52 protein-coding genes and 1 tRNA gene (1 of these 53 running past the window's edge) are annotated in these 54,685 nt (G+C 73.7%); 29 read left to right on the forward strand and 24 right to left on the reverse strand.

The window, feature by feature from the left end:
• Together ACK8OX_RS13085 and ACK8OX_RS13090 are read right to left on the reverse strand one after the other, a co-directional pair.
• On the reverse strand, positions 1–1,304 hold the 5' portion of the coding sequence (locus ACK8OX_RS13085; RefSeq protein ID WP_430664562.1) for a TRAP transporter permease. 715 nt of this gene lie to the left of the window's left edge; only the first 1,304 of its 2,019 coding nucleotides appear in the window; it begins with the start codon at positions 1,302–1,304; its stop codon lies beyond the left edge, outside the window.
• Positions 1,305–1,444: 140 nt separating this feature from the next.
• A complete protein-coding gene (locus ACK8OX_RS13090; protein WP_430664563.1) occupies positions 1,445–1,717 on the reverse strand; it encodes a twin-arginine translocase TatA/TatE family subunit in 273 nt (90 codons plus the stop codon).
• A 417-nt stretch (positions 1,718–2,134) separates the two neighbouring features.
• Between ACK8OX_RS13090 and ACK8OX_RS13095 the strand changes: the two genes are divergently transcribed.
• Together ACK8OX_RS13095 and ACK8OX_RS13100 are read left to right on the forward strand one after the other, a co-directional pair.
• Entirely contained in the window at positions 2,135–3,145 is a 1,011-nt protein-coding gene (locus ACK8OX_RS13095) for a TerC family protein (RefSeq protein WP_430664564.1), read from the forward strand.
• A gap of 323 nt (positions 3,146–3,468) precedes the next feature.
• The gene (locus tag ACK8OX_RS13100) at positions 3,469–3,675 is read left to right on the forward strand and encodes a cold-shock protein (protein ID WP_430664565.1); all 207 of its coding nucleotides are present in this window, start codon (positions 3,469–3,471) and stop codon (positions 3,673–3,675) included.
• Positions 3,676–3,750: 75 nt separating this feature from the next.
• Here the strand turns inward: ACK8OX_RS13100 and ACK8OX_RS13105 are convergent, their stop codons facing one another.
• The 5 genes from ACK8OX_RS13105 to ACK8OX_RS13125 form a co-directional block, all read right to left on the reverse strand.
• The gene (locus tag ACK8OX_RS13105; RefSeq protein WP_430664566.1) at positions 3,751–4,722 is read right to left on the reverse strand and encodes a Bug family tripartite tricarboxylate transporter substrate binding protein; all 972 of its coding nucleotides are present in this window, start codon (positions 4,720–4,722) and stop codon (positions 3,751–3,753) included.
• A 198-nt stretch (positions 4,723–4,920) separates the two neighbouring features.
• On the reverse strand, positions 4,921–5,418 hold the full coding sequence (locus tag ACK8OX_RS13110; RefSeq protein ID WP_430664567.1) for a CHAP domain-containing protein: 498 nt from the start codon (positions 5,416–5,418) through the stop codon (positions 4,921–4,923).
• Positions 5,419–5,457: 39 nt separating this feature from the next.
• Positions 5,458–6,372, reverse strand: coding sequence for a hydroxymethylglutaryl-CoA lyase (locus ACK8OX_RS13115; RefSeq protein ID WP_430664569.1), 915 nt, complete (start codon positions 6,370–6,372; stop codon positions 5,458–5,460).
• Positions 6,369–7,562, reverse strand: coding sequence for a CaiB/BaiF CoA transferase family protein (locus ACK8OX_RS13120; protein WP_430664570.1), 1,194 nt, complete (start codon positions 7,560–7,562; stop codon positions 6,369–6,371). Before ACK8OX_RS13120 ends, ACK8OX_RS13115 begins: the two co-directional genes overlap by 4 nt.
• 232 nt (positions 7,563–7,794) lie before the next feature.
• Positions 7,795–9,060, reverse strand: coding sequence for a glutamate-5-semialdehyde dehydrogenase (locus ACK8OX_RS13125; protein WP_430664571.1), 1,266 nt, complete (start codon positions 9,058–9,060; stop codon positions 7,795–7,797).
• 99 nt (positions 9,061–9,159) lie between these two features.
• On the opposite strand from ACK8OX_RS13125, the gene ACK8OX_RS13130 reads away from it, so the two are divergent.
• The 3 genes from ACK8OX_RS13130 (at position 9,160) to ACK8OX_RS13140 (ending at position 13,853) form a co-directional block, all read left to right on the forward strand.
• Complete coding sequence (locus ACK8OX_RS13130) at positions 9,160–10,176, forward strand: SAM-dependent methyltransferase (RefSeq protein ID WP_430664572.1); 1,017 nt, start codon at positions 9,160–9,162, stop codon at positions 10,174–10,176.
• Positions 10,177–10,318: 142 nt separating this feature from the next.
• Entirely contained in the window at positions 10,319–10,444 is a 126-nt protein-coding gene (locus ACK8OX_RS13135; protein ID WP_430664573.1) for a hypothetical protein, read from the forward strand.
• 142 nt (positions 10,445–10,586) lie between these two features.
• The gene (locus ACK8OX_RS13140) at positions 10,587–13,853 is read left to right on the forward strand and encodes a calcium-binding protein (RefSeq protein WP_430664574.1); all 3,267 of its coding nucleotides are present in this window, start codon (positions 10,587–10,589) and stop codon (positions 13,851–13,853) included.
• A gap of 54 nt (positions 13,854–13,907) precedes the next feature.
• Here ACK8OX_RS13140 and ACK8OX_RS13145 read toward each other — a convergent pair whose 3' ends face one another.
• Both ACK8OX_RS13145 and ACK8OX_RS13150 read right to left on the reverse strand, forming a co-directional pair.
• Complete coding sequence (locus ACK8OX_RS13145; RefSeq protein ID WP_430664575.1) at positions 13,908–14,360, reverse strand: DUF488 family protein; 453 nt, start codon at positions 14,358–14,360, stop codon at positions 13,908–13,910.
• A complete protein-coding gene (locus tag ACK8OX_RS13150; RefSeq protein WP_430664577.1) occupies positions 14,357–16,663 on the reverse strand; it encodes an NADP-dependent malic enzyme in 2,307 nt (768 codons plus the stop codon). The genes ACK8OX_RS13145 and ACK8OX_RS13150 overlap by 4 nt, the downstream gene beginning before the upstream one ends.
• 103 nt (positions 16,664–16,766) lie before the next feature.
• On the opposite strand from ACK8OX_RS13150, the gene mutS reads away from it, so the two are divergent.
• The 4 genes from mutS to ACK8OX_RS13170 are packed head-to-tail and all read left to right on the forward strand — an operon-like array spanning position 16,767 to position 23,102.
• On the forward strand, positions 16,767–19,460 hold the full coding sequence (gene mutS, locus ACK8OX_RS13155; protein WP_430664578.1) for a DNA mismatch repair protein MutS: 2,694 nt from the start codon (positions 16,767–16,769) through the stop codon (positions 19,458–19,460).
• 5 nt (positions 19,461–19,465) lie between these two features.
• Positions 19,466–22,255 carry a [protein-PII] uridylyltransferase gene (locus ACK8OX_RS13160; RefSeq protein WP_430664579.1) on the forward strand — a complete coding sequence of 930 codons (2,790 nt, stop codon included), beginning with the start codon at positions 19,466–19,468 and terminating at the stop codon, positions 22,253–22,255.
• Positions 22,256–22,304: 49 nt separating this feature from the next.
• Positions 22,305–22,640, forward strand: coding sequence for a hypothetical protein (locus ACK8OX_RS13165; RefSeq protein ID WP_430664580.1), 336 nt, complete (start codon positions 22,305–22,307; stop codon positions 22,638–22,640).
• A gap of 54 nt (positions 22,641–22,694) precedes the next feature.
• The gene (locus tag ACK8OX_RS13170; RefSeq protein WP_430664581.1) at positions 22,695–23,102 is read left to right on the forward strand and encodes a VOC family protein; all 408 of its coding nucleotides are present in this window, start codon (positions 22,695–22,697) and stop codon (positions 23,100–23,102) included.
• A gap of 25 nt (positions 23,103–23,127) precedes the next feature.
• Here the strand turns inward: ACK8OX_RS13170 and ACK8OX_RS13175 are convergent, their stop codons facing one another.
• From ACK8OX_RS13175 to hrcA, 4 genes are all read right to left on the reverse strand, one after another.
• Positions 23,128–23,634, reverse strand: coding sequence for a hypothetical protein (locus ACK8OX_RS13175; RefSeq protein ID WP_430664582.1), 507 nt, complete (start codon positions 23,632–23,634; stop codon positions 23,128–23,130).
• A 71-nt stretch (positions 23,635–23,705) separates the two neighbouring features.
• Positions 23,706–26,801, reverse strand: coding sequence for an efflux RND transporter permease subunit (locus ACK8OX_RS13180; protein WP_430664583.1), 3,096 nt, complete (start codon positions 26,799–26,801; stop codon positions 23,706–23,708).
• Positions 26,798–27,901, reverse strand: coding sequence for an efflux RND transporter periplasmic adaptor subunit (locus ACK8OX_RS13185; RefSeq protein ID WP_430664584.1), 1,104 nt, complete (start codon positions 27,899–27,901; stop codon positions 26,798–26,800). The genes ACK8OX_RS13180 and ACK8OX_RS13185 overlap by 4 nt, the downstream gene beginning before the upstream one ends.
• A 96-nt stretch (positions 27,902–27,997) precedes the next feature.
• Positions 27,998–29,101, reverse strand: a complete 1,104-nt coding sequence (hrcA, locus tag ACK8OX_RS13190; protein ID WP_430664585.1) for a heat-inducible transcriptional repressor HrcA — start codon at positions 29,099–29,101, stop codon at positions 27,998–28,000.
• A gap of 268 nt (positions 29,102–29,369) precedes the next feature.
• Between hrcA and ACK8OX_RS13195 the strand changes: the two genes are divergently transcribed.
• The 4 genes from ACK8OX_RS13195 to rdgB are packed head-to-tail and all read left to right on the forward strand — an operon-like array spanning position 29,370 to position 31,730.
• Positions 29,370–29,618 (forward strand): hypothetical protein, encoded by a 249-nt coding sequence (locus ACK8OX_RS13195; RefSeq protein WP_430664586.1) that lies wholly within the window; start codon positions 29,370–29,372, stop codon positions 29,616–29,618.
• 8 nt (positions 29,619–29,626) lie between these two features.
• On the forward strand, positions 29,627–30,304 hold the full coding sequence (locus ACK8OX_RS13200; protein ID WP_430664587.1) for a lytic transglycosylase domain-containing protein: 678 nt from the start codon (positions 29,627–29,629) through the stop codon (positions 30,302–30,304).
• 50 nt (positions 30,305–30,354) lie between these two features.
• The gene (rph, locus tag ACK8OX_RS13205) at positions 30,355–31,119 is read left to right on the forward strand and encodes a ribonuclease PH (protein ID WP_430664588.1); all 765 of its coding nucleotides are present in this window, start codon (positions 30,355–30,357) and stop codon (positions 31,117–31,119) included.
• A complete protein-coding gene (rdgB, locus tag ACK8OX_RS13210) occupies positions 31,116–31,730 on the forward strand; it encodes an RdgB/HAM1 family non-canonical purine NTP pyrophosphatase (protein WP_430664589.1) in 615 nt (204 codons plus the stop codon). Before rph ends, rdgB begins: the two co-directional genes overlap by 4 nt.
• Positions 31,731–31,882: 152 nt before the next feature.
• Here the strand turns inward: rdgB and ACK8OX_RS13215 are convergent, their stop codons facing one another.
• The 6 genes from ACK8OX_RS13215 to ACK8OX_RS13240 all read right to left on the reverse strand — a co-directional run bounded on the left by ACK8OX_RS13215 (position 31,883) and on the right by ACK8OX_RS13240 (position 36,424).
• A complete protein-coding gene (locus tag ACK8OX_RS13215) occupies positions 31,883–32,140 on the reverse strand; it encodes a GlsB/YeaQ/YmgE family stress response membrane protein (protein ID WP_430664590.1) in 258 nt (85 codons plus the stop codon).
• 115 nt (positions 32,141–32,255) lie between these two features.
• The gene (locus ACK8OX_RS13220) at positions 32,256–32,588 is read right to left on the reverse strand and encodes a hypothetical protein (protein ID WP_430664591.1); all 333 of its coding nucleotides are present in this window, start codon (positions 32,586–32,588) and stop codon (positions 32,256–32,258) included.
• Positions 32,589–32,668: 80 nt separating this feature from the next.
• Positions 32,669–33,781 carry an alanine dehydrogenase gene (gene ald, locus ACK8OX_RS13225; protein ID WP_430664592.1) on the reverse strand — a complete coding sequence of 371 codons (1,113 nt, stop codon included), beginning with the start codon at positions 33,779–33,781 and terminating at the stop codon, positions 32,669–32,671.
• Positions 33,782–33,882: 101 nt separating this feature from the next.
• Entirely contained in the window at positions 33,883–34,227 is a 345-nt protein-coding gene (locus tag ACK8OX_RS13230; RefSeq protein WP_430664593.1) for a DMT family protein, read from the reverse strand.
• Positions 34,224–35,486, reverse strand: coding sequence for an AmpG family muropeptide MFS transporter (locus ACK8OX_RS13235; protein ID WP_430664594.1), 1,263 nt, complete (start codon positions 35,484–35,486; stop codon positions 34,224–34,226). Before ACK8OX_RS13235 ends, ACK8OX_RS13230 begins: the two co-directional genes overlap by 4 nt.
• 203 nt (positions 35,487–35,689) lie before the next feature.
• A complete protein-coding gene (locus tag ACK8OX_RS13240; protein WP_430664595.1) occupies positions 35,690–36,424 on the reverse strand; it encodes an IclR family transcriptional regulator in 735 nt (244 codons plus the stop codon).
• Between the two features lie 256 nt (positions 36,425–36,680).
• Here ACK8OX_RS13240 and ACK8OX_RS13245 point away from each other — a divergent pair, with 256 nt between their 5' ends.
• The 3 genes from ACK8OX_RS13245 (at position 36,681) to ACK8OX_RS13255 (ending at position 39,570) form a co-directional block, all read left to right on the forward strand.
• Entirely contained in the window at positions 36,681–37,676 is a 996-nt protein-coding gene (locus ACK8OX_RS13245; protein ID WP_430664596.1) for a hydroxyacid dehydrogenase, read from the forward strand.
• A 26-nt stretch (positions 37,677–37,702) separates the two neighbouring features.
• Entirely contained in the window at positions 37,703–38,674 is a 972-nt protein-coding gene (locus tag ACK8OX_RS13250; RefSeq protein ID WP_430664597.1) for a tripartite tricarboxylate transporter substrate binding protein, read from the forward strand.
• A 251-nt stretch (positions 38,675–38,925) separates the two neighbouring features.
• On the forward strand, positions 38,926–39,570 hold the full coding sequence (locus tag ACK8OX_RS13255) for a calcium-binding protein (protein WP_430664598.1): 645 nt from the start codon (positions 38,926–38,928) through the stop codon (positions 39,568–39,570).
• Between the two features lie 301 nt (positions 39,571–39,871).
• Here ACK8OX_RS13255 and ACK8OX_RS13260 read toward each other — a convergent pair whose 3' ends face one another.
• Both ACK8OX_RS13260 and ACK8OX_RS13265 read right to left on the reverse strand, forming a co-directional pair.
• Entirely contained in the window at positions 39,872–40,072 is a 201-nt protein-coding gene (locus tag ACK8OX_RS13260; protein ID WP_430664599.1) for a DUF6538 domain-containing protein, read from the reverse strand.
• Positions 40,073–40,135: 63 nt separating this feature from the next.
• Positions 40,136–40,211 (reverse strand) — tRNA-Ala (locus ACK8OX_RS13265).
• Between the two features lie 118 nt (positions 40,212–40,329).
• On the opposite strand from ACK8OX_RS13265, the gene ACK8OX_RS13270 reads away from it, so the two are divergent.
• The 6 genes from ACK8OX_RS13270 (at position 40,330) to ACK8OX_RS13295 (ending at position 43,959) form a co-directional block, all read left to right on the forward strand.
• Positions 40,330–40,641, forward strand: coding sequence for a YggT family protein (locus ACK8OX_RS13270; RefSeq protein WP_430664600.1), 312 nt, complete (start codon positions 40,330–40,332; stop codon positions 40,639–40,641).
• Positions 40,642–40,667: 26 nt separating this feature from the next.
• Complete coding sequence (locus tag ACK8OX_RS13275) at positions 40,668–40,937, forward strand: DUF167 domain-containing protein (RefSeq protein WP_430664601.1); 270 nt, start codon at positions 40,668–40,670, stop codon at positions 40,935–40,937.
• Complete coding sequence (folD, locus tag ACK8OX_RS13280; protein ID WP_430664602.1) at positions 40,934–41,779, forward strand: bifunctional methylenetetrahydrofolate dehydrogenase/methenyltetrahydrofolate cyclohydrolase FolD; 846 nt, start codon at positions 40,934–40,936, stop codon at positions 41,777–41,779. The genes ACK8OX_RS13275 and folD overlap by 4 nt, the downstream gene beginning before the upstream one ends.
• Entirely contained in the window at positions 41,779–42,654 is an 876-nt protein-coding gene (locus ACK8OX_RS13285) for a DMT family transporter (protein ID WP_430664630.1), read from the forward strand. The genes folD and ACK8OX_RS13285 overlap by 1 nt, the downstream gene beginning before the upstream one ends.
• A gap of 145 nt (positions 42,655–42,799) precedes the next feature.
• The gene (locus ACK8OX_RS13290; protein WP_430664603.1) at positions 42,800–43,411 is read left to right on the forward strand and encodes an FMN-binding negative transcriptional regulator; all 612 of its coding nucleotides are present in this window, start codon (positions 42,800–42,802) and stop codon (positions 43,409–43,411) included.
• Positions 43,408–43,959 carry an NUDIX domain-containing protein gene (locus tag ACK8OX_RS13295; RefSeq protein WP_430664605.1) on the forward strand — a complete coding sequence of 184 codons (552 nt, stop codon included), beginning with the start codon at positions 43,408–43,410 and terminating at the stop codon, positions 43,957–43,959. Before ACK8OX_RS13290 ends, ACK8OX_RS13295 begins: the two co-directional genes overlap by 4 nt.
• A gap of 192 nt (positions 43,960–44,151) precedes the next feature.
• On the opposite strand, the gene ACK8OX_RS13300 is transcribed toward ACK8OX_RS13295, so the two are convergent.
• Positions 44,152–45,105 carry a threonine/serine dehydratase gene (locus tag ACK8OX_RS13300; RefSeq protein WP_430664606.1) on the reverse strand — a complete coding sequence of 318 codons (954 nt, stop codon included), beginning with the start codon at positions 45,103–45,105 and terminating at the stop codon, positions 44,152–44,154.
• A 67-nt stretch (positions 45,106–45,172) separates the two neighbouring features.
• Positions 45,173–45,652 (reverse strand): DUF1203 domain-containing protein, encoded by a 480-nt coding sequence (locus ACK8OX_RS13305; protein ID WP_430664607.1) that lies wholly within the window; start codon positions 45,650–45,652, stop codon positions 45,173–45,175.
• Between the two features lie 170 nt (positions 45,653–45,822).
• Between ACK8OX_RS13305 and ACK8OX_RS13310 the strand changes: the two genes are divergently transcribed.
• The 7 genes from ACK8OX_RS13310 to ACK8OX_RS13340 all read left to right on the forward strand — a co-directional run bounded on the left by ACK8OX_RS13310 (position 45,823) and on the right by ACK8OX_RS13340 (position 52,712).
• Positions 45,823–46,275, forward strand: a complete 453-nt coding sequence (locus tag ACK8OX_RS13310; RefSeq protein WP_430664608.1) for an HPr kinase/phosphorylase — start codon at positions 45,823–45,825, stop codon at positions 46,273–46,275.
• Entirely contained in the window at positions 46,275–47,228 is a 954-nt protein-coding gene (rapZ, locus tag ACK8OX_RS13315) for an RNase adapter RapZ (protein ID WP_430664609.1), read from the forward strand. Before ACK8OX_RS13310 ends, rapZ begins: the two co-directional genes overlap by 1 nt.
• Positions 47,225–47,698, forward strand: a complete 474-nt coding sequence (locus ACK8OX_RS13320) for a PTS sugar transporter subunit IIA (RefSeq protein ID WP_430664610.1) — start codon at positions 47,225–47,227, stop codon at positions 47,696–47,698. The genes rapZ and ACK8OX_RS13320 overlap by 4 nt, the downstream gene beginning before the upstream one ends.
• A gap of 104 nt (positions 47,699–47,802) precedes the next feature.
• Positions 47,803–48,066, forward strand: coding sequence for an HPr family phosphocarrier protein (locus ACK8OX_RS13325; protein WP_430664631.1), 264 nt, complete (start codon positions 47,803–47,805; stop codon positions 48,064–48,066).
• Positions 48,056–49,918 carry a phosphoenolpyruvate--protein phosphotransferase gene (gene ptsP / locus ACK8OX_RS13330; RefSeq protein ID WP_430664612.1) on the forward strand — a complete coding sequence of 621 codons (1,863 nt, stop codon included), beginning with the start codon at positions 48,056–48,058 and terminating at the stop codon, positions 49,916–49,918. Before ACK8OX_RS13325 ends, ptsP begins: the two co-directional genes overlap by 11 nt.
• A gap of 174 nt (positions 49,919–50,092) precedes the next feature.
• Positions 50,093–51,778 (forward strand): methyl-accepting chemotaxis protein, encoded by a 1,686-nt coding sequence (locus ACK8OX_RS13335; protein WP_430664614.1) that lies wholly within the window; start codon positions 50,093–50,095, stop codon positions 51,776–51,778.
• 100 nt (positions 51,779–51,878) lie between these two features.
• The gene (locus ACK8OX_RS13340; protein WP_430664615.1) at positions 51,879–52,712 is read left to right on the forward strand and encodes a nitroreductase family protein; all 834 of its coding nucleotides are present in this window, start codon (positions 51,879–51,881) and stop codon (positions 52,710–52,712) included.
• A 286-nt stretch (positions 52,713–52,998) separates the two neighbouring features.
• Here ACK8OX_RS13340 and ACK8OX_RS13345 read toward each other — a convergent pair whose 3' ends face one another.
• Positions 52,999–54,639: an acyl-CoA synthetase gene (locus ACK8OX_RS13345; protein ID WP_430664616.1), complete on the reverse strand. Its 1,641-nt coding sequence runs from the start codon at positions 54,637–54,639 to the stop codon at positions 52,999–53,001.
• Between the last annotated feature and the right edge of the window lie 46 nt (positions 54,640–54,685).

Below are 54,685 nucleotides of genomic sequence, written 5' to 3' on the forward strand. Positions count from 1 at the left end.
GCGCGCAGCGTCTCCATCGCCGCGCCGCCGAGGGCCGCGGGCAGCGACTGGCCCCGCACCGCCATCCGGTGCGCCAGCGCCGTCAGCACCATGATGGCGATGGTCGCGGCGATGCCGATGGCGGCCGCGCGGAAGGGCGAATAGCCCATCAGCAGGATGCCGATCAGCAGCACCAGCGGCGCCGCCATGTAGGCGCGCCGCGCGATGTCCGCCCAGCGCGGCAGCTCGTCCCGCCGCAGGCCGCGGATGCCGGCCTTGCGCGCGTTCAGGTCGCAGTGGATGTAGTTGGCCAGGTAGAACAGCAGCGCCGGGATCAGCCCGGCCAGCGCGATCTCGGTATAGGGGCGGCCCAGCACCTCGGCCATGATGAAGGCGCCCGCGCCCATCACCGGCGGCGTGATCTGCCCGCCGGTCGAGCTCGTCGCCTCGACCGCCGCCGCCGTCTCCCGGTCGTAGCCGACGCGGCGCATCATCGGGATGGTGAAGGCGCCCGACGCGACGACATTGGCCACCGCGCTGCCCGAGATGGTGCCGAACAGGATGCCGGAGACGACGGTGACCTTCGCCGGCCCGCCGCGCGCGCGGCCGACGAGGGCGAGGGCAAAGTCGTTGAAGTAGTCCCCCGCCTTCGAGGCCTGGAGGAAGGCGGCGAAGGTGACGAACAGGATGATGAAGGTCGCCGAGACCTGCACGATGGTGCCGAGCACGCCGTTGTTGCCGAACAGCTCGACCACGGCGGCGTCCCATTCCACGCCGCGGTGGAACAGGATGCCGGGCATCCAGGGGCCGACGAAGCAGTAGGCGATGAAGACCACCGCGATCAGCGGCATCACCAGCCCCGCCGTGCGGCGCGCGAATTCCAGCACCAGCAGGATGCCGACCGTGCCCGCCGCCAGGTCCTGCCAGTTCGGGCCCATGAAGCTCCGCATCTCGATCCCGTCGGCATCGAGGATGTAGTGGGCGGGCACCAGCAGGCAGGGGATCATCAGCGCCCAGTCGTGCCAGGGCACGCGCCGCCCGGGGTCGCCGCTGGCGCGCGGCGCGAAGAGCGCGAAGCCGAGCGCGGCGCCGAGGAAGACGTGCACCGCGCGGGAGACGGTGGGATCGACCGGCGCGACCAGCAGGATCCACATGTGCCACAGCACGAAGGCCGCCGCCGCCGCCCGCCAGGCGGTGCCCTGCCACCCCGCGAGGTCGCGGCGGGCGGAGGCGAATTCCATGTCGTCCACCTGCGCCACCGGGTCGGGCAGGGCGCCGGCAGGCGTGCCCGATGCGGCGCCGGTGCCATTCGGCGCGTTGGTCATGACATCCCCCCCAAAGCGCGACGCGCCGGCCCCGTCTGGCGGGGTCGGCGCGGCAGGTCCCCGCGCGGCCGACCGTAGGGCCGACCGGCGCGAGGTTCAATCTGGGGCCGGACCCGGGGCCGGGGACCGCAAGCCGAAGGTCAGGCGGCCGGGCGGCTCGGGTTGGCGGCCGTGCCCTGGGCGGGCTGGGCGGTGGTGGGGGCGGCGATGGAGCCGGCGGGCTGCGCCGGGGTCTGCGCCGCGGCATCGGCCGCCATCGAGGCGTCCTTGCCGTCATCCTCCTTCATGTTCTGCTTGAAGGACTTGATGCCCTTGGCCAGGTCGCCCATCAGGCCGCTGATCTTGCCGCTGCCGAAGAGCAGCAGGATGACCAGCAGCACGACCAGCCAGTGCCAGATGCTGAACGAACCCATCGTGACGCCTCGATCCCAGTTACGGCCCGCCTGGCAGGGCGGGCCGGGTTGCTTCGGGGCCGGACACTAAGCTGGCAAGGCCGCCGGCGCAAACCGGGACATGGCGCCGGCCGGGGGCAGACACAACCGGGGGGGCGGCGGAATCCGGCGTGCCCGGCCGGATTCCGCGCAATCCGGGTGGCGCGGGTGGATGTCCGAAAAATTTCAGCGCGTCCATCATACCGGGGGGTTGAAATTTTGTAAGGTATTGGCCAATTCGCACCCGCTGATCCGGGCCCCTCTGGCGGACCGGGTGCCGGGAGGGCCTGCACGCCCCGCCCCGGCCCCGTCGCGATGTCGGATCGCCAGAGAACCACCGGGCCCGGCCGCGCGAAAGCGTGGCGGGGTCCCTACGTGCAACCGCCCGGAGCGACGCGCATGGATTTCCTTCTGCTTGAATGGATCGGCAAGCCGGTCTGGATGTGGCTCGGCTTCCTCACCATCGTCTTCGCCCTCCTCGCCTTCGACCTCGGCGTCCTCCACAAGGAGGACAAGGAGATGGGCATCTCGGAGAGCCTGTGGCTGTCCGCCTTCTACATCGGCTTCGCCATCCTCTATGGCGGGGCGATCTGGTGGGCCTACGAGGCGGGGCTGATCACCACCGCCGACGACACCCATGCCGGCATCACCTACTTCACCGGCTTCTTCATCGAGAAGGCGCTGTCGATCGACAACGTCTTCGTCATCAGCCTGATCTTCACCTTCTTCGCGATCCCCCGGAAATACCAGTACCGGGCGCTGGTCTGGGGCATCGTCGCGGTGATCGTGCTGCGCGGCCTGATGATCGGCATCGGCGCGGCGCTGGTGCAGGAATACAGCTGGGTCCTCTACATCTTCGGCGCCTTCCTGATCGCCACCGGCATCAAGATGCTGGTGGTGCCGGAGAGCGACCCGGACATGTCGAAGAACCCGGTGGTGCGCTTCTTCAAGAAGCACATGCGCGTCACCGACGAGCTGCACGACCAGAAGTTCTTCGTCCGCAAGCCGGACCCCACCACCGGCAGGCTGGTGGTCTGGGCGACGCCGCTGTTCCTGGCGCTGGTGGTCATCAACATCGCCGACCTGATCTTCGCGGTGGACAGCGTGCCGGCGATCTTCGCGATCACCACCGACACCTTCATCGTCTACACCGCGAACATCATGGCCATCCTCGGCCTGCGCGCGCTGTACTTCGCGCTCGCCGCCATGGTGCACCGCTTCCACTACCTGAAATATGCGCTGGCGCTGGTGCTGGTGTTCATCGGCGGCAAGATCTTCTGGAACCAGATCTTCGGGAAGGTGGACCCGGCCATCTCGCTCGGCGTCACGCTGGCGATGATCGCGGGCGGCATCTTCTACTCGCTCTGGAAGACCCGCGACGACCCGCAGGAGAAGGAGAAGGTGGCCTGACCCCGCGCGCGGCCGGCTGACCGGTGGGCTGAAAGGGGGGGCGGTTCCGGACGGGACCGCCCCCTTTCCGTGCCCGGGCGGCGCGGTGCCTACGGGTTCGTGATCGCCCCCGGCGCGAGTTTGCTTGCATTCGGGGCCGCGAAGGCGCATTTTGCCCCCCGTCAGCCTCGTTTGGTTCGGCCCGCTCTCCCAGCTCGTGATTGCGTCCATCGGCAACGATGGGCTCGGATCGAGCGCCGAGCCCGCAGCCCGTCCGCTCCGAAGATTGATCCGCCCTGCAATCGCGCGGGGTGGCACACTCGTTTCCGAAGGGGAACCCTCCCATGTCCCAGGGCACCGTGAAGTGGTTCAACGCCACCAAGGGCTACGGCTTCATCCAGCCGTCTGACGGCACTGCCGACGTGTTCGTCCACATCACCGACGTGCAGCGCTCCGGCCTGACCGAACTGCGCGAGGGCGCGCAGATCGAGTTCGACGTCCAGCGCGGCAACAACGGCAAGCTCTCGGCCTGCAACCTCAAGGTTGGCTGAGAGGCGGCGCCTTCGGGCACCGCAACTGGAAGGGGCGGCCCCGCAGGGGACCGCCCCTTTTTTCTGGGCTTCCCCTCAGCTCTCCGGCCGGATGCCGAGCCGGCGGATCAGCCCGCCCCAGCGCTCGATCTCGGCGCGTTGCAGGGCGGCGAACTCGGCCGGCGTGGAGCCCACCGGCTCGAACCCCGCCGCTTCCAGCACCCGCCGCTGGTCAGGGCTGGCCAGCGCGACGCGGCATTCCTGCGCGATCCGCGCCGCGCGCTCCACCGGCATCCCCGCCGCGCCGAACAGGCCGATCCAGGCCACCGCCGGCTCCATGGAGGAGCCCGCCTCCGCCAGCGTCGGCACATCGGGCAGTTGCGGCATCCGCGCCGGGCCGGTGACCGCCAGCGCCCGCAGCGTCCCCTCCCTCACCTGGCCCGCCACGCCGGCGAGCGGCGCGAAATACAGCTGCAGCCGCCCCGCCACCAGGTCCAGCACCGCCGGCGCCACCCCGCGATAGGAAACGTGCTCCGCCCGGAACCCCTCCCGCGCGGCCAGGTCCTCGGTGATCAGGTGCGACAGCGTGCCGGGGCCGGTGGAGCCGAAGTTCAGCGCCCCCGGATGCGCCCGCGCATGGTCCACCAGCTCCCGCAGCGTGCGCGCCGGGACCGAGGGATGGACCGCCAGCACGAAGGGCAGCCGCGCCAGCAGCGACACCGGGGTGAGGTCCACCGCCGGGTCGAAGGTCAGGCTGGGGTTCAGCACCTTCGCCGTGCTGCCCGGCCCGCCGATGGTGACGCCGAGTGTGTGGCCATCGGTCGAGCGCGCCACCGCCTCGGTGCCGATGTTGCCGCCGCCGCCGGCACGGTTGTCCGCCACGAAGGGCTGGCCGAAGACCTGGGAGAGGTGCGGGATGACGGCGCGCGCCGCCATGTCGGGCGTGGAGCCGCCGGGGAAGCTCACGATGACCCGCACCGGGCGGTCCGGCCAGGCGGGCTGCGCGGCGGCGGGCAGGGCGCCGAGGGTGGCGCTGGCGGCGATCAGGCCGCGGCGGGTCAGGCGCATCGAAGGGTGTCCTCCCAGGGTCGTCCTGGCCGCAACATGCCGCGTCCGCGGCACGGGGCAAGCCGCCCCCCTTCTACCGCGCGGCAAGCCGCCTCTCCTTACCGCGCGGCAAGCCGCCCCTCCTTACCGCGCGGCAAGCCGCCCCTCTTTACCGCGCGGCAAGCCGCCCCTCTTTACCGCGCGGCAAGCCGCCCCTCTTTACCGCGCGGCAAGCCGCGACGCCGGATGCACGAAGCCCAGCGCCGGATAGGCGGTGGCGCCGAGATCCCCGATGCGGGGGTAGAAGACTCGCACGAGCGACCAGTCGCCCCGCGCCGAGACATCGACCACGCGCTGGTCGGTGGCGATCCGCCCGCGCGCGGCGCCGGAGGCCCAGTTGGCATGGTCCACCAGCACCTCCCGCCCGCCGACCACGCGGGAGACGACGGCGACATGGCCCGACGGGTTGCGCGGCGTGCGCGCCAGCACCAGCACGCTGCCCGGCCGCGGCGTGGACCCGCGCTCGTAGCGGCCGGCCGCCGCGTCCCACCACTGCCAGGCATCGCCGGCCAGCAGGATGCCCGACCGGGCGCGGGCATAGGGGACGCAGGACAGGGGCTCGCCCAGTTCGGGCCGCAGCGGCGCGACGGTGGCGACCTGCCGGCCGGACCCGCAGGCGGCCAGCAGCAGGCACAGCAGGAAGGGCGCGGCGCGCATTCCGCGCTTCTACCAGAAGGCGAGCCCGCCGCTCCAGCCTCAGGCCGCGTCGCGGGCCGCCGGCACCGCGCGCATCCGCCCGCCGGGCAGGCCCCCCGGCACGGCGGCCGCGAGGTCCGCGGCAGCGAGGAGCCTTGCCCAGCCGAGCCCCGTCTCCACCCCCATCCGCCGGAACAGCCAGGCGACATCCTCGGTCGCGACATTGCCCGTCGCCCCCGGCGCGAAGGGGCAGCCGCCGAGCCCGCCCGCCGCGCTGTCGATCACCCGGCACCCAGCCCCCCAGGCGGCCGCCACATTGGCCACGCCCATCCCGTAGGTGTCATGTCCGTGATAGGCCATCCGGCAGGACCCGTCCGGCGCCGGCCAGGACCGCACGGCGTGGCCGACCACGCGCGCCACCTGGTCCGGCGCGGCATTGCCCGTGGTGTCGCAGATGCCGATCTCCATCCAGGGGTCGATCGCCACCGCGCGCTCGACCCAGTCCAGCGCCTCCGCCTCCGGCACCACGCCCTCGAAGGGACAATGGAAGCAGCAGGAGAGGTTGAAGCGCACCCGCCGCCCCGCCGCGATCGCCTCCCGCGCAAGGGCGGCGAGTTCGGCGAAGCTCTCCGCGCGGGCGCGGTTCACGTTGGCCCTGTTGTGGGCCTCCGTCACCGACATGAAGAAGCCGAGTCGCTGCGCGCCCGACCCCATGGCGAGGTCGAAGCCGCGGCGGTTCGGCACCAGCACCGTGCATTCCAGCCCGTCGAGCGCGAGCGCCGCCCGCAGCACCTCCGCCGTGTCGGCCATCTGCGGCACCGCCTTCGGGCTGACGAAGGACCCGACCTCCATCCGCCGCAGGCCCGCGGCGTGCAGGGCGCGGACCAGCGCCACCTTCGCCTCCGTCGGCACGAAGGGACCGATGGATTGCAGCCCGTCGCGGGGCGCGACCTCGCTGATCGTGGCGCGGCTCATGCCTTCCCTCCCAGCAATCCGTTGAAGACGTGGTCGTCATGGGCGCCGACCGCCGGCGCGGTCCAGCGCACCATCTCGGGCGGGCTGACGCCATCGAAGCGGAAGGGGGCGGCGGGGTGCAGCAGCTTCGTCCCCAGCAGCGGGTCCTCCACCTCCATCACCGTCTGGCGGGCGCGGAAATGCGGGTCCTCCGCGCAGTCGCGCATGTCGTAGAGCCGCGAGACCGGGACCTCCGCCGCCTCCATCGCCGCCTCGGCCTCGGCCGCGGGCAGCGTCCGCGTCCAGGCGGCGATCGCGGCGTCGATCTCGGCCGCGTTGGCGCAGCGGCCGATATTGTCCCGCAGGCGCGGGTCCTCGGCCAGGTCGGGCCGGCCGATCGCCGCCATCAGGCGCTTGTAGATCAGGTCCGAATTCCCGCCGATGCAGAGCCACTTGCCGTCGGCGCAAGGATAGGTGTTGGTCGGCGCGGCCGTCGGCAGCGCCGCGCCGTGCGGCTGGCGGATGCGGCCGAACAGCCCGTATTCCGGCAGCATCCCCTCCATCAGCGAGAAGACGGAGGAGACGAGGTCCACGTCGATGATCCGCCCGCGTGCCGCCGGGTCCGCCTTGATGGCCCAGCAGGCCGAGACGGTGGCGAGGGCCGCGTAGATCCCCGCGATGTCGTCGCTGATCGACACGCCGCAGCGCGGCGGCGGGTGGTCGGTGACGCCGGGGGTGGCCGTCAGGTGCCGCAGGCCGCCCATCGCCTCCCCGATCGCGCCGAAGGCGGGCTTGTCGCGGTACGGCCCGTCCTGCCCGAAGCCGGAGACGCGGGCGATGACGAGCTTCGGGTTCAGCGCGTGCAGCGCCTCCGGCCCCAGCCCGATGCGCTCCAGGTAGCCGGGGCGGTAGTTCTCCACCAGCGCATCGGCGCGGGCCAGCAGCGCCCTGACGCGCGCCTTCCCCTCGGCCGATTTCAGGTCGGCGGTGACGCAGAGCTTGTTGCGGCCGTGGATGCTGAACCACACGGCATGGCCGTTCACCTGGCTGCCCCAGCCGCGATGCGGGTCGCCCTCGGGCGGCTCCACCTTGATGACCTCGGCGCCGAGATCGGCCAGCAGCCGCGTGGCGAAGGGCCCCGCGATGTAGTGGCCGAGTTCCACGACCTTCAGCCCCGTGAGCGGGAGCCCCGCAAGTGGCAGCGTCGCCATTCCGTCCTCCAGGCAGCAGCCGGACGATTATCCCTGCGGAAGAAGCAGGGAAAGACTCGCGACGGAAAGGATCGCGAAAGCACTCCGCGCGATAAGACAGGTGCGGGTGCCGCGCTTTGCACCCCGTCTCTCCCTCCCGGGTGCCGGTCTCTTCCCCCCCGATCTATCCGGCACCCAAGACTTGGGCCTCCCTTCGGGGAGGCCCTTCTTTTTCCGTCCCTTGCCGGGGGCGTCACGGCCGGGTCTGGCCGGTGCCGATCACCTGGTAGCGGTATGTGCAGAGCTGCTCCAGCCCGACCGGGCCGCGGGCATGCATCCGCCCGGTGGCGATACCGATCTCGGCGCCGAAGCCGAATTCGCCCCCGTCGCAGAACTGCGTGGACGCGTTCCACATCCCGACCGCGGAGCCGAGCCGGTCGAGGAAGTGCCGCGCCGCGGCCTCGTCCCCGGTGACGATCGCCTCCGTATGCTCGCTGCCGTGGCGGCGGATGTGGTCCAGCGCGTCGTCCACGCCGTCCACCACCTTCACCGACAGCACGGCGTCCAGCCATTCGGTGTCGAAGTCGCCCTCCGCCGCCGGCTCCAGCTCCGGCAGGATGGCGCGGGCGCGCGGGTCGGCGCGGAAGCGGCAGCCCAGCGCGCGCAGGTCGGCGACGATGGCGGGCAGCAGCGCGGGCGCGATGGCGGCGTCGATCAGCAGCGTCTCGGTCGCGCCGCAGATGCCGGTGCGGCGCATCTTGGCGTTGGCGACGAGGCTGCGCGCCATCGCAGGGTCGGCCGCGGCGTGGACATAGGTGTGGCAGAGCCCCTCGGCATGGGCGAGGACCGGCACGCGCGCTTCCTGCTGCACGCGTTCCACCAGGCCCTTGCCGCCGCGCGGCACGATCAGGTCGATCCGCCCCGCCGCGCGCAGCATGGCGGCGACATAGCCGCGGTCGGCGGTGGTGGCGACCTGCACGCAGGCCTCCGGCAGCCCCGCCGCGCGCAGCCCCTCCGCCAGGCAGGCATGGATGGCGCCGGCCGAGCGGAGCGATTCCCGCCCGCCGCGCAGGATCACCGCGCTGCCCGCCTTGAGGCAGAGCGCGCCGGCATCGGCCGTCACGTTCGGGCGGCTTTCGTAGATCATGCCGACCACGCCGATCGGCTGGGCGACGCGGCGGATCACCAGGCCGTTCGGGCGCGTCCATTCGGCCAGCACGCGGCCGACCGGATCGGGCAGGGCGGCGACCTCCTCCAGCCCGCGCGCCATCGCCTCGATCCGGGCGGGGGTCAGGGTCAGGCGGTCCAGATAGGCGGCGGACAACCCCCCGGCCGCCGCCACATCCTCGGCATTGGCGGCCAGCAGGGCGTCCCGCCGGGCGCGCAGCGCATCGGCGGCGGCGGCCAGCGCCCGGTCCTTCAACGGTCGCGGCGCGACGGCCAGCGCGTGCGACGCCTCCCGCGCGGCATGCGCGGCGGCGTCCAGCAGGCGGGCGGATTCGTCGGCGACGACGGTCATCGGGTTGTCCTCCTGGGCGTCTCCCTAGCGCAGCGGCGGTGCCGAGGCCATCGCGGCGGCACCCTCGACAGCGGGGCGCATCCGGGCGAAAGGCCGGGCATGGGGCGGGTCGCCAATGCATTGCTGCAACGCTGGCACCGGCTGAGGCTGCGGCTCAGCCAGGGCGGCGCCATGTCGCCCGAGCTGCGCCACGCCGCCTGGAACACCAAGCTGATGGGCGCGGCCTATTCGCGCCAGCTCTACGCCGCCGGCCTCGCCGGGCCCGGCCTGCCGGCGCCCGAGCGGCCGGTGCGGGTCGGCCTGTCCGGCGGCGTCGCCCGGCAGGACGCGATCGAGGCGCCCTGGCTGCGCCACTGGTGCGCGCGGCTCGGCATGGTGCCGCTCTACCACCGCAAGGTGTGGGAGGAATGCTTCGCCGCCCAGGCGCTGTGGGAGGCGGGGATGCTCGCCCCCGGCCGGCGCGGCATCGGCTTCGCGGTGGGGCGCGAATACCTGCCCGCCTTCGCGGCCGCGCAGGGGATGGAGGTGCTGGCCACCGACCTGCGCCCCGACGACGCCCGCGCCCGCATGTGGCACGACAGCGGCCAGCATGCGGGGGAGGCGGACCACCTGTTCCTGCCCCACCTGATCGACCGCGTCAGCTTCGATGCGCGCGTCCGCTTCCGCGACGTGGACATGGCCCGAATCCCGCCCGACCTGCTGGCGGGCGGCTTCGACTGCCTCTGGTCCGTCTGCGCCTTCGAGCATCTGGGCAGCCTCGACGCCGGGCTGGACTTCGTGACCCGCGCCATGGCCTGCCTGAAGCCCGGCGGCATCGCGGTGCACACCACCGAGTTCAACATGGAGCCCGACGGTCCCACCCTCTCGCGCGGGACCACCGTGCTCTACCAGCGCCGCCACATCGAGGCGCTGGGCGAGCGCCTCGCGAAGCTGGGCCACCACCTGCTGCCGGTGGACTACGAGGGCGGCGCCGGCGTGCTGGACCGCTTCGTGGACCTGCCGCCCTTCGCCGAGCCCGACGGGCGCCTGGCGGTGGAGGACGCGCCGCATCTGCGGCTGTCCTTCAAGGGGCATGTTGCGACCTCGATCGGGCTGATCATCCAGGCGGGGGGATAGCGCCGGTCCCGCAAGGGACAGGTTGGCGGGGAAGGTGCGGGTCACGGAAACGGGACGGCAACCTTCGCGGTGCAGCATGCGTCCTGAAGGTGCACCGCGCCGTATCGGCCAGGATGGCGCAACCCATGTCCGGGTGGCTTCCATGACCTTGATCCTGCGATCCCTGAAGGGCCTGCGCCGCTGGCTGCGCTACCAGCCGGAACGGCGCTACATGCGCGGCGGCGCGGCCCGGCGCGGCGCGGCGCAGGACCCGCCCGCCCGGGGTTGATCCGGCTGCCACCGGTCCGGCCAGGCCAGCAGGGCACCGATGCGAACGAACCGGATCGGTTCGCGTTGTGGTTGAAACGACAGCACATTAACTATCCCTTGATGCGGGGCCGCGCCGTGCGTGCCCCTCCCTGGGATGAACCATGTCCGGCCTTTTCGCCCCGCGCTTCTCCGCCCTCGGCACCATCACCGACGCGGACGGCAACATCCTCCCCTTCCTCGAAGTGACGGCCCCGCCGGGGGCGACGTCGCTCTGGGTGCGCTGGAGCGACGGCGCGGTCACGCTCGACACCTCATCCGGCTTCCCCGGGCAGCCCATGCCCATCACGGGCTACCATGAATTCACCGCCCCTTTCCTTGATGCCGGCGGCGACATGGTCGGCGACGGGCTGAACGACAGCTACCGCATCGTGGTGGAGGCGGGCTTCGCCAGCGGGCCCGCGCAGCGCGTGGTGCTCCATGCCTTCGACGACCGCGCCTCCGCCATCGGCATCCGGCGCCTCGGCGCGGAGCTGTCGGACGCGGTGAATGCCGGGTCGGGCGCCGACACGCTGGCCGGCCGCGGCGGCGACGACATCCTGTCCGGCAATGGCGGGCATGACCGCCTCGACGGTGGCGCGGGCGCGGACCAACTGACCGGCGGCGCGGGCAACGACATCCTCGCGGGCGGTGATGGGGACGACGTCCTCGAGGGCGGCGACTTCGGCGTGACGGAAAACGGCTTCGACGTGCTCGACGGCGGCGCCGGCAATGACCGGCTGAGCCTCGGCGGCGGCGGCGGCCGCGGCTTCGGTGGCCTCGGCGACGACCACCTCTCGGTCTCCACCATCTATTTCGGCGGCGCCGTCCCGAACCGCGGCGCGGTGCTGTTCGACGGCGGCGACGGCCGCGACACGCTGCTCGGCGCCGGCGGCGCGGACCGGCTGTTCGGCCAGGCCGGGGATGACAGGGCGGAGGGCGGCGCCGCGAATGACCTGATCGACGGCGGCGACGGCAACGACACGCTGCTCGGCGAGGGGACCTTCGGCTTCGGCCCGACGCTGACCGGCGCCGACACGCTGTCCGGCGGCGCCGGCAACGATTCGATCAGCGGCGATGCCGGCGCGGACCGGCTGCACGGCGACGACGGCAACGACATGCTGGTCGGCGACGGCGCCATGCTCAGCCCCTCGCTCGCCGGGGCCGACACGATGTTCGGCGGCGGGGGGCGGGACACGCTCCTCGCAGGCGACGGCAACGACCTGCTGGCGGGCGAGGCGGATGGCGACCTGCTGCTGGGCGGCGCCGGGGCGGACAGCCTTTCGGGCGGCGATGGCGACGACCTGCTGTCCGGCGACGGCCTGTTCTTCACGCCCGGACTCTCCGCGAATGGCGGCCTCCCGATCGTCACCGAGGCCGCGGACAGCCTGGGCGGCGCCGACACGCTGGATGGCGGGCTCGGCAGGGACACGCTGGGCGGCGGCGCGGGCGCGGATCGCCTGCTCGGCGGCCTCGACAACGATTCGCTCCGCGGTGGCGGCGGCAACGACCTGCTGCTCGGCGGCGATGGCGCCGACAGCGTCGAGGGCGACGAGGGTGCCGATGCGCTGGACGGCGCGGAGGGCGACGACCGGCTGCTGGGCGGCGCGGGCGCCGACAGCCTGGCGGGCGGCACCGGCAATGACCTTCTCGAAGGCGACGGCGCCCTGACCCTGTCGGCCGGCGGCGCCTTCCTCCCCGGCGCGGACACGCTGGATGGCGGGATCGGCAACGACACGCTGCGCGGCGGCGCCGCCGCGGACAGGCTGCTGGCCGGCGACGGCGACGACCTGCTGGAGGGCGATGGCGGGGAGGTGTTGGGCTTGCCTCCTTCCGTTCCGGGCGGCGCGGCGGACAGCCTGGGGGGCGCCGACACGCTGCTGGCCGGGCTCGGCGCGGACACACTGCTGGGCGGCGCGGGCAACGACCTGCTGGCGGGCGAGGCCGGGTCCGACCTGCTGCTGGGCGGCTCCGGGGCGGACAGCCTCTCGGGTGGCGATGGCGACGACCTGCTGGCCGGCGACGGCACCTTCCTCGGGGTCGCCGGCCCGCCGGGCACCCCGCCCAGCCTCCTCGAAGTGGCGGACAGCCTTGGCGGCGCGGACACGCTCGATGCCGGGCTCGGCGCGGACACGCTTCGCGGCGGCGGCGGGGACGACCGGCTCGGTGGCGGCGCGGGGAGCGACCAGGTGCTGGGCGGCGCCGGGGCGGACAGCCTCTCGGGCGGCGATGGCGACGACCTGATGGCCGGCGACGGGTCCTTCGTCTCGACCTTCGGGATGCCGGGCGGCAGCCCGACCGTCATCGATGCCGCGGACAGCCTCGGCGGCGCCGACACGGTCGATGGCGGGGCGGGGGCGGACACACTGACCGGCGGCGCGGGGGGCGACCGGCTGCTGGGCGGCACCGGCGCCGACCAGCTGTTCGGCGGCGCGGGAGGCGACCTCCTCTCCGGCGGCGACGGCGACGACCTGCTGGCCGGCGACGGCCAGGGCCTCAACCCCTTCTTCGCCGGCATGCCCGCGGTCATGGACGCGATCGGGGGCGGCGCGGACACGCTGGATGGCGGCCTCGGCGCGGACACGCTGCTGGGCGGCGAGGCGAATGACCGGCTGGCCGGCGCCGCGGGCAACGACATCGCCCATGGCGGGCTCGGGGCGGATGCGCTCTCGGGCGGCGACGGCGACGACCTGCTGGCGGGCAACGCCGTGAACCTCAGCCCGTTCGGCTTCGGCGACACGCTGGACGGGCCGGACACGCTGCGCGGCGGGACCGGCGCGGACACGCTGCTCGGCGATGGCGGCGCCGACCTGCTGGCGGGCGAGGAGGGCGATGACAGCCTCGCCGGCGGCGCTGGGGCGGACCGCATGAGCGGCGACGACGGCAACGACACGCTGTTCGGCGGCGTCGATGCCGGGCTGTCCTTCCTGTTCGGCGCCACCGACGACGGCGATGACCGCCTCGACGGTGGCGCGGGGAACGACAGCCTCTCGGGCGGCGGCGGCGCCGACCTCATCCTGGCCGGCGCGGGCATGGACACCGTGGCGGGCGGCACCGGCGCCGACAACATCGTCGCCACGGCCGATGGCGAGGCGGACCTGTTCCTGTTCCGGGACTACGACCAGGGCGTGGACCGCATCAGCGGCTTCGAGGCGGGGATCGACAAGGCCTGGCTGAGCTTCCAGGGGCTTTTCCTCAGCCCGCTTGCCGTCCGCATCGGCGCCTCGCCGGTGGCCGACAACCTCGGCTCGCCGCCGGCCTGGGTGCTCTACGACACCGGGACGGGCGAACTCAGCCTCGACCTCGACGGCAACGGCGCCGGCGCGCCGGTGCTGATCGCAGTCTTCGCGGGCCGCCCGGCGCTGTCGGCGGGGGATTTCATCCTGGGCTGAGCGCAGGACGCGGGCCGGGGGCAGCCCCGGCCCGCGGATGCCGCGCGGCGGGCGTCACCCCGGCGCGGCAGGCCCGGGCGCGAGGTGGCGGACGGGAAGCCCGACCGCCTCCGCCACCAGCGTCCGGTGGCAGCGCGCGGGGTCGGCTTCCAGGCACAGCAGGCAGACCGGCTGCCGCCGCGCCAGGTCGCGCAGGGCGGCCAGCGCGGCCTGCGCTTCCACCCCTTGCAGGTGGGCGCCGAAGATGCGGCGCATCTCGTCCGCCCGGCCTTCCCGCACCGCCTGCCGCCCGGCCGCCGGGGTGCCGAGGGCGGGGAGGTGGAGGTAGCCGATCCCCGCCCCCTCCAGCGCCGCCGACAGCGCGCGCTTGGCGAAGCCGGGCCGGCGGCTGTTGGCCAGGGCCCGCACATCCACCAGCACCGCGACGCCGGCCGCGGAGAGCGCGCCGAGGAGGCGCGGCGGCGTCGCCTCCTCGTAGCCGATGGTGAAGACGGGCGTCCCGCTCACCTCGGGATCGCGGCATGCGCCGCGAGGCAGGCGATGTCGAGGATCTGGGTGATCCCCGATTCCATCCCGACGATCTGCACCGGCGCCGACAGCCCCATCAGCAGCGGGCCGATGGTCTGGGCGCTGGTCAGGCGGGGCACCGCCTTGGTCAGGATGTGGGCGGCGTGCAGGCCCGGCATCACCAGCACATTGGCGGGGCCGGTCAGGCGGCAGAAGGGATAGACCTGCGCGCGCAGCGCCGGGTCCAGCGCCACGTCGGCCGCCATCTCGCCGTCGTACTGGAAGTCCACGCCGCGCGCATCCAGCAGGCGCACCGCCTCGCGCACGGACCCCGGGATGCCGCCCTTCGGGTCGCCGAAGGTGGAGAAGGACAGGAAGGCCACCCGCGGCTCGTGCCCCAGGCGCCGCGCGGCGGCGGCGGCGCGCACCGCGATCTCGGCCAGCGTCGCGGCATCGGGACGTTCATGGATGGCGGTGTCGGCCACCAGCACCGTGCCCGACCGCCGCGCCAGCAGCAGCGTCAGCCCGAACAGCACGCTGTCCGGCGCCGGGTCGATCACCGTCCGCACGCCTTCCAGCGTCGAGGAGTAGCTGCGGGTCGAGCCCGTCACCATCGCATCCGCATCGCCCATCGCCACCATGCAGGCGGCGAAGACGTTGCGGTCCTGGTTCACCATCCGCTGGCAGTCGCGCAGCAGGAAGCCTTCCCGCTGGCGCTTGGCGTAGAGCCATTCGGCATAGACGCGGTTGCGGTCGGACAGGCGGGCGTTGTGGATCTCGATCCCGTCCGGCAGCGGGATGCCGAGCGCCGCGACCGTCGCGTTGATCCGGTCCTCCCGCCCCACCAGCACCGGCGTGCCGTAGCCGGCGTTGCGGAAGGCGATGGCGGCGCGGATCACCTTCTCCTCCTCGCCCTCGGCGAAGACCACCTTGCGCGGGTTGGCCTGCACGCGTTCGGCGATCGCCTCCATCGCGCCCGCGGTCGCGTCCAGCCGGTGGGCCAGGTCGCGCGCGTAGCGGTGCAGGTCGGTGATCGGCCGGCGCGCCACGCCGCTGTCCATCGCAGCCTTCGCCACGGCGGGCGACACGCGGCTGATCAGGCGGGGATCGAAGGCGTTCGGGATGATGTACTCGGGCCCGAAGCGCAGCGAGGAACCGGCGCCCGCGCCCGCCACCTCCTCCGGCACGTCCTCCCGCGCGAGCATGGCCAGCGCCTCGGCCGCCGCGACCTTCATCGCGTCGTTGATCGTGCTGGCGCGGACGTCGAGCGCGCCGCGGAAGATGAAGGGGAAGCCGAGGACATTGTTGACCTGGTTCGGGTAGTCCGACCGCCCGGTGGCGATGATGCAGTCGGGCCGGACGGCCCGCGCCTCGTCCGGCGTGATCTCGGGGTCGGGGTTGGCCATGGCGAAGATGATCGGGTGGGCGGCCATGCTGCGGACCATCTCCGGCGTCACCGCGCCCTTGACGGACAGGCCCATGAAGCAGTCCGCGCCTTCCATCGCCTGGGCCAGCGTGCGCGCCGGCGTGTCGGACGCATGGGCGGACTTCCACTGGTTCATCCCGTCGGTCCGGCCGCGGTGGATGACGCCCTTGGTGTCCGCCAGGATGACGTTCTGCGGGCGGATGCCCATGGCCTTCACCAGCTCGGCGCAGGCGATGGCCGCGGCGCCCGCGCCGTTGATCACCAGCTTCACCGTCTTCAGGTCGCGCCCGGTCAGGTGGCAGGCGTTGATCAGCCCCGCCGCGGCGACGATCGCCGTGCCGTGCTGGTCGTCGTGGAAGACCGGGATGTCCATGATCTCTCGCAGGCGCTGCTCGATCACGAAGCATTCGGGCGCCTTGATGTCCTCGAGGTTGATGCCCCCGAAGCTGGGGCCGAGGTAGCGCACGCAGTTCACGAAGGCGTCCACGTCCTCGGTCGAGACGCAGAGATCCATGGAATCGACATCGGCGAAACGCTTGAACAGCGCCGCCTTGCCCTCCATCACCGGCTTCGAGGCCAGCGCGCCGAGATTGCCGAGGCCGAGCACGGCGGTGCCGTTGCTGATGACCGCGACGAAGTTGCCCTTCGAGGTGTAGTCGTAGGCCAGGGCCGGGTCGCGGTGGATGTGCAGGCAGGGCTCCGCCACGCCCGGGCTGTAGGCCAGGCTGAGGTCGCGGGCGGTGGTCAGCGGCTTGGTCAGCCGGATCTCAAGCTTGCCCGGGCGCCCTTCCGCGTGCAGCGCGAGCGCCTCCTCCGCGGTGATGCGGGCGGTGCGTGTGTCGCCCGTCGCCTCGGCCGTCTTGCGCGCGTCGTCCATCTTTCCCGGATTCCCCAACTGCTCGCCCTCCTTATGGAACCCGGCGGCGCGTGGCGGAAGCCGGGCGCTTCGCAGGTGCGGCGGGAGAAGCTACTGATCCGGCGTGAGCGACCGCATCCCCCCCGCCGAAGGGGCAACCCCCGCACTTGCGCAATGGTTCGCCGCCAAGGCCGCGCATCCGGACGCGCTGGTCTTCTTCCGCATGGGCGACTTCTTCGAGCTGTTCTTCGCCGATGCCGAGGATGCGGCCCCCGTGCTCGACATCGCGGTGGCGCATCGCGGGGAACATCGCGGCCGGCCGGTGCCGATGGCGGGCGTGCCGGTGCATGCCTGGGAAGGCTACCTCGCCCGGCTGATCCGCGCCGGCTTCCGGGTGGCCGTCTGCGACCAGACCGAGACGCCGGAGCAGGCGAAGGCGCGCAAGGCCCCCACCATCCGGCGCGAGGTCGTGCGCGTCGTCACCCCCGCGACGGTGACCGAGGACGCGCTGCTCGACGCGGCCCGCCCCGCCTGGCTGGTCGCCCTCGCGGAAGGGGAGGGCGGGCTCGGCGCCGCCTGGCTCGACATCTCGACCGGCGCCTTCGCCACCGCGGTGCTGCCGCGGGCCGACCTGGGCGCGCTGCTCGCCCGGCTGGAGCCCGCCGAGGCGGTGGCCCCGCCCGCGCTGGCCGAGGCCCCCGAACTCGCCCGCCTCGCCGGCCGCATCGCGCCCCGCGCGCCCTCCCGCGATCCCGCGCGGCTGCTGCGGGAGGCCTTCGGCGTCGCCACGCTCGACGGCTTCGGCCGCTTCGAGGAGGCGGAGCTTGCCGCCGCCGCCCTCGCCATCGCCTATGTGCGGGAGACGCAGGCCGGCGCGCTGCCGCGGCTCGACCCGCCGCAGCCGGACGGCGCGGCGCAGGGCACGCTCGCGCTCGATGCCGCGACGCGCCGCAGCCTCGAGATCCTGCGCGACCAGCGGGGGGGAAGCGAGGCGACGCTGGTCGGCGCGGTGGACCGCACCGTCACCGCGGCCGGGGCGCGGGAACTCGCCGCCCGCCTCGCCGCACCGCTGGCCGAGGCGGAGGCGATCGCGGCGCGGCACGATGCGGTGGCCTTCCTGCTGGGCGCGGAGGCGACGCGGGCCGCGATCCGCACCGCGCTGAAGGGCGCGCCGGACATGGCGCGCGCGCTCGCGCGCCTCGCGCTCGACCGCTTCTTCCCGCGCGACCTGGCGGCGCTGCGCATCGGGGTGGAACTGGCCGGGCGGATCGGCGCGACGCTGGCCGCCGCGCCGCTGCCCCTGCCGGAGCGCATCGGCGCCATCGGGGCCGCGCTCCGCCTCGACCCTGCGCTGGGGGCGGAACTCGCCCGTGCGCTGGCGGCGGAGAAGGTGCCGGCGCGGATCGAGGATGGCGGCGTCATCGCCCCCGGCTATGACGGGGAGCTGGACGCGCTGCGCCGCCTTCGCGACGGTGGGCGGGAAGCGATCGCGGCGCTGCAGGCGGACCTGGCCCAGGCCTGGGGCGTGGCGAGCCTGAAGATCCGCCACCACCAGCAATTCGGCTTCCTGGCGGAGGTGCCGGCCGCGGCGGGCCAGAAGCTCGCCGCCGGGGCGGGCATCGCCGGGCCGATGGCGCCGATCCACCGCCAGACCATGGCGAACGCCATGCGCTTCACCTGCGCCGCGCTCGCCGATCTCGACCGCCGCGTGGCGGAGGCGGGGGAACGCGCGGGCCTGCGGGAACGCGCCTGCATCCAGCACCTGAAGCGCCTGCTGCTGGCGGCCGGCGGCCCGGTGTCCGACGCGGCGCGCGCGCTGGCCGAGCTCGACGTCCACGCCGCCGCCGCGGCGCTGGCGGCGGAAGGCGGCTGGTGCCGGCCGGAGATGCCGGACCGCGCCGAGTTCCGCATCGCCGCCGGCCGCCACCCGGTGGTGGAAGCCGCGCTGCGGCGCGCGCGCGGCCCGGCCTTCGTGCCGAACGACGCCGACCTGTCGCCCGGGCGGCGTGTCTGCCTGCTGACGGGGCCGAACATGGCGGGCAAGTCCACCTATCTCCGCCAGAACGCGCTGTTCGTCATCCTCGCGCAGGCGGGCTTCTTCGTGCCCGCCGCCTCGGCGCGGATCGGGCTGGTGGACCGGCTGTTCAGCCGCGTCGGCGGTGGCGACGACATCGCCGGCGGGCGGTCCACCTTCATGGTGGAGATGGCGGAGACGGCGGCGATCCTGAACCAGGCGACCGCGCGGTCGCTGGTGGTGCTGGACGAGGTCGGGCGCGGCACCGCCACCTGGGACGGGCTGGCCATCGCCTGGGCGGTGCTGGAGGCGCTGCACGACCGCATCCGCTGCCGCGCCGTCTTCGCCACCCATTTCCACGAGCTGACGGCGCTGGCCGGGCGCCTGCCCGAAGTGGCGCTGGCGTCGATGAAGGTGCGCGAATGGCGGGGCGACGTGGTCTTCCAGCACCTGGTGGGACCGGGCGCCGCGGAGCGCAGCTGGGGCGTGCATGTCGCCCGCCTGGCCGGCGTGCCGCGCCCGGTGCTGGCGCGCGCGGCGCAGGTGCTGGCGGCGCTGGAGGCGCGCGCCCGCGGCGGCGGGCCGGATGCGCTGGCCGAGGAGTTGCCGCTGTTCGCGCATGGCGTGCAGAAACCAGCCGCGCCACCATCACCGCTGGCGGAAGCCCTGGCCGGGATCGACCCCGACGCGCTGTCCCCGCGTGAAGCGCATGAGGCGCTGTACCGGCTGAAGGCGCTGGCGGCGGAAGTTACCGCACCGCAACACGAGAAGACTGTCCCACCCGCCGGTGACAAGTTAGTGTGACGGCAATGACAGCGAGCCTGGGCCATCTGCCCGACATCGCGGCCAGCGCCGCGCCGCCTCCGGCCGAAGCCCCGGAGGTGCTGCCCGACCTCGTGGCCGCATTGCTTCCCAACGGCCAACCCGTGCCGCGCGACGTCGCGCTCGGCCTGCTGCGCCGGCAACTCGGCCGCATCCAGGGTCGCGTGCAGCGCGCCTTCGAGGCGCATGACCTTTCCGGCCTCGCCGCCGCGCGCTGGCTGGCGGCGCTGACGGACGGGATGGTGTCGGCCATCCACGGCTATGCGGTGGCGCAGGCCGGCACGGCCGCCGCGCGGGGCGAGCCGTCCTTCGCGCTGATCGCCACCGGCGGCTACGGCCGCGGCGTGCTGGCGCCCTATTCGGACATCGACCTTCTGTTCCTGTCGGACGCGCCGCTCGGCGCGGGCGGGCGGCGGGCGGTGGAATACATGCTCTACCTGCTCTGGGATCTCGGGCTGAAGGTCGGGCATGCGACGCGCAGCGTCGCCGAATGCATCGAGGATGCGCGCGGCGACGCCACCATCCAGACCGCGCTGATCGACGCCCGCTTCCTGGCCGGCGACCGCGCCGTGTTCGAGAGGTTCGACGCCGCCTTCGCGGAATTCCGCCGCGCCAGCGGGCTGGCCGCCTTCCTCGCCGCGAAGCGGGCCGAGCGCACGACGCGCCACACCCGCTACGGCGAGAGCCCGTTCCTGGTGGAGCCGCATGTGAAGGAGGGCCGCGGCGGGCTGCGCGACCTCCAGACGCTGTACTGGCTGGCGCGCCACGCCTTCGGCGTGCAGCGCATGCCCGAACTGGTCGGGCCCGGCAGCCCCGGCGGCGGGCTGCTGACCCCGCAGGAGGCGCGCGCCATCCGCCGCGCCTGGAACTTCCTCTGGACCGTCCGCTTCCACCTCCACTACGTGACCGGCCGCGCCGAGGAGCGCCTGACCTTCGACCTCCAGCCCGTGGTCGGCGCGCGGATGGGCTACACCCGCCACGGCGTGCAGGACGGCGTCGAGCGGTTCATGAAGCACCTGTTCCTGACCGCGCGGGACGTGGTGCGCCTGACCCGCCTGCTGGAGCCGGCGATCGAGCGCGCCGCGCTCGGCCCGCCCGCGGTGGTGCCGGCGGGGGATGCCGCGCTGTCGCAGGCCGGCATGGCGCTGGCCGACGGCAAGGTGCTGTTCTCCCCCGACCGCAACGTGGCGGAGGACCCGGCCATCATGCTGCGCCTGGTGCGCGCGGCGCGCGACCGGGGGTTCGAGATCCACCCGCTGGCGCATCGCGCGCTGATCCGCAACGCGCGCTTCGCCGTGCGGCTGCGCGACGACCCGGCGGCCAATGCGCTGTTCGTCGACCTGCTGTCCGGGCGCGATCCGGCGCGCTGGATGCGCGTGCTGAACGAGGTGGGGTTCCTGTCCCGCTTCATGCCGGACTGGGCGCGCATCGTCGGGCTGATGCAGTTCGACACCTACCACGTCTTCACCGTGGAGGAGCACACGATCGAGGCGATCGGCGTGCTGGCGCAGCTGGAACGCGGCGATCTGGCGGAAGTGGCGCCGGTGGCGTCGGAACTGGTCGGGCAGGTCCAGTCGCGCCGCGCGCTCTACGTCGCGGTGATGCTGCACGACATCGCCAAGGGCCGCGGCGGCGACCATTCGGAGCTCGGCGCGCAGGTCGCGCTCGACCTCTGCCCGCGGCTCGGCCTGGCGCCGGAGGAGACGGAGACCGTCTCCTGGCTCGTGCTGAACCACCTACTCATCAGCCAGACCGCCTTCAAGCGCGACATCGACGACCCGAAGACCATCCTCGACATCGCGGAGACGGTGCAGTCGCCCGAACGCCTGCGTCTGCTGCTGGTGCTGACGGTGGCCGACATGCGCGCGGTGGGGCCTAAGGTGTGGAACGGCTGGAAGGCCACGCTGCTGCGCGAGCTCTACTGGCGCGTGGCCGAGGTGCTGGCCGGCGGGCTGTCCGTGCCGGAACGCGACACCCGCGTGGCGCGCGCCCGCGCCGCCGCCGCCTCCCTGCTGGGCGGGATGGCGAAGCCGGACCTCGACCGCTTCCTCTCGCTCGGCTACCCCGGCTACTGGCTGTCCTTCGACCCGGAGACCCATGCCCGCCATGCGATGATGATCCGCGAGGCGGAAGCCGAGGCCGCGCCGCTGACCGTCCGCACCCGGGTGATCGAGGCGCGGTCGGTGACCGAGGTGACGGTCTACTGCACCGACCATCCGGGCCTGTTCAGCCGCATCGCCGGCGCGCTGGCGGTGGCGGGCGCCTCCATCGTCGATGCGCGCATCCACACCATGACCAACGGCATGGCGCTCGACACCTTCTGGGTGCAGGACGCGGCCGGCGGCGCCTTCGATGCGCCGCACCGCCTCGCCCGCCTCGCGGTGCTGATCGAGCAGTCGCTGTCGGGCCGGCTGCGGCTGGCCGAGGAGATCGGCAAGCTCCGGCGGGAGCCCGCGCGGCTGCGCGCGGTGACCATCCCGCCGCGCGTCGTCATCGACAACCACGCGAGCAACACCCACACCGTGATCGAGGTGAACGGCCGCGACCGGCCGGGCCTGCTGCATGCGGTGACGGCCGCGATCAGCGACCAGGGCCTGCAGATCGCCTCGGCTCACATCACCACCTACGGGGTGCGGGCGGTGGACGTCTTCTACGTGAAGGACGTGTTCGGCCTGAAGGTCGAGAACGAGCGCAAGCTGGCGGCGCTGCGCGCCGCGCTGGTCGGTGCGCTCGCCGCACCGGACGCCGCGGCCGACCCCGCCATCCGCGTGGTGTGAACGACCGGCCTTCCCCGCGCGTTGGACGCGCGCCGAGGAGGGCCAGCACATGTCCGACGAGAGCGGCCGCAAGGGCGGCAGCAGCTTCACCGGGAAATACGACACCGAGACGAAGACCGCGCGCCCGACCAGCGTCGGCCCGCACCATGCCCGGCACGAGCAGGAGGACCCCGCCAACAAGGGGATCGACCCGCAATCGGGCTACGCCAACGAGATCGCCGAGGGGAACCGCGCCGCGGGCGCGGGCGAGCACCGGGCCTCGGGCCCGGTGCAGATCCAGCCCAAGGCCGAGACCACCGACGAATCCGGCGGCACGGAGGAGATGCTGAGGAAGTCCGGCCCCGCCCGCGACGCCCCGCCGCTGTCCGGCATGGCGAAGGAGTAGCCGGGCGGGCGCCGCGCGCGGTACGCTGGCGGCGGCACAGCAGGAGCCGCCGTCATGCCGCCGCCCTTCGCGCCCGTCGCGCTCGACCACCTGGTGATCCGGGTGCGGGACCTGGACGGCATGGAAGCCTTCTACCGCGACGCGCTGGGATGCGAGGTGGCGCACCGGCAGGAGGCGCTGGGCCTCGTGCATCTGCGCGTCGGCGCGTCGCTGCTCGACCTCGTCTGGATCGGCGGGAAGCTCGGCCGCGGGGGAGAGGCGCCGGACCAGGGCCGGCCGAACATGGACCATCTCTGCATCGCCGTCGCGCCCTGGGACGAGGCGGCGATCCGCGCGCACCTGGCAGCCTTCGGCGTCGTGCCGGACGCGCCGGCCGAACGGTACGGCGCGGGCGGCCGGGCGACCACGGTCTATCTGCGCGACCCCGAGGGCAACGCGGTGGAACTGCGCGCCGCAGGCTGACGCCCGGGGCGCGAAGGCCCTGTGGCTACCTTCCCCGGAAGGACAGCGACATGACCGTCACCGCATGGTCGAGGCAGGGGCGCATGTCGCGCGGGAACTCCATCCACAGCGTCGCGGCCACGCCTTCCGCCGTCAGCAGGGTGCGGCGGTAGAAGATGCGGCCGGCCATGTAGCCGCTGAGGACGAACCAGTTGTCCCGCTGCCGGCGATAGGTGATCTCGCCGCCCGCATTCTGCACCACGTCTCCTTCCGCCTCCCGCAGGAGCTGCGCGAGGGTGGTGCCCCGTTCGGCACGGGCGGCGTTGACCACCGCCGTCGCGCGGCGATCGGGCGTCCAGAAGCGGGTGCTGCCGCCGCCTTCCGGCACGCTGCCGGGGTCCGGCACGAAGACCGGCGGGTGGTCGAGCCGGAGGCCCAGCCCCTCGTCACGCCAGGTGAGCGGCGGCGCATGCGCCGCGGCGGGGCATTCCGCCGCCGCGGCGGGCGGGGCGGCGGCCAGCAGGGCGGCGGCCAGGGCATGGGCGTGGCGCATCGGCGCATCCTCCCGCGGTCCCGTGCGGAACGCGGCGGGCGCGGCGGCGTGCCGGGCCGTTCCGCTTCCGGCTATTCCGCCGGCTGGCCCGCCGCGCCCCCCGGCTCCTGGCGGCGCCGCGCGAAGGCCGTGCCCAGCCGGTCGAAGCCGAGATAGAGCACCGGCGTGACGAACAGCGTCAGCGCCTGGCTTGCCGCCAGGCCGCCGACCACCGCGAGGCCGAGCGGCTGGCGCAGCTCCGCCGCGGCGCCGAGGCCCATCGCGATCGGCACCGCGCCCGCGCCGGCGGCCAGCGTCGTCATCAGGATCGGGCGGAAGCGGACGATGCAGGCCTCCCGCACGGCCTGGAAGGCGGGCACGCCTTCGCGCTGCCGCGCCAGCGCGACATCGACGATCATGATGGCGTTCTTCTTCACCAGCCCGATCAGCAGCAGCACGCCGATCACCGCGATGACGGAGAGGTCGAGCCCGAACAGCCAGATCGTCGCCAGCGCCCCCGCGGCGGCCGAAGGCAGGCCCGACAGGATGGTCAGCGGGTGGACCAGGCTTTCGTACAACACGCCGAGCACGACATACATCACCACCAGCGCGGCGATCAGCAGCATCCCCTGGCCGGCCAGCGCCTGCTGGAAGATCTGCGCCGTGCCGGTGAAGCCGGTGACGATGGAAGGCGGCATCCCCGCCTCCCGCTCCACCGCCCCGATCGCCGCGGTGGCATCGCCGAGCGAGACGCCCGGCGCGGTGTTGAAGCCGATGCTGACCGCGGGCAGCTGCCCCTGGTGGGCCACCGTCACCGGCCCGGTCCGCCGTGTCACCGTGGCCAGCCCCGCCAGCGGCACCAGCCGGCCGGAGGAGGCGCGCAGCCACAGCCGCGACAGGTCGGCCTCGTCCTCCTGGTCGGCCGCCACCACGTCGAGGATGACGGCATAAGACGCCGCCGCGCCGTAGATCGTGCTGATCTGGCGCGAGCCGTAGGCGGAGTACAGCGCCTGGCGCACCTGGTCGACGCTGACGCCGAGCGCGGCCGCGCGGTCGCGGTCGACCTCCACCTGCAGGATCGGCTGGGCGAGCTGGAGGTCGTTGTTCACGTCCTGCAGCTGCGGCAGGGCGCGCAACCGGTCCGTCATGCGGCCGGCCCAGTCGTACAGCTCGTCCTGCCGCGTGCCCTGCATCGTGTAGACGTAGGAGGTGCGGGCGGACCGCGCGCCGAAGGAGATGTTCTGGATGGGGTTGAGGAAGACCCGCATCCCCGGCACGGCGGAAGCTTCCCGCCGGAGCTGCTGCACCACCTCGGCGATCGGCGGGCGTTCGGCGCGCGGCTTCAGCTCCACGAACATCCCGCCCTGGTTCATTGCCTGGCCGCCGCCGCCGACCCCGATGCGGTGCGTCACCTGCGCGACATGCGGGTTGGCCGCCACCAGCTCCGCGACGCGCGCGGAACGGCTCGCCATGTCCGCGAAGGAGATGTCCTGCGGCCCCTCTGTCGAGACGGAGAGCAGGCCGGTATCCTCCACCGGGAAGAAGCCCTTCGGGATCGCGAAGGCGAGCCAGCCCGCCAGCACCAGCGACGCGACGAAGGACGCCCAGACCGCCAGGCGGAAGCGCAGCGCGAGGTCGAGCAGCCGCGCATAGCCGCGCTCCACCGCCGCGAAGCCGCGTTCCAGCGCGCGCGCCACCGGCCCTTCCTTCCCCGGCGGCGGCAGGCGCGACGCCATCAGCGGCGTGAGCGTGAGCGAGACGACGCAGGAGGCGAGCACGGCGAGCGAGACGGTGGCGGCGAAGGCGTTGAAGACGCGCCCGACCACGCCGCCCATCAGCAGGATCGGCAGGAAGACGGCCACCAGCGACAGTGTGATGGAGACGACGGTGAAGGCGATCTCGCGGGAGCCGCGGATGGCCGCCGCCATCGGCGCCATCCCCTCCTCCATGTGGCGCATCGCGTTCTCGAGCACGACGATCGCGTCGTCCACCACCAGCCCGACCGCCAGCGTCAGGCCGAGCAGGGTGATGTTGTCGATGCCGTAGCCGAACACCCACATGAGAGCGAGCGTCGCCGCCAGGCTGACCGGCACCGCGACGGCGGGGATCACCGTCGCCCCGACGCGGCGCAGGAACAGGAACATCACCAGCGTCACCAGCCCGATGGCGATGACCAGGTGGTGCTGCACGTCGCTGACCGAATCGCGGATCGACACCGACCGGTCGAGCATGACGCCGAGCGTGGCGCCCGGCGGCAGCGCGGCCTGCAGCAGCGGCAGCGCGCGGCGCACGCCGTCCACCACGTCCACCGTGTTGGCGTCCGGCTGGCGCTGCACCGCCAGGATCAGCGCGCGTTCCTTCCCGTTCCAGGCGGCGACGCGGCTGTTGGCGACCCCGTCCTCGACCCGCGCGATGTCGCCGAGCCGGATCGGCGCGCCGCCGCGCCCGCCGATGACCAGCCCCGCGAACTGCTCGGCCGAGGCGAGCTGGTCGTTGGCGCGCAGCGTCAGCTGCTGGCGGGGCCCGCTCAGCAGGCCGACCGGCGTGTTGCTGTTGGCCGCCGTGATGGCGCGCTGCGCCTCGTCGAAGCCCATGCCGAGGGCCGCGGCGCGATCGGGGTCGAGGTGGATGCGGACCGCGTATTGCTGCTCGCCATAGGTCAGCACCTGCGCCACGCCGGCCACGCGCGACAGCGCGGGCGAGATCACGAGGCTCGCCGTGTCGTTCAGGCGGGACAGCGGCACCTCTCCCCCCTGGAGGGTCAGCAGCAGCACGGGCGCATCGGCGGGGTTCACCTTCCGGAAGGAAGGCGGCGTCGTCATCTCCGGCGGCATCTGCCGCTGCGCGCGGGACAGCGCCGACTGCACGTCGAGCGCGGCGGCGTCGATGTCGCGCCCCAGCACGAACTGCAGCGTGATCTGCGTCCCCTCCTGCCCGGAGGTGGAGGACATCTGCTCCAGCCCCGCGATGGTCGAAAGCTGGCGTTCGAGCGGCAGCGCGACGGAGGAGGCCATGGTGTCGGGGCTCGCGCCCGGCAGGCTGGCGCTGACCTGGATGACGGGGAAGTCCACCCGCGGCACGGCGGCCACCGGCATCTGAAGATAGGCGAGGATGCCCGCGATGACGGCGGCGACCGACAGCAGCCCGGTCATCACCGGGCGGCGGATGCAGAGTTCCGGAAGGTTCATGACCGCGGGCCCGCCGGCTGCGGCTGGCGTTCCACGGTGCGGGCGCCGTCGGTCAGCAGGTTCGCGCCCTCCACCACCACGCGGTCGCCCGGCGCGACCTCGCCCGAGATCGCGGCGCGGCCGCCGCTGACGCGCTCCACCCGCACGGCGCGGCGATGCGCGACGCGGTCGGCATCCAGCACGAAGACCTGCGGCCCCTGCTGGCCCTGCTGCACGGCCTGCACCGGCACCGTCAGCGCCTCCTCCTCGCGCAGCGTCACGACGACGGACAGCCACTGGCCCGGCCAGAGCCGCTGCGTCGCGTTGGGGAAGCGCGCGGTCAGCGCGATGGTGCCGGTGGTCGGGTCCACCTGGCTGTCCATGAACACCAGCTGCCCTTCCGCGGGCGGCCCGGCATCCCCCGGCGGGGCGGCGCGCACCCGCGGCGGCACCGGGCCCGCCAGCGCGTCGCGCAGGCCCGGCACCCAGCGTTCGGGCACGGCGAAGCGCACCACCAGCGGGTCCATCGGCGTGATGGTGGCGATCGGCGTGTTCTCCGCCGCGCGGACGAAGTTGCCCTCCCGCACCGGCAGGGTGCCGAGCCGCCCGTCCGCCTCCGCCGTGATGGTCGCATAGTCCAGCAGCGTGCGGGTGTAGGAGATCAGCGCCTCGCTCGCGCGGACATTGGCGGCGGCGACCCCTGCCTCGGCCTGCGCCTGCTCGAATCTCTGCTGGGCGGCGAAGCCTTCCCCGCGCAGCGAGGCGTAGCGCTGCGCATCCGCCTGCGCGCGCTGCGCCTGCGCGCGGTCCCGCGCCAGCTGCGCCTCCTGCTGCGCCAGCGTCGCCTCGGCCAGCCTGCGGTCCAGCGTGAACAGCACGTCGCCGTGCTTCACCATCTGGCCCTCGCGCACATGCACGCGCTCGATCTGGCCGTCGACGCGGGTGCGGACATTCACCACCGCCTCGGACGCGGCGGTGCCGTTGGCCGCGATCTCGACCGGGATGCGGCTGCGCTGCGCCTCCGCGCTCTCGACCGGCACGGCGGGGCCGCGCTGGGCGAGGGCGGGCAGGGCGGCCAGCGCCAGCAGCAGCGGCAGCAGGCGGAGGAGGGGGAGGCGCATGGCCTCAAGGGTGGGGGCAGGACGGTGGGGCACCAAGCAACATCGCGCAACCGCGCGCCGGATTCCCCCGCCCCGCGTGTCGAAGGGTAACGCGCGTTACCCGAGCAGCCGGCCGATCACGCGCGCGGTGTAGTCCACCACCGGGATGATCTTCCCGTAGTTGATGCGCGTCGGGCCGATCACGCCGATGGCGCCGACGATCCTTTCCTGCCCGTTGCGGAAGGGGGCCACCACCATCGACAGGCCGGCTGTGTCGAACAGCCCGCTTTCCGCGCCGATGAAGATCTGCACGCCTTCGCCGCGCTGCGCGAGGTCGAGCAGGCGCAGCATCGTCTCCTGCGCCTCCAGCCGCTCGAACAGGGCCTGGATCTCCTGCACGCGGTGGATCTGGTCCAGGTTCTGCAGCAGCTTCGACTGGCCGCGCAGGATCAGCGCGCCGCCGACGCCGCCCGACCAGGTGGCGAGCCCGGCCTCGATCACCTGATGCGTCAGCGCATCGAGCGCGGTGCGGTTGGCCGAGATCTCCTGGCTGACCGCGACGCGCGTCTCCTCCAGCGTGCGACCGGACAGGCGGGCGTTCAGGTAGTTGCCCGCCTGCACCAGGGCGGAGGGCGGCAGGCCGGGCGGCACCTCGATCACCCGGTTCTCCACCTGGCCGTCGCCGCTGACCAGCACCACCAGCGCGCGGCCGGGGCCGAGCGCCACGAATTCGATGTGGCGGATCGGCGCCTCGCTCTTCGGGGCCACCACCAGGCCCGCGGCGCCGGCGAGGCCCGAGAGCATCTGCCCCGCCTCGCCCAGCGTGTCCTGCAGGCTGCGCCCGCCGGCCGCGCAGCGCGCCGCGATCGCGTCCCGCTCCTCCTCGGCCAGGGCGCCGAACTGCAGCAGCCCGTCCACGAACAGCCGCAGCCCACGGTCGGTCGGCAGCCGCCCGGCCGAGGTGTGGGGCGCGAAGAGGAGCCCCGCATCCTCGAGATCCGCCATCACGTTGCGGATGGTGGCGGGGGAGAGCGAATGCGGCAGGCGGCGCGACAGGGTGCGGCTGCCCACCGGCTCCCCGGTCGCGACATAGAGCTCCACCACCTCGCGCAGGATGGCGGCGCTGCGGTCGTCGAGGCCGGGCGGCAGCGCGACGCCACCGGGGGCGGCGGTGAGATGGGTGGCGCCCGTGGGGCGCGGCGGTCGGTTGAGCGGGGCCATGATCCGTCCCGGACGAGTGGTTCCCTGAATGGGTACGTTGGTGCCTCACGCCCCGCGGGTCAACCGCGGGGCTCGGGGGTGCCTCACGCCCCGCGGGTCAACCGCGGGGCTCGGGGGTGCCTCACGCTCCGCGGGTCAACCGCGGGGCTCGGGGGTGCTTCATGCCCCGCGGGTCAACCGCGGGTCGGCCGGGCGGGCGGCGTGGCAAGGTTTCGACACAGTCCCGCCATGCCGGGGTTACGGTCGGTCGTTTCCATCGCTGCCGGGAATGACGGGAGGCAGGGATGCGGCGATGCGTGTCGGGCCGGTGGCGGCGGGCGGCCGGGCGGTGACCGCGACCATGGCGGCGGCGTCGCTGCTGCTGGCCGGCGGGGCGGGGCTGCTGACCTCGCTGCTGGTGGCGCCCGTGCCGGGGCTGCCGCGAAGGCTGGCGCTGGCCGCGCTGTCCTGCGTGGCGCTGGTGCTGGGCCTCGTGCTGATGGGCGGGCTGGCGGAAGCGGCGGCGGGGCTGCCCTGATCGCGGCATTGACGCCGCAGGTCCGGGTGCGGGATGCCGGGGCGATGCGCCGCGCCGCCCTGCTTCCCCTCCTGCTGCTTGCCTCGCCCACGGTGGCCGAGGCGCCGCCGGTCGCCGAACCCTGGGCCGCCTGCACCCGCGCCATCGCGGCGGCCGAGCGCGGGGCGGGCATCCCGCCCGGCCTGCTGCTGGCGATCGCGCGGGTGGAAAGCGGCCGGCCCGCCCCCGCGGGCGGCGTCGTGCCCTGGCCCTTCGCGATCAACGCCGATGGCGAGGGCCGCTTCCCGCCGACGCGCGACGCCGCGATCGCGGAGGTGGAGGCGCTGCGCGCGCGCGGCGTGCGGTCGGCCGATGTCGGCTGCATGCAGGTCAACCTGCTGCACCACCCCGATGCCTTCCCCAGCCTCGCCGTCGCCTTCGACCCGGCGGCCAATGTCGCCTATGCCGTGCGCTTCCTGCGGGACCTGCGCGCCCGCACCGGCAACTGGGCGGAGGCGGTGGCGCAGTACCACTCGATGGATCCGGCACGGGGGCTCGGCTACCACGCGCGCGTCACGGTGGCGCGGGCGGCGGGGGGCACGCTGCTGCTGGCGCCGGCGACGCTGCGCGGGCTCTGCGCGCCCGGGCGGCGGGCCGCGGTGCTGGTGGCGCCGAACGGGCGCCCGCGGGTCGCCTGCCGCGGATAGCGGCGCCGGCCCGCGCTGGACGGCAGGGCGGGCGGGCGCTACGGGGCCGCATGATCGATTTCCCCGCCGGCTTCAAGCCGCCCTTCGTCCGCCCCTCGGGCCGTGTCGCCGACCAGCTGCGCCCGGTCACCATCACCCCCGGCGCCGCGCGCCATGCGGAGGGGTCCTGCCTGATCCGCTTCGGCGTGACGGAGGTGCTCTGCACCGCCAGCGTGGAAGGCAAGGTGCCGCCCTTCCTGCGCAATTCCGGCCAGGGCTGGGTGACGGCGGAATACGGCATGCTGCCGCGCGCCACCCATACCCGCGGCGACCGGGAGGCCGCGCGCGGCAAGCAGTCCGGGCGCACGCAGGAGATCCAGCGCCTGATCGGCCGCAGCCTGCGCGCCGTGACGGACCTGAAGGCGATGGGGGAGATGACCGTCACCCTCGACTGCGACGTGCTGACGGCCGATGGCGGCACGCGCACCGCCTCCATCACCGGGGCCTGGGTGGCGCTGCACCTGGCCTTCGCGCAGTGCATGGCGAAGAACATCCTGAAGAAGAACCCGCTGCGCGACCAGGTGGCCGCGATCTCCTGCGGGATCTGGAACGGCACGCCGGTGCTCGACCTCGACTACGAGGAGGACAGCAAGGCGGAGACCGACGGCAACTTCGTCCTGACCGGCGCGGGCGGCATGGTGGAGGTGCAGGCGACCGCCGAGGGCGCGCCCTTCAGCGACGCGGAGCTGACGCAGCTGCTGGCGCTGGCCCGCAAGGGCACGGGGGAGCTGTTCGCGAAGCAGCGCGAGGCGATCGGGCAGGGGTCGAAGGCGTGAGCCACCGCCTCCTCGACGGCCCGAAGCTCGTGCTGGCCACCCACAATGCCGGCAAGCTGCGGGAAGTGGCGGAGCTGCTGGCGCCCTGGGGGTTCGAGGTGGTCGGCGCGGGCGCGCTCGGCCTGCCGGAGCCGGCGGAGACCGAGGACAGCTTCCTCGGCAATGCGCGGATCAAGGCGCTGGCGGCGGCGCGGGCCTCCGGCCTGCCGGCGCTGGCGGACGATTCCGGCTTCTCCGTCGCGGCGCTGGACGGCGCGCCGGGGGTGCGGACCGCGGACTGGGCCGAGACGCCGGCGGGCCGCGACTATGCGATGGCGATGGGCAAGGTGGAGAAGCTGGCCCGCCACGCGCCCGACCGCCGGGCCTGGTTCTCCTGCGCGCTGGTCATCGCCTGGCCGGATGGCCACACGGAGGAGTTCCTGGGCGAGGCGCACGGGGCCTGGGTCTGGCCGCCGCGTGGGGCGCAGGGCTTCGGCTACGACCCGATCTTCGTCCCCGACGGCCACGTGCAGACCTTCGCCGAGATGGCGCCCGCGGCGAAGCATGCCATCAGCCACCGCGCCGCCGCCTTCGCGCAGCTCTCCGCCGCCTGCCTGCCGCGGAAGGGCTGAGGACGGCTGCGAAGCGCGGGATGGAGGAGGCGCTTCTTCCCGTGCCGCGCCGGCAGGCCACGAAGAAGCCCTCTCCCCGGCGGGGGGAGAGGGCTGGATGAGGGGCGCGCGCCGTTGCCGGGCGCCCCCCCGCGGCCTTGCCGGCGCCGCCGTCAGGTGATGGTGCGGCGTCCCGCGACCATGCGGTAGACGACCAGGACGATGACGGCGCCGACGACCGCGCCGATCAGGCCCGCGCCCTCTCCCGCCCGGTACCAGCCGACGGCCTGGCCGAGCCAGGTGGCGACCAGCGCGCCGACGATGCCGAGCAGGATGGTCACGATGAACCCGCCCGGGTCGCGCCCGGGCATGAGGAACTTCGCGATCGCGCCGGCGACGAAGCCGATGATGATGGTCCAGAGGAAGCCCATGGCGGCGGTGCCCCGAGTGATTGCGATGCGCTAAGGCATCGACCCCCCGCCGGGTTCCCGCGGGACCCTTCAGCTCTGCGTGGCGCGGCCGGGAATGGGTGGGGCGATCCCGCCGTCAGCGGGCCGAGCGCACCACGTCGCTGGCGATCGAGCAGTCGCGGCGCAGCGACAGCAGGCGCTGCGCCTCCCCGTGGTGGCCGAGGCGCATCTGGATGCCCGCGCCTTCCTGCAGTTCGAGGTTGTAGCCCTCGCAGCTGTTGGCGGCGGCGCGGCGGGTTTCGACCGGCACCGCATAGGCCGGCGCCGAGCCGCTGCGGTTGGCGGCGGACATCGCGCGGAAATAAGCGGCGCTGCCGGGCGTGGGCGGCGCCATCGCGGCGACCACGGCGATGCCGGAGACGGTCAGCACGACCAGCCCGGCGATGAGGATGAGGAGCTTGCTGGACATGCGGCAACCGGGTCCTGGAACAGGCGCATAGTAGCCGCAGGCCTTCCACGATCAAGGGCAGAATTCTCAAAAACGAGAAATTACGCATCTTTTCCGAATGGATGGTAGTCCAGCCCGAGCGCGGCGGCGACCGCCGGATGGGCGATCCCGCCCTGGTGCACGTTCACCCCGGCCGCCAGGTGCGGATTCTCCGCGCAGGCGCGGCGCAGCCCCTTGTCGGCGAGTTGCAGGATGAAGGGCAGGGTCGCGTTGTTCAGCGCGACGGCGCTGGTGCGCGCGACGGCGCCGGGCATGTTGGTGACGCAGTAGTGCACCACCCCGTCCACCAGGTAGGTCGGCTCGGCATGGGTCGTCGGGCGCGACGTCTCGAAGCAGCCGCCCTGGTCGATCGCCACGTCCACCACCACGCTGCCCGGGCGCATGCGGGCGATCATCTCCCGCGTCACCAGCCGCGGCGCGGCGGCGCCCGGGACCAGCACGGCGCCGATGACGAGGTCGGCGGCCAGCACCGCGTCCTCCACCGCCTCCGCCGTGGCGAAGAGCGTGTCGACGGTGCCGCCGAATTCCACGTCCAGCGCCTGCAGGGCGCGCGGCGCGCGGTCCAGCACGGTGACGCGCGCGCGCATCCCCTGCGCGATCCGCGCGGCGTTGGAGCCCACCACCCCGCCGCCGAGGATCGCGACCTTCGCCCCCGGCACGCCCGGCACGCCGGAGAGCAGGATGCCCGCGCCGCCCGTCTCCTTCTCGAGGCAGCGGGCGCCGACCTGCACGGCCATGCGCCCGGCCACCTCGCTCATCGGCGCCAGCAGGGGCAGGCCGCCATTGGCGTCCGTCACCGTCTCGTAGGCCACCGCGCTGGCGCCCGACGCCATCAGCCCCTTCGCCTGGTCCGGGTCGGGCGCGAGGTGGAGATAGGTGAACAGCACCTGCCCCGGCCGCAGCCGCGCCCATTCCGCCGGCTGCGGTTCCTTCACCTTCACGACCAGCCCGGCGGTCGCGAAGACCTCCTCCGCATCGGCGGCGACCGTCGCGCCGGCGGCGGTGTAGGCGTCGTCCGGGAAGCCGATGGCGGCGCCGGCGCCGGCCTGCACCACCACCTCGTGCCCATGCGCCACGATCTCCCGCACCGAGCCGGGCACGAGGCCGACGCGGTATTCGTGGACCTTGACCTCCTTCGGCACGCCGACGCGCATGATGCTTCCTCCGCTGCTGGCGGGAAGGATCGCGCCGGCGCCGCCGCGCGTCCATCGGGCGGGGCTTCACGATCCGCCCCCCGCCGGGCCGGGGCGGCGCGCTATTCCACCGGCAGGAAGATGAACACCACCGCCGCGACCAGGCAGGCGCCGGCGGCCAGGAAGTTCCAGCGCAGCGGTTCGCCCAGGAAGGCCACGCTGAAGGCGGCGAAGACGGCCAGCGTGATCACTTCCTGCATGACCTTCAGCTGCTGGCCGGTGAAGGTGCCGTAGCCCAGGCGGTTGGCCGGCACGGCGAGGCAGTATTCGAAGAAGGCGATGCCCCAGCTTGCCAGCACCGCCAGCCACATCGGCCAGGACGGCGCCTTGAGGTGGCCGTACCAGGCGAAGGTCATCACCACGTTGGACAGCACCAGCAGCGCCGGCGTCAGCCAGTAGGGGCTCATCGCGCGGGCTCCCCCGCCATCGCGGCCGGGGCGGGCGGCAGCCGCGCCAGCAGGAACAGCATGATGGCCATCGCCGGCAGCGCCGCGGCCGTGGTCAGCACGAAGAACCACGACCAGCCGAGCGACTGCGCCAGCCAGCCGGCCGAGGCGCCGAGCGTGCGCAGCGGCACCGCCGCGAGCGACGACAGCAGCGCATACTGCGTCGCGCTGAAACTCCGGTTCACCAGCCCCGACAGGTAGGTCAGGAAGGCGGCATCCGCGAGCCCGTCGGTGAAGTTCTCGATGCCGACCTGCGCGAACAACATCGGGATGTCGCGTCCGCCGCCGACGAGTGCCACGTACATCAGGTTCGACAGCATCTGGCCGAGCCCGGTCAGGACCAGCGCGCGGCCCACGCCGATGCGGCCGATCAGCCAGCTTCCCGCCACCGCCCCCGCCAGCGTCGCGGCCAGGCCGAACACGGTGGCCACCGCCGCCACGTCGTCGCGCGTGAAGCCTTCGGCGCGGTAGAACGGCGTCACCATCACCGCCGCCAGCGCCTCGCCCAGCTTGAACAGCGCGATGAAGGCGAGGATCGCCAGCCAGTGGCGCCGCGTCGTGAAGTCGAGGAAAGGGGTGGCGACCGAATGGCGCAGCCGCGCGCGCCAGCCCATCGGCGCCGCCGCCGGCATGTCGGGTTCCGTCCCGGCCAGCGTGGCGGCGACGCCGACCAGCACCAGCGCCGCGCCGTAGACATAGGCCAGCTGCCAGCCGACATGGCCGACGAGGAACAGCGTGCCCGCGCCGCTGGCCAGCAGCGCGGCGCGATAGCCCCAGACATAGGCGGCCAGCCCCCAGGCCTGGCGTTCCTGGTCGTCCCCCAGCATCTCGATGCGCCAGGCATCCACCACGATGTCCTGGCTGGCCGACAGGAAGGCGACGGTCACGGCCAGCGCCACGGTGGCGGTGGCGCCGCCGCGCGGGTCGGTCAGCGCCATCGCCGCGATGGTGGCCACCAGCCCAAGCTGGATCAGCAGCAGCCAGCCCCGCCGGCGGCCGAGCACCGGCGGCCGCACCGCATCCAGCGCCGGCGACCAGAGGAACTTGTTGGCATAGGCCAGCCCGATCAGCGCCGTCAGCCCGAGATCGGCCAGCGACATGCCGGATTCGACGAACCATTGCCGCAGCACCTGCCCCGCCACCAGCGGCAGCGGGACGCCGGCCGCGAAGCCGAGCGCGAGCATGATGGGCAGGCGGCGGTCGCGGAGGGGGTGGGCCAAGCGGGCGGTCCTCGGGGCGCAGGCGGGCGGCATCAGTAGCCGCAGGCCCGCCGCGGCGGAAGCGCCGCCGGGCGCCGGGGCGCCCTGTCAGGCGGCGGCCGCGGATCGCGCCCCGCCGGCCGCCTTTGTTCGCCCCTGCCTGGCTGCCGCATCGGCGCAGCATCAGCCGGTCGCATCGCCCTCGGCCGTCCTCGCCGCGCAGGCTACTCCGCTGCGGCGCGCGGCGAGGCGGGTCGTTCGCCTCCGATGCGGCGGGTCAGGGTGAGGGCGGCGTCGATCAGGACCGGCCGTGCCGCCGCCAGCGCCTCCGGCGTCCAGCGGATCACCGGCGCCGAGAGCGCGAGTGCGCCGGCCAGCTGGTCGCCAGGCCCGAAGACGGGCGCGGCCATGGCGCCGGTATGGGGATCGGTGGCCCCCATGGTGACGATCGGCAGATCGAGCGTCGTGACATAGGCCGGCAGCGGCCGCGGGGAGAAGGCGCGCAGCACCTGCGCGATGGCCGAGCTGTCGAGCGGCAGCGCGTCGCCGACCCGCACATGCATGCGCAGCAGATGCGGGCTGTCGACGCGGAAGAGGCAGAGCCGACCCTCGCCGCGGCGGACGTAGAAGGCCGCCGTCTCCCCGGTGCGGGCGACGAGTTCCTCCAGAACCGGCAGCACATGCGCGTCCATCCGGAATGACTGGGAGTAGATGGCGGCGAGCCGCAGCACCTCCGCATCCAGCCGGTAGGTGCCATCCCCCTCCCGCGCCAGGAAGCCGTGCTGCTCGAGCGAGACGGCCAGGCGCATGATGGTGCTCTTCACCAGGCCGGTGCGCTCGGCGAGTTCGGCGAGCGAGAGGCTGCGGTCGCCCTTCCGGAAGGCGGCGAGCACGGTCAGCGCGCGGTCCGCCGAAGCCACTCCCTCCAGCGCCGGTCGTCGCCTGCCCTTCTCCGCCATGCCCCTCTCCGGCTGTCTCCGCGCATCCTGGCGCCAGTCCGGCCCTGCGCGCAGCAGGCAGGGAACGCGCTCCGGCCGGGCTTCCGATCGCGGCTTGCGTTTCGAAATGGCGTTTCGCTATAAGCGCCTCCCGCAAGTGCCCGTCAAGCCGCGTCGCGCCGCATGGGGAGGGAGGGCTGGGCCATTCCTGGCTGCAGCATGTCGAAATAACGTTTCGTCCTGATCTTCCTGGCCGCTCCTCCCGCGAAAGTCCGCCATGCCCCAGCGCCCCGCCATCCTCGTCACCGCTGCCCGCCTTGCGCCGGAGGCCGTGGCGATCCTCGAGGCTGCCGGCTACGCCGTGCCCTGCACCTCCGCCTATCCTTCCGAGGCCGAGCTGCTCGCCGCCGTCGCCGAGCACCGTCCCGTCGCGCTGCTGCACCGCCAGGGCCTCATCGGCGCCGCGGTGATGGACGCCGCGGCGCCTGCCCTGAAGGTCATCGCACGCCATGGCGCCGGGGTGGACGGCATCGACCTCGCCGCCGCCGAGGCGCGCGGCCTGACGGTGACGCGCGCGGCCGGCGCCAATGCGCGCTCGGTCGCGGAGCACGCCATGGCGCTGATGCTCGCCGCGCTGAAGGACCTGCCCGCCGTTGCCGAGGCCATGCGCGAGGGGAAGTGGGAGAAGACCTCCCGCATGACCCGCGATGTGGAGGGCGTGGCGCTCGGCATCGTCGGCTATGGCGCCATCGGCTCCAGGGTCGCGCGGCTGGCGGACGCCTTCGGCATGCAGGTCGCCGCCCATGACCCGCTGCTGCCGCCGGGCACGCTGCCCGGACCGGGCGAGCGCGTCGGCTCGCTGCGCGAGCTGCTGGCGCGGTCGGAGGTGCTGTCCCTGCATTGCCCCCTGGATGCGACGACGCGCGGCATGATCGGCGCGGAGGAGCTTGCGCTGTTGCCGCGCGGCGCGATCCTGGTCCACACCGCGCGGGGCGGCATCGTCGACGAGGCGGCGCTGCTTGCCGCGCTGGATGACGGGCATGTCGCCTGGGCGGGCGTCGATGTCTTCGCGAAGGAACCGCTGGATGCGGCGAGCGCGCTGCGCCGCCACCCGCGCATCCTGCCGACGCCGCATCTCGCCGCCAACACGCCGCGCGGCGCCGTCGGCATGTCCACCGGCGCGGCGGAGAGCATCGTCGCGGTGCTCGCCGGCCGCCTGCCCGCGCTGCCGGGCGCCATCGTCGTGCCGGGCGCGCTGCGCTTGGCGGCCTGACGGACACGACAGGAGAGGACCCCCGGATGACCCATGCCCTCACGCGCCGCGGCGCCCTCGCCGCCGGCCTGGCTTCCCTCGCCGCGCCGGCCCTGGCGCAGCCCGCCTGGCCCGCCGGCCGGCCGATCGAGGTGGTCGTCGGCTTTGCGCCCGGGGGCGGGACGGATGTGATGGTGCGCGCCCTCGCGCAGTTCCTGACGGCGGAGCTGCCGGGCGCCAACTTCGTCGTCTCCAACCGCCCGGGCGCGGGCGGCGAGACGGCCTATGTGGCGCTGCAGGGCGCGCGGCCGGATGGCTACACGCTCGGCACCATCAACACGCCAGGCTACCTCGCGCTCGGCGTGCAGCGGCGCGTGCGCTACGACCGCGCGCAGATCCGCCTGATCGCGCGGCTGGTCGACGACCCGAGCGCCTTCGTCGTGCACCGCGATTCGCCCTTCCGCTCGCTGAAGGACCTGGTGGAGGCGGCGAAGCGCCGGCCGGGCACGATCAGCGTCGGCTCCTCCGGCATCGGCACCGACGACCATCTCGGCCTGACCCTGTTCGAGGCTGCGTCGGGCACGGAGTTCATCCATGTGCCCTTCGCCGGCGCAGGCCCTTCGCGCAACGCCGTCCTCGGGCGGCAGATCGACGTGGCGGGGCTCAATCTCGGTGAGATCGGGATGCTGGGGCAGGAGAACCCGATGCTGCGCGCACTCGCCGGCATGGGAGAGCGGCGCTGGGAGCTGATGCCCGAGGTGCCGACCTTCCGGGAGGAAGGCTACGACGTGCTGATGAGCAGCGAACGCGGCCTCGGCGCGCCGCGCGGCATCCCCGACGAGATCGCGCAGCGGCTGGAAGACGCGATCGCCAAGGTGATCGCGACGCCGGAATGGGCGGAGAAGGTGCGGCAGCTGGAACTTGCCATGGCCTTCCTGCGCGGCGGCGCGTGGGAGGCGCAGATGCCCGCCCAGCTGCGCCGCTACCAGCAGATCTGGGAACGCACGCCCTGGCAGTAGCCGCGCTGCGCGATGCGGGTCGGTGGTCGGCCGTGGTGGCGCAGTCGTGGCGCCTTCGGGCCAGGAAGCCGGAAGGGGACGTGCCGTCCTTCGGCCTTGGGGCGACCGTGCTGCGGCGATCGCCGGCTGCACGCCTGCGCGGCGGACGGGACGGCATAGACACACGCTCTGCTGCCGATAGGCAGGTCGCGGGTTTGCAGCAGCAGGGCACAGGAATATCGTTGCGATCCAGCGCCACAAGGACGCAGATCGTGACAGCCAGCAAGCCCAGGCCCCTCGACGATGCCGCCCTGTCGCAGGTCGCCGGGGGCGCCTTCGTGCAGACCGGCAGCGGCAATGACGCCGTGACCGGCTCGGGCTCCGACGACGTCATCTTCTCCGGCATGGGCAATGACACCATCGCCGCCGGCACCGGCAACGACCAGGCCTATGGCGAGGCGGGCAACGACGTCATCTCCGCCGGTGCCGGCAATGACCTTGCCTTCGGCGGCGAGGGCAACGACACGCTGAATGGCGGCGCCGGCCAGGACCAGCTCCAGGGCGGCGCAGGTCATGACAGCCTGGACGGGGGCGCCGGCGATGGCGCTGCCGACCTCGCCTTCGGCGGCGACGGCAACGACGCCTTCATCTGGGCGCCCGGCGACGGCAGCGACCAGTTCCAGGGCGGCACCGGCACCGACACGCTGCAACTCGACAACGTGTCGCTGAACCAGCTTCAGGCGGCGCTGAGGCTGGAGGGGAACACGAACCTGCAGATGCACGTCGCCAGCAGCCCGCAGGGCCCCGTCGTGTCCTTCATCGACGCGGCCGGCAACCCCGCCACCTTCCAGGGCACGATCACCATCGGCGGCGAGACGCTTCGCTTCTCGGAGATCGAGCGGATCCAGCTCGTCTGATCGATGCCCCCGGGTCCCGCGGGAGCAACCGCGTGGGTTCCTGCCTCTGATGGCCGGCAGGGTGCAAGCTGCTGCCGCGGCACACATGGCGGCACGACCCGCGTCGATGCGCGACAGGATCCCGAATGTCGCACAAGGCGTCTCATACCGGCCGGCGTTGAAGGTGATCCGATGGCGGCGGGCGAAGCCCGCCGAGCCGCCGGACGGCGGCCGCCGCATCTGCGGCGAAGCCGGGGGACGCGGATGCGGCCCGCCCGGCGTCTGAGGGGCGTGAATGTGTCAGCATTCACGCCAGTCAGTATCATGCTCGGCTCATGAAAGTCCTGACTGACCGGAGGAAGGCGCAGGCGGTGACGAGCCGCCCCGCCACCCCATCCGCGGTGCCGAGCGCACGCACGATCTCCCGCCGCCCGAGCCGGTCGACGAGGTCGAGCGGGACGCGCAGACGTATGCAGCAGCGGCGGTCACGAAGGAGGAAGTAGGCCGGGGCCAGATGACCCATGTGGTGCGCCTTTTGTTACAGGCACGCCCACGACCAGCCTATGTCCTTGATTTCAAAGTCAGGTGGTGGAGCTGAGGGGAATCGAACCCCTGACCTCGTCATTGCGAACGACGCGCTCTCCCAACTGAGCTACAGCCCCGTCCACCTGAGGGCGCGGGTTATGGAAGGGGTCGGGGCGGGTGTCAAGGCGGGGGGCGCGCCTTGTTCGCGGGGCCGCGCGCCACTAGCTTCGGCCCCGGGACGACAGGGACCTGCCGATGCTGCTCGATGCCGTGTTCTTCCTCGCCCAGGCGGGTCTGGACCTGTTCTGGTGGGCGGTGCTGCTTGCGGCGATCGTGCAGACGTTGATGTCGTTCAACGTGCTCGACGGCCGCAACCGGATCGTCTGGACCATCGCGGATTTCCTCTACCGCGTGACGGAACCGGCGCTGCGGCCCATCCGCAACCGCCTGCCCCATCTCGGCGGTGTCGACCTGTCGCCGCTGGTGCTGCTGCTGCTGATCACCGCGGTCGGCATCGCGCTCGGCGCGCTGCGCGGCTACATGCTGCGCTCCGGGCTGTATTTCTGACCACCTGGCGCGAGGTCTCGGGCGGGGTGGAACTCCGCGTGAAGGTGCAGCCGCGGTCGCGCCGCCCCGGCCTCGGCGGGCTGTCGCCCGACGGCGCGGCGCTGCGGGTGGCGGTGACGGAGGCGCCGGAGGACGGGCGCGCCAACCGCGCGGTCTGCGCGGCGGTGGCGGGGGCGCTGCGGGTCGCGCCTTCCTCGGTGGCGGTTGCGCAGGGCGCGGCGGCCAGGGTCAAGACGCTGCGCATCGCCGGCGACCCGGCGGCGCTCGGCGCAGCAATCGGAAAGCTTCTCGGATGACGGCGCAGGTGATCGACGGCAAGGCGGTGGCGGCGGAACTGCGGCGCGGCATCGCCGCGCGCGTGGCGGCGCTGCCCTTCCGCCCGGGGCTGCGCGTGGTGCGCGTGGGGGAGGACCCGGCCTCGGGCGTCTATGTCCGCAACAAGGACCGCGCCGCGCTGGAAGCGGGCTTCGACAGCGCGACGATCCACCTGCCCGAGGCGACGGGCGAGGCGGAGCTGCTGGAGGTGGTGGCGCGGCTGAACGCCGACCCGGTAGTGGACGGCATCCTGGTGCAGCTGCCCCTGCCGCGGCACATCGACGCGGACCGGGTGATCGCCGCCGTTTCGCCCGGGAAGGATGTGGACGGCTTCCACCCGCTGAATGCCGGTCTCCTGGCGGCGGGGCGGCCCGGGCTCGTGCCCTGCACGCCGAAGGGGGTGATGCACCTGCTGCGCGCGGCGGGCTGTTCGCTGGCGGGCGCGCGGGCGCTGGTGCTGGGCCGCAGCGGGATCGTCGGGCGGCCGATGGCGCAGCTGCTGCTGGCCGCCGACTGCACCGTCACCGTCGCGCATTCCCGCACCCGCGACCTCGCGGCCGAATGCCGCCGCGCGGAGATCCTGGTCGCCGCCGTCGGCCGCGCGGGGATGGTGCGCGGCGACTGGGTGGCGGAAGGCGCGACGGTGATCGATGTCGGCATCAACCGCCTGCCGGATGGGCGGCTCACCGGCGATGTCGACTTCGCCGGGGTGTCGCGCCATGCGGCCGCCATCACGCCGGTGCCGGGCGGCGTCGGGCCGATGACCATCGCCTGCCTGCTGGAGAACACGCTGGAGGCGGCGGTCGCGCGGCGCGGCGCGTGATGGGCCGCGGCGGGCTGCCGATCGGGGCGGCCTTCGTCGCCATCTGGGCCTCGGCCTTCACGGTGGCGGGCATCGTCGTGCGGGAATGGCCGCCGCTGTGGTCGCTGGCGATCCGCTTCGGCCTGACCGCGCCGCTGCTGCTCGGCCTCGCGCTGCTGCTGCGGAGCCGGCTGCCCGCGCCGCGCGATGCTGGGCGCGTCGCGCTGCTCGGCCTGTTCGGCATGGGCGGCTACCTGGCGATGGCCTGGCTTGCCATGGCGCGCATCCCGACCGGGCTGGTCGCGCTGATCTGCGCCACCACGCCGCTGCTGGTGGCGGCGGGGGAAAGCCTGGTCTTCCGCAGGCCGCTGCCGGGGCTCGCCTGGCTGGGGCTGGCGATCGGCTGGTCCGGCGTTGCGCTGCTCGGCTTCCTGCGGGCGCTGGACGGGCTGGCGGCGGCCGAGGCCTCGGGCTTCGCGCTGGCGGTGGGGGCCGCGGCGTCGCAGGCGGTCGGGCTGCTGGTCTATGCGCCGGCGAAGGCGCGGGTCGACATGTGGGCGGCGAGCCTGGGGCAGACGGCGGTGTCCGCGGTGCTGTGCCTCGGCCTCGCGCTGATGCTGGAAGGGGCGGCGCCGCGGGGGGCGGCGCCCTTCACGCTGGCGGCGCTGGCGTGGTCGATGGTGGTGGTCGGCATCGGCGGCTATGCGCTGTATTTCGTGATGCTGAAGCGCGTGCCGGCCTCCACCGCCTCGGCCCTGCAACTGCTGGCGCCGCCTCTGGCGGCGGTGTTCGGCTGGGCGCTGCTGGGGGAGAGGCTCTACCTGTCCGACATCGCAGGCGGCGTGCTGACGCTGGGCGGGCTGGCACTGCTGGTCCATGCGCGGTCGCGGGGCTGAGTTGCGCATGGCGCGGTTGCGGGCGCGGGGCGCGATCGGGCACCGTCGCCCGATGACCCTGCGACGACGAGCACCGGGCCCCTGACCTTCGCCCCCCCGCGCGCCGCTGCGGCGCGCCCGCCCGACCCGTGCCAGGATGCCCGCCATGTACACCCCCGCCGCCTTCCGGGACGACGACCCGGACTGGATCTTCCCCTTCGTCGAGGCGAACGACTTCGGCCTGCTGATGTCCGCCGCGCCGCTGATGGCGTCGCACCTGCCCTTCCACCTGGTCCGGCCGGAAGGCGGGGCGCCGGCGCGGCTGCTCTGCCACATGGCGCGGGCCAACCCGCAATGGCGCGCCTTCCAGGGCGGGGGGGCGGAGGCGGTGGCGGTGTTCCGCGGCAGCCATGCCTACGTCTCCTCCGCCTGGTACGGCGCGCAGCCGGCGGTGCCGACCTGGAACTACGAGGCGGTGCACGCCACCGGCCATGCCACCCTTATCGAGGACCCGGCCGCGGTCGCGGTGCAGATGCGCGCGCTCGCGGCCCGCTACGAACCCACACCCGGCTTCGAGATGGAGGCCCAGCCCGCCCCCTTCATGGAGGCGATGTTCCGCGGCCTGGTCGGCGTCTCGATCGAGGTGCGGGAATGGACGGGCAAGCGCAAGCAGAGCCAGAACCGCCCGATGGCCGACCGCGTCGCGGTGGCCGCCGCGCTGGATGCGCGCGGCGAGCAAGCGGCGGCGCGGGCGCTGAGGGAGGCCAACGGCCTGTGACCGACGACACCCCCGACATCGTCGCGACCGCGACGCGCATCGTCTACGAGAACCGCTGGATGCGCGTGCGGGAGGATGCGGTGCGCCGGCGCGACGGCTCGGCCGGCATCTACGGCGTGGTCGAGAAGGACGACTTCGTGGTGGTGGTGCCGGTGGAGGCGGATGGCTCGATCCACCTGGTGCAGCAGTTCCGCTACCCGGTCGGCGCGCGCTTCTGGGAATTCCCGCAGGGGATGTGGGGCGGCCCGGGGGCGGACCCGCGCCGCGCGGCCGAGCACGAGCTGGCCGAGGAGACCGGCCTCGCCGCCGCGTCGATGGTGGAGGCCGGGCATCTCTACGAGGGCTACGGCACGATGAACCAGGGCTTCCGCGTCTACCTCGCCACCGGGCTCACCCCCGGGCAGGCGCGGCCGGAGGCGGAGGAGCAGGACCTTGTCAGCCGCCGCTTCCCCCGCGCCGAGGTGGAGCGGATGCTGCGCGAGGGCGAGATCAAGGATTCCGTCACCCTCGCCGCCTGGGGGTTGCTGGCGCTGAAGCGGATGATCTGACGCGATCGGTCGAATGCTTCGACCGATCGCACGACTCTTTCTATGCCCGCAGACGCCGGGCAGGCCGCATCCGCAGCCCTTGGCTTCGCGGCATTTGCCGCGGCCGCCATCCGGCGGCTCGGCGGGCTTCGCCCGCCGCCATCGGATCACCAGGAAGGCCCGGCGGCATGACCCCGGACGTCGCGGCGCCGGCTATCCGGTGACGTTGGCGGGGTCCGTGTTCGACCCGCAGACCACCACCGCCACCCGCGCCCCCGCCGGCGGGGTCCAGGCGCCGCTGGTCAGCGCCGCCAGCGCGGTGGCGCCGCCGGCTTCCGCCACCAGCCGCAGCGCGCCCCACAGCCGGCGCTGCGCGTCGCGGATCGCCTCGTCGGGCACCAGCACGGCCTGGGCCACATGGTCCTTCGCCACCGCGAACATCAGCGCGCCGACCTGCCGCGCGCCGAGGCTGTCCGCCGCGACGCCGCCGACCGGGCAGGGCACGGGCCGCCCCTCCCGCAGGGCGGTGGCGAGCGTCGGGCAGCCTTCCGGCTCCACGCTGACGACCTGCGCGCCGCGGCCGGCATACCAGGCGGCGATGCCGCCGATCAGCCCGCCGCCGCCCGTCGCCACCAGCACATGCGTCGCCTCCGGCGCGTCCTGCTCCAGTTCCAGCCCGACCGTGCCCTGGCCAGCCAGGACCTCCGCCTGGTCATAGGCATGGACGATCATCGCGCCGGTCTCGGCGGCGCGCGCCTCGCTCGCCACCCGCGCCTCGTCATAGGCGGCGCCGACGCGGTGCAGCACGGCGCCGTAGCCCTCGATCCGCGCGGTCTTGGCCGCCGGGGTGGCGACCGGGCAGAACACCTCCGCGCGGTGGCCGAGCCGGCGCGCGGCATAGGCGACCGCCGCGCCGTGGTTCCCGCCCGAGGCGGTGGCGACGCCGGCCGCCGGGACAGGGGCGGAGAGCATCCGGTTGAAGGCGCCGCGCGGCTTGAAGCTGCCGGTGACCTGCAGCAGTTCGAGCTTCAGGACCAGCGGGACGGGCAGGCCGAGGTCGTCGCCCGCCATCCGCATCACCGGCGTGCGGCGGACATGGGGTGCGATGCGGGCGGCGGCAGCCTCGATCTCGGTGCGGAAGGTTTCGGGTCGGGGGGGCTGGGTCATGGCGGCGGAAGCTGGCAGCGCCGGCCATGCCCGGCAACCCGGCCACGGCGTGATCCACCCTTGCGGATCACGCCGTGGTCCGTTCCACCCCCGCCAGCCAGCAGCCCGGGCGCGCGGTGTGGATGTTGACGAAGCGGGTGCGCGGATCGGCCAGCGCGCGGCCGAGCGGCGCCGCCACCGCCACTCCCTCGCACACCTGGCCGAGGTCGTAGAGGCAGAGATCGGCCGCGTCGTAGCAGCGGACGGAAACGAGCGGGTTGCCCAGCACCGCCGGCGGGATCTCGTCCTTCGCCGCGAAGCGGGGGCAGTCGGCGGCATGCAGGAAGACCGGGCTCGGCGTCCAGTAGGTGCCCCGCGGCCGCGGCAGGTCCCAGCTGCCGAGCAGCATCGCCTCCCCAGGCGCCGCGAGGCGCAGGCAGTGGCGGCAGGGGAAGCCCGGGCCGTCGGCGGTGCGGGCGTGCAGCGCGTCGCCGCGGTCGTCGCGCCCGGTCTCGCGGAAGCGGCGGGCGGTGGCGGTCGGCATGGGAAGGCAGCGGAAGCCGGGCATCGGGATCTCCTTCTGGCCGGGGCACCCTGCCCGGCCCGGCGGCGCCGCGCCTTCCGCCCGTTGCGCCGGTGCGCTCGCGCAATCGCGCCCGGGGGCGGAACGGGCGGGCCTTCACCCCCCGCCCCCTTTCTGCCATGGTCCCGGCTTCTCGGAGGTGGAACGGGACGGGGATGGCGCTGCACGCGTCCTGCGCCGCGCTGGAAGGCGAAGGCGTGCTGATCCTGGGCCCGCCGGGCGCCGGGAAGTCCGACCTCGTCCTGCGCCTGATCGGGCGCGGCTGGCAGCTCGTCGCCGACGACCAGGTAGAGGTGGAGGCGGGGGAGGGCGCGCTGCTCGCCGCCCCGCCCGGTCCCCTGCGCGGGATGCTGGAGGTGCGCGGCCTAGGCCTGTTCCGGGACCTCCCCGTGGCCGCCCCGGCCCGGCTGCGCCTGGCGGTGGACCTGCTGCCCCCCGGTTCCGCGCCCCCCCGCCTGCCCGCGCCCGCCGGCTTCGAGGCGCTCGGCCATCGCCTGCCCCGGGTTGCGCTGTCGGGGCGGGAGGCGTCGGCGCCGGACAAGGTTGCTCTCGCTTTTGCGGCTGCGCGGGGGCGCGTCGCGATGGCCGCCGGCGCGTTCGAGGCGTGATGGACACCCAGGCCAGGCCAGGCGCGCCCGCGCGCCCCGTCGTCCTCGTCACCGGCCTTTCGGGGGCGGGCAAGGCGTCGATCCTCCGCACGCTCGAGGATCTCGGGCACGAAACGGTGGACAACCCTCCGCCGGCCATCATCGAGGACCTGGTGGGCGACGGCGCGACGCCCATCGCCATCGGCGTCGATGCCCGCTCCCGCGGGTTCGAGGCGGCGGAGCTGCTGCGGGTGCTGGAACGGCTGCGGCTGCGGCGGGACATCACCACCACGCTCGTCTTCGCGACCGCGGAGGAGGCGGTGCTGCTGCGCCGCTTCTCCGAGACGCGGCGCCGCCACCCGCTGGCGCCGGGCGGGCCGCTCGGCAGCCGCGTGCCGGACGGCATCGCGCGGGAGGCGGCGATGCTCGCGCCGCTGCGTGAGGCGGCCGATGTGCTGGTGGACACGTCCGAGATGCCGCTGCCCGACCTGCGGCGGCTGGTCGAGCGCCGCTTCCGGCCGGAGGGGGCGGAGGGGATGACGATCGGCGTCATCTCCTTCGGCTATCCGAAGGGCCTCCCGCGGGAGGCGGAGCTGGTCTTCGACATGCGCTTCCTGCGCAACCCGCACTACGACCCGCTGCTGCGCCCGATGACGGGACGGGACGCGCCGGTCGCGGCCTTCGTCGAGGCGGACCCCGACTTCGTTCCCTTCTGGGGGCGCATGACTGGCCTGCTGGACACGCTCTTGCCGCGCTACGTGGCGGAGGGGAAGAAGTATCTCACCATCGCGCTCGGCTGCACCGGTGGCCGCCACCGCTCCGTGCTTGTCGCGGAGCGCTTGGCCGCCCATCTGTCGTCACAGGGCTGGCGCGTGGACCTGATCCACCGAGAGCTCGCTTCCCCCCCGGCGCATGCCACCGCCGGGCCGGGGATGTCCGTTGCGGGGCGGGAGGCCCTGTCGCACCCATCATGATCGGTCTCGTGCTCGTCACACACGGCCGTCTTGCCGAGGAACTGCGCCTTGCCATGGAACACGTGGTGGGCCCGCAGAACGCCGTGGCGACCGTCTGCATCTTCCCCGAGGACAAGCTGGAAGCCCGGCGGGAGGACATCCGCGCCTCCATCGGCCGCGTCGACCAGGGCGACGGCGTCGTCGTGCTGACCGACATCCTCGGCGGCACGCCGTCCAACCTCGCCTCCCAGCTCTGCGATCACCGGACGGTGGAGGTGATCGCCGGCGTCAACCTGCCGCTGCTGGTGAAGCTCGCCAAGATCCGCGGGACGGAACCGCTGGCCGAGGCGGTGGCCCATGCCACCGCGGCGGGGCGCAAATACATCGCCTGCGGGGCGGAGGTGCCGGAGGCGCCGCGGCCCAATGGCAGCGGGGCCGCCACGGGCGACGTCAAGGCGCCCGCCGAGGACAAGACCGGGGGACGCGCATGAACGAATGGCCCGACGAGGGAGGGGAGGCCAAGGCCGCGCCCGCGCCGCACGCGCTGGCGACGGAACCCGGGCCCTGCGGCTGCGATGCCTCCGGGGGCCTCGCGATGAAGCGCATCCTCAGGATCACCAACAGCCGCGGGCTGCATGCCCGCGCGGCGGCGAAGCTCGTCACCGTGGCGGAACGCTTCTCCGCCTGCATCAACGTCTCGCGCCATGGCCAGACCGTGCCGGCCTGCTCCATCATGGGGCTGATGATGCTGGGCGCGGGGCAGGGCAGCGAGATCGCGGTGGAAGCCGAAGGCTGGGACGCCAAGGAAGCCCTGGAGGCGATCGCCGGCCTGGTCGAGGCCGGCTTCCATGAAGACTGACAAGTCCGCCCCGCCCGAGGCCGCCCGGCCGCCCGGGGAAGCCGGGCGCCGCGCCCCCCGCCGCGTGCGGGAAGTCGCGATCCGCGGCATCCCCGTCTCCCCCGGTATCGCCATCGGCCCCGTCTTCGACACCACCGAACCCCCGGCCGAGGCGCCGCGCCGGGCGATCGACGCGGCGTCGGTCGATGCCGAGAAGGGGCGGCTCGCCACCGCCGTCGCGGCTTCCCGCAAGCAGGTGGCCAAGCTCAAGACCAAGCTCGGCGTGCTGCCCGAGGAGGCGCAGGAGGAGCTGGAACCGCTGCTCGACGCCTATGCGATGATGCTGGGCGACAGCCGCCTGATCCGCGGCGCCCGCAAGCGGATCGAGGCCGGGCTGCTGGCCGCCGAGACGGCGGTGGCGGACGAGGCGGATGCGATCGCGGAGGTCATCCTTTCCGCCAAGGACGACGACAAGGCCGGGCTCCGCCGCCGCGCGGGGGAGGTGCGGGAGATCGCGCGCCGCCTGACCCGCAACCTGACCCAGAACCCCTTCCGCAGCTTCAAGGACGTGCCCGAGGGCGCGATCCTGGTGGCGGAGGAGCTGACCCCGGCCGATGCCGCGCTCCTCGACCCCGCGCGCATCGCCGGCGTGGCGACGGAGGAAGGCGGCGCCGACGGCCACACCGCGATCATGCTGCGCGCGCTCGGCCTGCCCGCCGTGCTTGGCGCGCCGGGGCTGACGGAAGCCGCGCGCCGCGGCGACCCGGTGGTGCTGGACGGCGCGGCCGGCAGCATCACGCTGCACCCCTCCGCCGCGACGCTCGCGGCGGCGAAGGAACAGGTCGCGGCCTATGCCCGCGAACGCCAGCGCCTGTCCAAGCTGCGCCGCCTGCCCGCCGTGACCACCGACGGCGAGGAGGTGGAGCTGCAGGCCAACATGGAGATCCCGGCCGAGCTGCCGCTGATCGCCCAGGCGGGCGCGCAGGGCATCGGCCTGCTGCGGACCGAGTTCCTGTTCATGAACCGCGAGGACCTGCCGGACGAGGACGCGCAGGCCGCGGCCTATGCGCCGATCCTCGCCGCCATGGCGGGCGATCCCGTCACCATCCGCGTGCTGGACTGGGGCGGCGAGAAGGACATGGAGGCGCTGGCCGAGGGGGTGGAGCCGCACCATGCCGGGCCCAACCCCGCGCTCGGCCTGCGCGGCGTGCGGATGCTGCTGAAGCGGCCGGAACTGCTGGAGATGCAGTTCGCCGCCATCCTGCGCGTCGCCGGCGCCGCCCCCGACAGCCAGGTGCGCGTGCTGCTGCCGATGGTGACCGTCCCGGCCGAGGTGAAGGCGGCGCGCGAGATCTACGAACGCGTGGCCCGCCGCCTGCGCCGCCGCGGCGAGAAGCTGCCGGAGAAGCTGCCCGAGCTCGGCGCGATGATCGAGACGCCGGGCGCGGCGCTGGCCGCCGACGCCATCGCGCTGGAGGCCGACTTCTTCGCCATCGGCACCAACGACCTGGCGATGTACACGCTGGCGGTGGACCGCGGCGATGCGGAGGTCGCGCATCTCTACGACCCGCTGCACCCCGCCGTGCTGCGCCTGGTGCAGTTCAGCACCGAAGCCGCGCTGCGGCTGCGCATGCCGGTGTCCATCTGCGGCGAGATGGCGGGCAACCCGCGGCTGGTGCCGCTGCTGCTCGGCCTCGGCATCCGCTGCCTGTCGATGAATGCCGGCGCCATCCCGCGCGTGAAACAGGCGGTGCGCGGGCTCGACATCGGCGACTGCGCGCGCTTCGCGCGGCGCGTGATGGAGCAGAGCGACCCCGCCCGGATACGCGAGCTGGTGGATGGTTTCGCAACCGGCGTGACGGAGCGGGGCTGAAGGGCGGCCAGTTCTCGCCGGCCATTCGCGCCGCGGCGCGGTTTTTTAGCTCGCCATTCAGATGTGGGCGACCTCGGCGGCGCATCCCGGCGGCCGAGGCCGACCACGGCAGGACCGTTCCAGCACGGTGGTGGAACGACGCGGCGGCCGGTCCGACAGGGATCCCGTGCGGCGATGCGCTTCCTCGACAATCTTCCGATCGGCCGCAAGGTCCTCCTCGCGCTGTCCGTGATGGGGGCCACCGGGCTCGGCACGGGCTACCACGCCGTCAGCATGCTGGCCGAGACCGACAACCTGTACCACGACCTGGTCACCCGGGAAGCCCAGAGCGCGATCTACCTGAGCCGCGCCAACACCGCCTTCGTCGATGCCGCGCGCCTGGTCGCGCGCACCGCCGAGGCCGACTCCACGACCGAGGCCCGCACCGCGTGGCAGCAGGTCCTTGATGCTCGCCAACGAACCGATGAACATCTTGCGGCAGCGGAGCGCGCCAAGCCTGATCTGTCTGCCAGACTAGCGGAGTTCCGCAACGGCATGATCCGCGCTCGCGAGACGGCCGAGGAGGTGCGACGCCTCGCCCTGGCCGGCAGTGGCGAGGCGGCGCGGGAGGCTGTGAACCAGCGCTACAACCCTGCGCAGGAGCAGGCGCGCATCAACCTCCGTGCCATCGTCGAACGGAGCCAGCGGCAGATGTCCGAGGCGTCGGACGCGGCCACGGCGCAGACGGATCGGACCTACTGGGTGGTGCTTGGCGCCGGGATGCTGGGTGTCCTGCTCTCGCTTGGCCTTGCGTTGTGGATGATGGTTGGCGGCGTGTCCCGTCCGATCGGGCGGATCGAGGCGCGGATGAAGGCGCTTGCGGCGGGCGAGAAGGACAGCCCGGTGCCGGGGGCCGGCCGTCGCGACGAGGTGGGGCGGATGGCCGATGCGGTGGAGGTGTTCCGCCGGGCCGCGATCGAGCAGGACCGGCTGGCCGAGGCGGTGGCGGCCGACGGGGCTGCGAAGGCGGCGCGCGCCGAGCGGATCGACGCGCTGGTGCGCGGCTTCGAGGCGCAGGCGGCCGAGGCGCTGCGGACGGTGGCCTCCGCCGCCACCGAGCTCGACGCGACGGCGGGCGAGATGCAGGCGACGGCGCAGGGCGGGCGGGAGCGTGCGGTGATGCTCGCTGCCGCGTCCGAGGAGGCGAGCGCGAATGTGCAGACCGTCGCGGCCTCGGCCGAGGAGATGACGGCCTCGATCGCCGAGGTGGCGCGCCAGGTGGGCGAGAGCGCGCGGGTGGTGCGGCAGGCGGCCGGGACGGCGCGCGCGACGGATGCGGCGGTGGCGGAACTTTCGGAATCGGCGCAGCGGATCGGCGAGGTGGTGCGCCTGATCTCCGGCATCGCGTCGCAGACGAACCTGCTGGCGCTGAACGCCACTATCGAGGCGGCGCGGGCGGGCGAGGCGGGGAAGGGCTTCGCGGTGGTGGCGAGCGAGGTGAAGGCGCTGGCGTCGCAGACGACGAAGGCGACGGAGGAGATCGGCGCGCGCATCGCCGGCATGCAGACCGAGACCGGCCGCGCGGTGGAGGCGATCCGCAGCATCGCGGCGACCATCGAGGGCGTGGACGGGCTGACCACGCAGGTCGCCGCCGCGGCCGAGCAGCAGGCGGCCGCGGTGCAGGAGATCGGCCGCGCGGTGGCCGAGGCGGCGAGCGGCACGCGGGAGGTGAGCCGGCATGCCGGCGGCGTCACCGGCGGGGCGGAGCAGACCGGCGCGGCGGCGACGCAGGTGCGCGCCGCCTCGGGTGAGCTTGCGCAGCGCGCGGAAGGACTGCGCGCGGAAGTGGACCGCTTCCTCACCGGCATCCGCGCCGCCTGAACGGGGGCGGTTCCTTGTGCGGCGTGGCGGCGGGCCGTACCCTGCCGCCAAGGGCGGGCGGGGCATCCCGCCCGCTTCGCCGACGAGGGACGCTGCCGACATGGATTTCCCGGCCGAGAGCCAGACCGCCGCGCTGACCCGCCGCTACGGCGCGGGCGGGGAGCCGGCGGCGCCGCTTCTGCGCAGCGCTGTGGTGGACAGCCTGCTGGCGCACCGTTCGGTCCGTGCCTTCCTACCGGATGCGCTGCCGGCGGGCGCGCTGGAGACGCTGGTCGCGGCCGCGTCCTCGGCGCCCACATCCTCGAACCAGCAGGCCTGGAGCGTGGTGGCGGTGCAGGACCCTGCGCGGAAGGCGCGGCTCGCCGCGCTGTCGAACGACCAGGGCTTCGTGGCGCGCGCGCCGCTGTTCCTGTGCTGGGTCGCCGACCTGTCGCGGCTGGAGCGGCTGGGGCAGGCGCATGGGCGGCGGCTGGAGGGTCTGGACTACCTGGAGCAGTTCATGGTGGCGCTGGTCGATGCCGCGCTGGCGGCGCAGAACGCGGTGGTGGCGGCGGAATCGCTCGGCCTCGGCACCGTCTATGTCGGCGCGCTGCGCCAGCAGCCGGAAGCGGTGGCAAGGGAACTCGGCCTGCCGCCCAATGCCTTCGCGCCCTTCGGCCTTTCGGTCGGCCACCCCGACCCCGCGGCGCCCGGCGGCATCAAGCCGCGCCTGCCGCAGGCGCTGGTGCTGCACCACGAACGCTATGCTGCGCGCAACGAGGCTGCGGAGGTGGCCGGCTACGACGCACGGCTGTCCGACTACTTCGCGGCGTCGAGCGGCACGCCGCAGGACTGGACGGCGAAGATGCTGGCCCGCGTCGGCAGCGCGGCCGCGCTCAGCGGCCGCGACCGCATGGCGGAGGCGCTGCGCGCGCTGGGCTTCGGGCTGAAATAGGCACCCCCACGGCAGGTGCCGCGAAGCCAAGGCCGCGGATGCGGCCGCCCGGCGTCTGAGGGCACCAAAAAAGAAAACCCCGTGGATCGCTCCACGGGGCCTTCGCATTGCGGGTGGCGGGATGGCCCCGCCCGGCCTCAGATCGCCGGCACCGCGATGGCGGCGGCGATGATCCAGGCCACGGGCGCGGAGCCCGCCTTACTGCAATGAGACACTGGATCACCTCCTTTCGGTTGTTGACGATGGCAGGGAGAATGGGGATGCGTCCCGGCGGGCGCAACCATCGTTACGCGGTGCCTTCCTTCGCGCGCGTGCGCAGCATGTGCTTCTGGATCTTGCCGGTGCTGGTCTTCGGCAGTTCCTCGAACAGGATGTGCCGCGGCACCTTGTAGCCGGCGAGGTGCCGGCGGCACCAGGCGATCAGCTCCTCCGCGCTCGCGCTCGCGCCCGGCTTCAGCTCGACGAAGGCGCAGGGCGTCTCGCCCCATTTCTCGTCAGGCCGCGCGACCACGCCCGCCACCGCGACGGCGGGGTGCTTGTAGAGCACGTCCTCCACCTCGATGGAGGAGATGTTCTCCCCGCCCGAGATGATGATGTCCTTCGAGCGGTCCTTCAGCTGGATGTAGCCGTCGGGATAGGTCACCGCGAGGTCGCCGGTGTGGAACCAGCCGCCGGCGAAGGCCTTGTCGGTCGCCGCGCGGTCCTTCAGGTAGCCCTTCATCACGACGTTGCCGCGCATCATCACCTCGCCCATCGTCGCGCCGTCGGCGGGCAAGGGCTCCATCGTCTCCGGGTCCATGACGGCGAGGCCTTCGAGCGCGAGGTAGCGCACCCCCTGCCGCGCCATCAGCGCCGCCTGTTCCGGCGCCGGCTTCGCGTCCCAGTCGCGGTTCCACTCGTTCACCACGGACGGGCCGTAGCATTCGGTCAGGCCGTAGACGTGGCAGACCGCGAAGCCCGCCGCGCGCATCGCGCCCAGCACCGCCTCCGGCGGCGGCGCGCCGGCGACGACGAACTGCACCTGGTGCGGCAGGGGCTTCTTCTCGGCCTCCGGCGTGCCGAGCAGGGTGGCCATGACGATCGGCGCGCCGCACATGTGCGTCACGCCTTCCTTCGCCATCGCCTCCCACATCGCCGCGCCGCGCACCGCGCGCAGGCAGACATGCGTGCCCGCGACGGCGGTGACCGTCCAGGGGAAGCACCAGCCGTTGCAGTGGAACATCGGCAGCGTCCAGAGATAGACCGGATGCCGCCCCATCCCCGCGCTCAGCACGTTGCCCACGGCCAGCAGCTGCGCGCCGCGGTGGTGGTACACCACGCCCTTCGGCCGGCCGGTGGTGCCCGATGTGTAGTTCAGCGCGATGGCGTCCCATTCGTCGCCCGGCATCGCCCAGGACCAGCCGGCGTCGCCCTGCGCGAGGAAGGCCTCGTAGTCGGTCGCGCCGTCGAGCCGGTTGGCGCGCGCGGCCTCCCCGGCCTCGGGGTCGTCCACCTCGATCACCAGCGGCGCCGCCCGGCACTGCGTCAGCGCCATGCGCAGCAGGGGGACGAATTCGCGGTCCACCACCACCGCCTTCGCCTCACCGTGGTCGAGGCAGTAGGCGATGGTCCCGGCATCGAGCCTGGTGTTCAGCGTGTTCAGCACGCCGCCCGCCATCGGCACGCCGTAGTGGCATTCCAGCATGGCGGGAATGTTGGGCAGCAGCGCCGCCACCGTGTCGCCGCGGCCGATGCCGTGCCGCGACAGCGCATGCGCCAGCCGCACGCAGCGGTCGCGCAGGTCGCGGTAGCCCCGGCGCGTCGCGCCGTGGACGACGGCGGTGTGGTGCGGGAAGACCTGCGCCGCGCGTTCCAGGAACAGCAGCGGCGTCAGCGGCTGGTGGTTGGCGGGGACCCGTGGAAGGGCGTCGTATTCGGCGGCGGACATGAACGCTCCCGTCGGTTTCCGTGTCGTGCCGGGCGCGGGCCATGCC

It is taken from the genome of Falsiroseomonas sp. CW058, from assembly GCF_050563535.1.
Lineage (GTDB): Bacteria > Pseudomonadota > Alphaproteobacteria > Acetobacterales > Acetobacteraceae > Falsiroseomonas.

Bases quoted from the DNA above. Each gene is read 5' to 3' on its own strand.
- ACK8OX_RS13310 (WP_430664608.1), top strand. From the start codon at position 45,823: ATGGCGCTGCACGCGTCCTGCGCCGCGCTGGAAGGCGAAGGCGTGCTG.
- ACK8OX_RS13305 (WP_430664607.1), bottom strand. From the start codon at position 45,652: ATGCCCGGCTTCCGCTGCCTTCCCATGCCGACCGCCACCGCCCGCCGC.
- ACK8OX_RS13135 (WP_430664573.1), top strand. From the start codon at position 10,319: ATGACCTTGATCCTGCGATCCCTGAAGGGCCTGCGCCGCTGGCTGCGC.
- folD (WP_430664602.1), top strand. From the start codon at position 40,934: ATGACGGCGCAGGTGATCGACGGCAAGGCGGTGGCGGCGGAACTGCGG.
- ACK8OX_RS13180 (WP_430664583.1), bottom strand. From the start codon at position 26,801: ATGAACCTTCCGGAACTCTGCATCCGCCGCCCGGTGATGACCGGGCTG.
- hrcA (WP_430664585.1), bottom strand. From the start codon at position 29,101: ATGGCCCCGCTCAACCGACCGCCGCGCCCCACGGGCGCCACCCATCTC.
- rph (WP_430664588.1), top strand. From the start codon at position 30,355: ATGATCGATTTCCCCGCCGGCTTCAAGCCGCCCTTCGTCCGCCCCTCG.
- ACK8OX_RS13340 (WP_430664615.1), top strand. From the start codon at position 51,879: ATGGATTTCCCGGCCGAGAGCCAGACCGCCGCGCTGACCCGCCGCTAC.
- ACK8OX_RS13095 (WP_430664564.1), top strand. From the start codon at position 2,135: ATGGATTTCCTTCTGCTTGAATGGATCGGCAAGCCGGTCTGGATGTGG.
- ACK8OX_RS13300 (WP_430664606.1), bottom strand. From the start codon at position 45,105: ATGACCCAGCCCCCCCGACCCGAAACCTTCCGCACCGAGATCGAGGCT.
- ACK8OX_RS13290 (WP_430664603.1), top strand. From the start codon at position 42,800: ATGTACACCCCCGCCGCCTTCCGGGACGACGACCCGGACTGGATCTTC.
- ACK8OX_RS13260 (WP_430664599.1), bottom strand. From the start codon at position 40,072: ATGGGTCATCTGGCCCCGGCCTACTTCCTCCTTCGTGACCGCCGCTGC.
- ACK8OX_RS13090 (WP_430664563.1), bottom strand. From the start codon at position 1,717: ATGGGTTCGTTCAGCATCTGGCACTGGCTGGTCGTGCTGCTGGTCATC.
- ptsP (WP_430664612.1), top strand. From the start codon at position 48,056: ATGAAGACTGACAAGTCCGCCCCGCCCGAGGCCGCCCGGCCGCCCGGG.
- ACK8OX_RS13215 (WP_430664590.1), bottom strand. From the start codon at position 32,140: ATGGGCTTCCTCTGGACCATCATCATCGGCTTCGTCGCCGGCGCGATC.
- ACK8OX_RS13325 (WP_430664631.1), top strand. From the start codon at position 47,803: ATGAAGCGCATCCTCAGGATCACCAACAGCCGCGGGCTGCATGCCCGC.
- ACK8OX_RS13120 (WP_430664570.1), bottom strand. From the start codon at position 7,562: ATGGCGACGCTGCCACTTGCGGGGCTCCCGCTCACGGGGCTGAAGGTC.
- ACK8OX_RS13250 (WP_430664597.1), top strand. From the start codon at position 37,703: ATGACCCATGCCCTCACGCGCCGCGGCGCCCTCGCCGCCGGCCTGGCT.
- ACK8OX_RS13240 (WP_430664595.1), bottom strand. From the start codon at position 36,424: ATGGCGGAGAAGGGCAGGCGACGACCGGCGCTGGAGGGAGTGGCTTCG.
- ACK8OX_RS13125 (WP_430664571.1), bottom strand. From the start codon at position 9,060: ATGACCGTCGTCGCCGACGAATCCGCCCGCCTGCTGGACGCCGCCGCG.
- ACK8OX_RS13160 (WP_430664579.1), top strand. From the start codon at position 19,466: ATGACAGCGAGCCTGGGCCATCTGCCCGACATCGCGGCCAGCGCCGCG.
- ACK8OX_RS13220 (WP_430664591.1), bottom strand. From the start codon at position 32,588: ATGTCCAGCAAGCTCCTCATCCTCATCGCCGGGCTGGTCGTGCTGACC.
- ACK8OX_RS13285 (WP_430664630.1), top strand. From the start codon at position 41,779: ATGGGCCGCGGCGGGCTGCCGATCGGGGCGGCCTTCGTCGCCATCTGG.
- ACK8OX_RS13130 (WP_430664572.1), top strand. From the start codon at position 9,160: ATGGGGCGGGTCGCCAATGCATTGCTGCAACGCTGGCACCGGCTGAGG.
- ACK8OX_RS13195 (WP_430664586.1), top strand. From the start codon at position 29,370: ATGACGGGAGGCAGGGATGCGGCGATGCGTGTCGGGCCGGTGGCGGCG.
- ACK8OX_RS13185 (WP_430664584.1), bottom strand. From the start codon at position 27,901: ATGCGCCTCCCCCTCCTCCGCCTGCTGCCGCTGCTGCTGGCGCTGGCC.
- ACK8OX_RS13170 (WP_430664581.1), top strand. From the start codon at position 22,695: ATGCCGCCGCCCTTCGCGCCCGTCGCGCTCGACCACCTGGTGATCCGG.
- ACK8OX_RS13345 (WP_430664616.1), bottom strand. From the start codon at position 54,639: ATGTCCGCCGCCGAATACGACGCCCTTCCACGGGTCCCCGCCAACCAC.
- ald (WP_430664592.1), bottom strand. From the start codon at position 33,781: ATGCGCGTCGGCGTGCCGAAGGAGGTCAAGGTCCACGAATACCGCGTC.
- ACK8OX_RS13165 (WP_430664580.1), top strand. From the start codon at position 22,305: ATGTCCGACGAGAGCGGCCGCAAGGGCGGCAGCAGCTTCACCGGGAAA.
- ACK8OX_RS13100 (WP_430664565.1), top strand. From the start codon at position 3,469: ATGTCCCAGGGCACCGTGAAGTGGTTCAACGCCACCAAGGGCTACGGC.
- ACK8OX_RS13230 (WP_430664593.1), bottom strand. From the start codon at position 34,227: ATGAGCCCCTACTGGCTGACGCCGGCGCTGCTGGTGCTGTCCAACGTG.
- ACK8OX_RS13105 (WP_430664566.1), bottom strand. From the start codon at position 4,722: ATGCGCCTGACCCGCCGCGGCCTGATCGCCGCCAGCGCCACCCTCGGC.
- rapZ (WP_430664609.1), top strand. From the start codon at position 46,275: ATGGACACCCAGGCCAGGCCAGGCGCGCCCGCGCGCCCCGTCGTCCTC.
- ACK8OX_RS13270 (WP_430664600.1), top strand. From the start codon at position 40,330: ATGCTGCTCGATGCCGTGTTCTTCCTCGCCCAGGCGGGTCTGGACCTG.
- ACK8OX_RS13140 (WP_430664574.1), top strand. From the start codon at position 10,587: ATGTCCGGCCTTTTCGCCCCGCGCTTCTCCGCCCTCGGCACCATCACC.
- ACK8OX_RS13150 (WP_430664577.1), bottom strand. From the start codon at position 16,663: ATGGACGACGCGCGCAAGACGGCCGAGGCGACGGGCGACACACGCACC.
- ACK8OX_RS13245 (WP_430664596.1), top strand. From the start codon at position 36,681: ATGCCCCAGCGCCCCGCCATCCTCGTCACCGCTGCCCGCCTTGCGCCG.
- ACK8OX_RS13335 (WP_430664614.1), top strand. From the start codon at position 50,093: ATGCGCTTCCTCGACAATCTTCCGATCGGCCGCAAGGTCCTCCTCGCG.
- ACK8OX_RS13115 (WP_430664569.1), bottom strand. From the start codon at position 6,372: ATGAGCCGCGCCACGATCAGCGAGGTCGCGCCCCGCGACGGGCTGCAA.
- ACK8OX_RS13175 (WP_430664582.1), bottom strand. From the start codon at position 23,634: ATGCGCCACGCCCATGCCCTGGCCGCCGCCCTGCTGGCCGCCGCCCCG.
- ACK8OX_RS13110 (WP_430664567.1), bottom strand. From the start codon at position 5,418: ATGCGCGCCGCGCCCTTCCTGCTGTGCCTGCTGCTGGCCGCCTGCGGG.
- ACK8OX_RS13320 (WP_430664610.1), top strand. From the start codon at position 47,225: ATGATCGGTCTCGTGCTCGTCACACACGGCCGTCTTGCCGAGGAACTG.